General features: G+C 71.1%; 45 protein-coding genes and 2 pseudogenes (2 of these 47 running past the window's edge). 22 read left to right on the top strand and 25 right to left on the bottom strand.

The features are described 5' to 3' along the window. Positions 1 to 858: the 3' portion of an alpha/beta fold hydrolase gene (locus ACQHII_RS46595; RefSeq protein ID WP_427924993.1), read on the top strand. It extends 189 nt beyond the left edge of the window; 858 of the gene's 1,047 nt are visible here — the last part of the coding sequence; its start codon lies off the left edge, out of view; its stop codon occupies positions 856 to 858. Between the two features lie 245 nt (positions 859 to 1,103). On the opposite strand, the gene ACQHII_RS46600 is transcribed toward ACQHII_RS46595, so the two are convergent. Continuing rightward, positions 1,104 to 1,331, bottom strand: a complete 228-nt coding sequence (locus tag ACQHII_RS46600) for a helix-turn-helix domain-containing protein (protein WP_427924994.1) — start codon at positions 1,329 to 1,331, stop codon at positions 1,104 to 1,106. 128 nt (positions 1,332 to 1,459) lie between these two features. After that, complete coding sequence (locus ACQHII_RS46605) at positions 1,460 to 3,043, bottom strand: glycoside hydrolase family 32 protein (protein ID WP_427924995.1); 1,584 nt, start codon at positions 3,041 to 3,043, stop codon at positions 1,460 to 1,462. 149 nt (positions 3,044 to 3,192) lie between these two features. Here ACQHII_RS46605 and ACQHII_RS46610 point away from each other — a divergent pair, with 149 nt between their 5' ends. The 4 genes from ACQHII_RS46610 to ACQHII_RS46625 are packed head-to-tail and all read left to right on the top strand — an operon-like array spanning position 3,193 to position 7,850. Then, positions 3,193 to 4,602 carry an extracellular solute-binding protein gene (locus ACQHII_RS46610; RefSeq protein ID WP_427924996.1) on the top strand — a complete coding sequence of 470 codons (1,410 nt, stop codon included), beginning with the start codon at positions 3,193 to 3,195 and terminating at the stop codon, positions 4,600 to 4,602. An 11-nt stretch (positions 4,603 to 4,613) separates the two neighbouring features. Then, on the top strand, positions 4,614 to 5,564 hold the full coding sequence (locus ACQHII_RS46615) for a carbohydrate ABC transporter permease (RefSeq protein WP_427925556.1): 951 nt from the start codon (positions 4,614 to 4,616) through the stop codon (positions 5,562 to 5,564). A 22-nt stretch (positions 5,565 to 5,586) separates the two neighbouring features. Then, positions 5,587 to 6,459, top strand: a complete 873-nt coding sequence (locus ACQHII_RS46620) for a carbohydrate ABC transporter permease (RefSeq protein ID WP_427924997.1) — start codon at positions 5,587 to 5,589, stop codon at positions 6,457 to 6,459. Continuing rightward, entirely contained in the window at positions 6,456 to 7,850 is a 1,395-nt protein-coding gene (locus tag ACQHII_RS46625; RefSeq protein ID WP_427924998.1) for a glycoside hydrolase family 32 protein, read from the top strand. The genes ACQHII_RS46620 and ACQHII_RS46625 overlap by 4 nt, the downstream gene beginning before the upstream one ends. 112 nt (positions 7,851 to 7,962) lie before the next feature. Here the strand turns inward: ACQHII_RS46625 and ACQHII_RS46630 are convergent, their stop codons facing one another. From ACQHII_RS46630 to ACQHII_RS46640, 3 genes are all read right to left on the bottom strand, one after another. Then, a complete protein-coding gene (locus tag ACQHII_RS46630) occupies positions 7,963 to 9,027 on the bottom strand; it encodes a LacI family DNA-binding transcriptional regulator (RefSeq protein WP_427925557.1) in 1,065 nt (354 codons plus the stop codon). Positions 9,028 to 9,123: 96 nt separating this feature from the next. Continuing rightward, positions 9,124 to 9,363, bottom strand: coding sequence for an RICIN domain-containing protein (locus ACQHII_RS46635; protein ID WP_427925558.1), 240 nt, complete (start codon positions 9,361 to 9,363; stop codon positions 9,124 to 9,126). After that, positions 9,360 to 9,851, bottom strand: coding sequence for a hypothetical protein (locus tag ACQHII_RS46640; protein WP_427924999.1), 492 nt, complete (start codon positions 9,849 to 9,851; stop codon positions 9,360 to 9,362). The genes ACQHII_RS46635 and ACQHII_RS46640 overlap by 4 nt, the downstream gene beginning before the upstream one ends. Positions 9,852 to 10,820: 969 nt before the next feature. On the opposite strand from ACQHII_RS46640, the gene ACQHII_RS46645 reads away from it, so the two are divergent. Beyond that, on the top strand, positions 10,821 to 11,522 hold the full coding sequence (locus tag ACQHII_RS46645) for a hypothetical protein (RefSeq protein WP_427925000.1): 702 nt from the start codon (positions 10,821 to 10,823) through the stop codon (positions 11,520 to 11,522). A gap of 92 nt (positions 11,523 to 11,614) precedes the next feature. Here the strand turns inward: ACQHII_RS46645 and ACQHII_RS46650 are convergent. The 7 genes and pseudogenes from ACQHII_RS46650 to ACQHII_RS46680 form a co-directional block, all read right to left on the bottom strand. Continuing rightward, positions 11,615 to 11,845: pseudogene (locus ACQHII_RS46650) on the bottom strand (hypothetical protein); the annotation flags it as partial. A 327-nt stretch (positions 11,846 to 12,172) separates the two neighbouring features. Continuing rightward, positions 12,173 to 13,171 carry a sugar phosphate isomerase/epimerase family protein gene (locus ACQHII_RS46655; RefSeq protein ID WP_427925001.1) on the bottom strand — a complete coding sequence of 333 codons (999 nt, stop codon included), beginning with the start codon at positions 13,169 to 13,171 and terminating at the stop codon, positions 12,173 to 12,175. Between the two features lie 35 nt (positions 13,172 to 13,206). Next, entirely contained in the window at positions 13,207 to 14,403 is a 1,197-nt protein-coding gene (locus ACQHII_RS46660; RefSeq protein WP_427925002.1) for a Gfo/Idh/MocA family protein, read from the bottom strand. A gap of 191 nt (positions 14,404 to 14,594) precedes the next feature. Then, complete coding sequence (locus ACQHII_RS46665) at positions 14,595 to 15,452, bottom strand: sugar phosphate isomerase/epimerase family protein (RefSeq protein ID WP_427925003.1); 858 nt, start codon at positions 15,450 to 15,452, stop codon at positions 14,595 to 14,597. A gap of 91 nt (positions 15,453 to 15,543) precedes the next feature. Next, positions 15,544 to 16,446 (bottom strand): ATP-binding cassette domain-containing protein, encoded by a 903-nt coding sequence (locus tag ACQHII_RS46670; RefSeq protein WP_427925004.1) that lies wholly within the window; start codon positions 16,444 to 16,446, stop codon positions 15,544 to 15,546. Positions 16,447 to 16,451: 5 nt separating this feature from the next. Then, positions 16,452 to 17,528: an ABC transporter permease gene (locus ACQHII_RS46675; RefSeq protein ID WP_427925005.1), complete on the bottom strand. Its 1,077-nt coding sequence runs from the start codon at positions 17,526 to 17,528 to the stop codon at positions 16,452 to 16,454. Then, positions 17,528 to 18,547, bottom strand: a complete 1,020-nt coding sequence (locus tag ACQHII_RS46680; RefSeq protein WP_427925006.1) for a sugar ABC transporter substrate-binding protein — start codon at positions 18,545 to 18,547, stop codon at positions 17,528 to 17,530. Before ACQHII_RS46680 ends, ACQHII_RS46675 begins: the two co-directional genes overlap by 1 nt. Before the next feature lie 328 nt (positions 18,548 to 18,875). On the opposite strand from ACQHII_RS46680, the gene ACQHII_RS46685 reads away from it, so the two are divergent. Next, positions 18,876 to 19,904, top strand: coding sequence for a LacI family DNA-binding transcriptional regulator (locus ACQHII_RS46685; RefSeq protein WP_427925007.1), 1,029 nt, complete (start codon positions 18,876 to 18,878; stop codon positions 19,902 to 19,904). 214 nt (positions 19,905 to 20,118) lie between these two features. Beyond that, on the top strand, positions 20,119 to 20,286 hold the full coding sequence (locus tag ACQHII_RS46690) for a hypothetical protein (RefSeq protein ID WP_427925008.1): 168 nt from the start codon (positions 20,119 to 20,121) through the stop codon (positions 20,284 to 20,286). 31 nt (positions 20,287 to 20,317) lie between these two features. Here the strand turns inward: ACQHII_RS46690 and ACQHII_RS46695 are convergent, their stop codons facing one another. Both ACQHII_RS46695 and ACQHII_RS46700 read right to left on the bottom strand, forming a co-directional pair. Then, positions 20,318 to 21,043: a response regulator transcription factor gene (locus ACQHII_RS46695; protein ID WP_427925009.1), complete on the bottom strand. Its 726-nt coding sequence runs from the start codon at positions 21,041 to 21,043 to the stop codon at positions 20,318 to 20,320. A 237-nt stretch (positions 21,044 to 21,280) separates the two neighbouring features. Next, positions 21,281 to 22,771, bottom strand: a complete 1,491-nt coding sequence (locus tag ACQHII_RS46700; protein ID WP_427925010.1) for an MFS transporter — start codon at positions 22,769 to 22,771, stop codon at positions 21,281 to 21,283. 163 nt (positions 22,772 to 22,934) lie between these two features. On the opposite strand from ACQHII_RS46700, the gene ACQHII_RS46705 reads away from it, so the two are divergent. Next, entirely contained in the window at positions 22,935 to 23,579 is a 645-nt protein-coding gene (locus tag ACQHII_RS46705; RefSeq protein ID WP_427925559.1) for a TetR/AcrR family transcriptional regulator, read from the top strand. Positions 23,580 to 23,662: 83 nt separating this feature from the next. Here the strand turns inward: ACQHII_RS46705 and ACQHII_RS46710 are convergent, their stop codons facing one another. After that, positions 23,663 to 24,109, bottom strand: a complete 447-nt coding sequence (locus ACQHII_RS46710) for a nuclear transport factor 2 family protein (RefSeq protein ID WP_427925011.1) — start codon at positions 24,107 to 24,109, stop codon at positions 23,663 to 23,665. A 146-nt stretch (positions 24,110 to 24,255) separates the two neighbouring features. Here ACQHII_RS46710 and ACQHII_RS46715 point away from each other — a divergent pair, with 146 nt between their 5' ends. Beyond that, positions 24,256 to 25,824 carry a DHA2 family efflux MFS transporter permease subunit gene (locus ACQHII_RS46715; protein WP_427925012.1) on the top strand — a complete coding sequence of 523 codons (1,569 nt, stop codon included), beginning with the start codon at positions 24,256 to 24,258 and terminating at the stop codon, positions 25,822 to 25,824. Between the two features lie 38 nt (positions 25,825 to 25,862). On the opposite strand, the gene ACQHII_RS46720 is transcribed toward ACQHII_RS46715, so the two are convergent. The 3 genes from ACQHII_RS46720 to ACQHII_RS46730 are packed head-to-tail and all read right to left on the bottom strand — an operon-like array spanning position 25,863 to position 28,881. After that, positions 25,863 to 26,600, bottom strand: coding sequence for an SDR family oxidoreductase (locus tag ACQHII_RS46720; RefSeq protein ID WP_427925013.1), 738 nt, complete (start codon positions 26,598 to 26,600; stop codon positions 25,863 to 25,865). A 27-nt stretch (positions 26,601 to 26,627) separates the two neighbouring features. After that, positions 26,628 to 27,680: a 3-oxoacyl-ACP synthase III family protein gene (locus ACQHII_RS46725; RefSeq protein WP_427925014.1), complete on the bottom strand. Its 1,053-nt coding sequence runs from the start codon at positions 27,678 to 27,680 to the stop codon at positions 26,628 to 26,630. A gap of 37 nt (positions 27,681 to 27,717) precedes the next feature. Continuing rightward, positions 27,718 to 28,881 carry a zinc-binding alcohol dehydrogenase family protein gene (locus tag ACQHII_RS46730; protein WP_427925015.1) on the bottom strand — a complete coding sequence of 388 codons (1,164 nt, stop codon included), beginning with the start codon at positions 28,879 to 28,881 and terminating at the stop codon, positions 27,718 to 27,720. A gap of 154 nt (positions 28,882 to 29,035) precedes the next feature. Between ACQHII_RS46730 and ACQHII_RS46735 the strand changes: the two genes are divergently transcribed. From ACQHII_RS46735 to ACQHII_RS46770, 8 genes and pseudogenes are all read left to right on the top strand, one after another. Beyond that, positions 29,036 to 29,662 carry a class I SAM-dependent methyltransferase gene (locus ACQHII_RS46735; RefSeq protein ID WP_427925016.1) on the top strand — a complete coding sequence of 209 codons (627 nt, stop codon included), beginning with the start codon at positions 29,036 to 29,038 and terminating at the stop codon, positions 29,660 to 29,662. Beyond that, the gene (locus tag ACQHII_RS46740) at positions 29,659 to 30,519 is read left to right on the top strand and encodes a hypothetical protein (protein WP_427925017.1); all 861 of its coding nucleotides are present in this window, start codon (positions 29,659 to 29,661) and stop codon (positions 30,517 to 30,519) included. Before ACQHII_RS46735 ends, ACQHII_RS46740 begins: the two co-directional genes overlap by 4 nt. Continuing rightward, entirely contained in the window at positions 30,516 to 31,028 is a 513-nt protein-coding gene (locus ACQHII_RS46745; RefSeq protein WP_427925018.1) for a hypothetical protein, read from the top strand. Before ACQHII_RS46740 ends, ACQHII_RS46745 begins: the two co-directional genes overlap by 4 nt. Further along, a complete protein-coding gene (locus ACQHII_RS46750) occupies positions 31,013 to 32,773 on the top strand; it encodes a fatty acyl-AMP ligase (RefSeq protein WP_427925019.1) in 1,761 nt (586 codons plus the stop codon). Before ACQHII_RS46745 ends, ACQHII_RS46750 begins: the two co-directional genes overlap by 16 nt. Next, positions 32,770 to 34,362: a type I polyketide synthase gene (locus ACQHII_RS46755; protein ID WP_427925020.1), complete on the top strand. Its 1,593-nt coding sequence runs from the start codon at positions 32,770 to 32,772 to the stop codon at positions 34,360 to 34,362. The genes ACQHII_RS46750 and ACQHII_RS46755 overlap by 4 nt, the downstream gene beginning before the upstream one ends. Further along, the gene (locus ACQHII_RS46760) at positions 34,359 to 35,207 is read left to right on the top strand and encodes an LLM class F420-dependent oxidoreductase (RefSeq protein ID WP_427925021.1); all 849 of its coding nucleotides are present in this window, start codon (positions 34,359 to 34,361) and stop codon (positions 35,205 to 35,207) included. Before ACQHII_RS46755 ends, ACQHII_RS46760 begins: the two co-directional genes overlap by 4 nt. A 41-nt stretch (positions 35,208 to 35,248) precedes the next feature. Then, the gene (locus ACQHII_RS46765; protein WP_427925022.1) at positions 35,249 to 39,187 is read left to right on the top strand and encodes an SDR family NAD(P)-dependent oxidoreductase; all 3,939 of its coding nucleotides are present in this window, start codon (positions 35,249 to 35,251) and stop codon (positions 39,185 to 39,187) included. After that, positions 39,184 to 42,717, top strand: a pseudogene (locus ACQHII_RS46770) (type I polyketide synthase); the annotation flags it as partial. The gene ACQHII_RS46765 and the pseudogene ACQHII_RS46770, both read left to right, overlap by 4 nt. 240 nt (positions 42,718 to 42,957) lie before the next feature. Here the strand turns inward: ACQHII_RS46770 and ACQHII_RS46775 are convergent. The 4 genes from ACQHII_RS46775 to ACQHII_RS46790 all read right to left on the bottom strand — a co-directional run bounded on the left by ACQHII_RS46775 (position 42,958) and on the right by ACQHII_RS46790 (position 50,386). Next, complete coding sequence (locus ACQHII_RS46775) at positions 42,958 to 43,323, bottom strand: BlaI/MecI/CopY family transcriptional regulator (protein ID WP_427925023.1); 366 nt, start codon at positions 43,321 to 43,323, stop codon at positions 42,958 to 42,960. Further along, the gene (gene purF / locus ACQHII_RS46780; RefSeq protein ID WP_427925024.1) at positions 43,323 to 44,744 is read right to left on the bottom strand and encodes an amidophosphoribosyltransferase; all 1,422 of its coding nucleotides are present in this window, start codon (positions 44,742 to 44,744) and stop codon (positions 43,323 to 43,325) included. Before purF ends, ACQHII_RS46775 begins: the two co-directional genes overlap by 1 nt. 117 nt (positions 44,745 to 44,861) lie before the next feature. Then, complete coding sequence (locus ACQHII_RS46785) at positions 44,862 to 45,662, bottom strand: thioesterase II family protein (protein WP_427925026.1); 801 nt, start codon at positions 45,660 to 45,662, stop codon at positions 44,862 to 44,864. Then, positions 45,659 to 50,386 carry an amino acid adenylation domain-containing protein gene (locus tag ACQHII_RS46790; RefSeq protein WP_427925027.1) on the bottom strand — a complete coding sequence of 1,576 codons (4,728 nt, stop codon included), beginning with the start codon at positions 50,384 to 50,386 and terminating at the stop codon, positions 45,659 to 45,661. The genes ACQHII_RS46785 and ACQHII_RS46790 overlap by 4 nt, the downstream gene beginning before the upstream one ends. Positions 50,387 to 50,750: 364 nt before the next feature. Here ACQHII_RS46790 and ACQHII_RS46795 point away from each other — a divergent pair, with 364 nt between their 5' ends. The 4 genes from ACQHII_RS46795 (at position 50,751) to ACQHII_RS46810 (ending at position 55,001) form a co-directional block, all read left to right on the top strand. After that, the gene (locus ACQHII_RS46795; RefSeq protein WP_427925028.1) at positions 50,751 to 52,403 is read left to right on the top strand and encodes a (2,3-dihydroxybenzoyl)adenylate synthase; all 1,653 of its coding nucleotides are present in this window, start codon (positions 50,751 to 50,753) and stop codon (positions 52,401 to 52,403) included. 99 nt (positions 52,404 to 52,502) lie between these two features. Continuing rightward, positions 52,503 to 53,873 carry a salicylate synthase gene (locus ACQHII_RS46800; RefSeq protein ID WP_427925029.1) on the top strand — a complete coding sequence of 457 codons (1,371 nt, stop codon included), beginning with the start codon at positions 52,503 to 52,505 and terminating at the stop codon, positions 53,871 to 53,873. A 53-nt stretch (positions 53,874 to 53,926) separates the two neighbouring features. Continuing rightward, positions 53,927 to 54,556, top strand: a complete 630-nt coding sequence (locus tag ACQHII_RS46805; RefSeq protein ID WP_427925030.1) for a TetR/AcrR family transcriptional regulator — start codon at positions 53,927 to 53,929, stop codon at positions 54,554 to 54,556. A 55-nt stretch (positions 54,557 to 54,611) separates the two neighbouring features. Further along, positions 54,612 to 55,001 carry a BlaI/MecI/CopY family transcriptional regulator gene (locus ACQHII_RS46810; RefSeq protein WP_427925031.1) on the top strand — a complete coding sequence of 130 codons (390 nt, stop codon included), beginning with the start codon at positions 54,612 to 54,614 and terminating at the stop codon, positions 54,999 to 55,001. Positions 55,002 to 55,030: 29 nt separating this feature from the next. On the opposite strand, the gene ACQHII_RS46815 is transcribed toward ACQHII_RS46810, so the two are convergent. The 3 genes from ACQHII_RS46815 to ACQHII_RS46825 form a co-directional block, all read right to left on the bottom strand. Further along, positions 55,031 to 55,948, bottom strand: coding sequence for a M56 family metallopeptidase (locus ACQHII_RS46815; RefSeq protein WP_427925032.1), 918 nt, complete (start codon positions 55,946 to 55,948; stop codon positions 55,031 to 55,033). Positions 55,949 to 56,109: 161 nt separating this feature from the next. Next, a complete protein-coding gene (locus ACQHII_RS46820; protein WP_427925033.1) occupies positions 56,110 to 56,772 on the bottom strand; it encodes a response regulator in 663 nt (220 codons plus the stop codon). Further along, positions 56,769 to 57,671, bottom strand: partial view of a sensor histidine kinase gene (locus ACQHII_RS46825; protein ID WP_427925034.1) — the 3' portion only. 261 nt of this gene lie beyond the right edge of the window; the window shows 903 of its 1,164 coding nt (coding positions 262-1,164); its start codon lies off the right edge, out of view; its stop codon occupies positions 56,769 to 56,771. The genes ACQHII_RS46820 and ACQHII_RS46825 overlap by 4 nt, the downstream gene beginning before the upstream one ends.

Here is a 57,671-nt window from a genome sequence, read left to right on the forward strand (position 1 = left end):
ACCATCGGCTACGCCGAGTCGGGCCCGGCCGACGGACCGGCCGTCATCCTCCTGCACGGGTGGCCGTACGACATCCACAGTTACGTGGATGTCGCACCTCTGCTGGCGGCCCACGGCTACCGGGTCGTCGTTCCCTACCTGCGCGGACACGGCACGACGACCTTCCTCTCGCCGACCACGTTCCGCAACGCGCAGCAGTCGGTGATCGCCCACGACATCATCGCCCTGATGGACGCCCTGAGGATCAAGAGGGCCGTGCTCGGAGGCTTCGACTGGGGCTCGCGGACCGCCGACATCATCGCTGCACTCTGGCCGAAGCGGTGCAAGGCCCTGGTCTCCGTGACCGGTTACCTGATCACCGACAGGGAGAAGAACAAGCAGCCGCTGCCGCCCGCGGCCGAGTGGGCGTGGTGGTACCAGTACTACTTCGCGACCGAACGCGGTGCGCAGGGCTTCGAGAAGTACCGGCACGACTTCGCGAAGCTCATCTGGCGCAACGTCTCCCCGTCGTGGAACTTCGACGACGCGACCTACGACCGTACGGCGGCGGCGTTCGACAACGAGGACTACGTCCCCATCGTGATCCACAACTACCGGTGGCGGCTGGGCCTGGCCCAGGGCGACGCCCGCTACGACGGCATCGAGGCACGTCTCGCGGCAGCGCCCGACATCGCGGTGCCGACCGTCACGCTCGACGGGGAACTCGACCCCTTCACGCCGGCCGGCGACGGTACGGCGTACCGGGCCAAGTTCACCGGCCCCTACGACCACCGGACGCTCAAGGGAATCGGCCACAACGTGCCGCAGGAGGCACCCGAGGCCTTCGCCCGGGCCGTCCTCGACGCCGACCGACTCTGACAGACCGCCCCGGCCGGCACGGTGCCGTGGCTGTTCGCAATCGTGGAGGATGACATGACACCTGGAAAGACAGGCTCCGCGGCTGCCGCCGATTCCGGGCGACGTCCCTGGTTCGGTGAGTTGCCGCGGCGCGTTCCCCCGGAGCAACTGGTGGAGACACGGCCCGCCACCGTGCCGGATCCCGCCAGGGACACCTACAGTTCCGACGAATGGCTCACCCGCACCTGTCTGTAGACGGGAGGGAATCACCGGCCGCGCAGAGCCGATGTGGTCCTGCCGGTGCGTTCGCGCAGCAACACCCGCAGGGTGTTGGGGTGTTCGTAGCCGACCTCCCGGGAGATGACCTCAAGGGACAGGCCGGTGGAGCGCAGCAGGTGCGAGGCGCGTTCGACGCGCAGGTCCTGGACGAACCGGATGGGAGACGTCCCGACGGTGCGGTGTACGGCCCGCACCGTTACGTCATCGTCGTGCACGCCCTCGACACCGAGCGGACCGGCGTACCGGCCGAGGCCGTTCCGGCCTACCTCGGCTTCACCATGACCGGCCACATCCCCGCCCGCGCGTCCTGACCGTCACCGCCGAGATCCCCGCCTGACGGCACTCACACCGAGAACTCCCGTATCACCGTGTCGCGGAACACCGCGCTGCCCCCGATCGTGAACAGCGCGAGCCGCGTGTCCAGCAGGTACGGGAACACCTGACTGGTGTGCACGTAGCGGCCGTCGTCGACGAACATCTCCACCGACGTACGGTCCACCAGGATGCGCAGTTTCACCGTGCCGGCGGACGGGTCGAACGGGGTGTGGCTCTCCTGCCACTTGCCGGACGTGTCCGCGTTCACCGTGCCTCGTCGGTTCAGGAAGGCGTAGTCGGCGTAGATTCCGGCGTCGATGTGCCGGCCGCCGTCGGGTGAGCGCCTCAACTGGAGCCCTGCGCCGGTGAGTTGGGACCAGGTGATCTCGGTGGTCACCTCGTAGGAGATGCCGGTGTAGTCGAGCACCGTCGTGCCGTTCACGGTCACGTCGCCCAGGTTCACCGTGCGGGAGACGTACGAGTCGAGGCCGGAGACGGGCTGGGAGGCGAGGTAGTAGGTGTTGTCGGACGCCTTCTTCAGGGTGATCTCGCGGACGACGGAGTCGGTGCCGTTGAAGCCGTCGCAGTCGATGGTGGGAGTGGTGTTGGCGTAGTCCCAGTTGTTCACCCACCCGATCGCGTACCGGGCGGCCGCGTCCACCGCACCGCTCGCGTCCCGCTTCTCGAAGGTGACGGCGCCGTACCAGTCCCAGCCGTGGTCGAGCCACTGCGGCTCGCTCGCGTCGGCGGTGAACGCGCTGCCGTCGAAGGAACCCGTCCAGTAGGCGTACGTGTTGGGCAGCCCCGAGCCCTTCCCGTTGGCGCTCACGCCGAGCACCCACTTCACGGTGCCGTCGCCCGCGGTGACGCGGAACAGGTCGGGGCACTCCAGGACGCCGATGCCGTCGTGGACGTAACCGCCCACGTACGTCCAGGACTTGAGGTCGTCGGAGTGGTAGAAACCGACCTTGTCGTGCTCGGCGAGGGCCATCACCCAGCGGCCCCGGTCCTCGTCACGGATCACCTTGGGGTCGCGGAAGTCGGCGACGCCGGGGTTGGGCAGGATGGGGTCGGTGCCGTGGTTGGTGAAGGTGAGACCGCCGTCGGTCGAGTAGTACAGGAACTGCTCCTGCTGGTCGGTGCCGCCGCCGGGGGACATGGTGACGATGACGACGACCGCACCCGCGCCGAACCCGGCCGTGTTGCCCGTGTCGACCACCGCCGAACCCGACCAGAGATCGCCGTTGGGCGTGGTGTCCTTGGGGACCGCAACCCCTCGGTCGGTGAAGGAGACCAGGTCCGTGGTGGTGGCCAGGCGCCACGCGGTGCCGGTGACACCGGTGAAGTAGTCGGCGTTGTAGAGGTAGTAGTAGCGGTACTCGCCGTCGATCCAGACGGGCCGCTGCGGGTCGTTCTTCCACTGGTCGGGGACCGTGAAGTGATACGCGGCGCGGTAACTCGCCCCCGTCGCCGCGGACTTGGTCTGCGACTCGGGCTTCGAAGCGGCCGTGGCCGATCCGGTGGGCAGCAGCGCTGCGGCGGTGCCCGCCGCCGATCCCGCGAACAGTGATCTCCTGGAAATCCCCGATGAAGTCCCCGATGGTCCGGGCATGGCACATCGTCCTCTCGTGCGGCTCATGTGAACGAGGACTGTAGACCTAACTCGTTAAAGGTCAAGCGTTCCCGACCCTTGACAGGCCCGCCGCCCGGTTCTCATCATCTGGGTCATCACCCCTGAACTAACACGAGTTAGGCCCGTTGATGACTGACTCGCACATCCCCCGCCGCACGTTGCTGCGGTACGGCGCGTACGGGGCCGGAGCAGCGGCCCTGGCCGGGACCGCCGCCAGCTGGGACCGGCTCACGGGAGCCGACATCCCCGGCCATGACGACGGCTCGCTCGTCGTCGCCACCCTCGGCTCCGCCTTCGACCCGGCCACCGTCGACGCCCTCACCAAGGGCTTCCACCAACTCCACCCCGACATCCCCCTGCGGGTGAACGCGGTGCAGGCCGTCGACTGGTCGGACTTCTTCGCGAAGATCCTCACCCAGATCGCCGCGGGCACCGCCCCCGACCTGGTGTATGTGGCCACCGAGGGAGTGCAGTTGTTCGCTCAGAAGCTCGGCGTACCTCTGGACCGCTGGGTGCGGCGGGACGCGGCGGAGCTGCGCGAGTACTTCGCCGACGTCCACCCCTCGTTGGTCGAGTCGATGATGTACGAGGGGCACCTCTACCAACTGCCCATGGAGTTCAACGCCGCTGACATCTACCTCAACAAACAGGTGTTGAAGCGGGCGGGCGCGGGCTTCCCTGCGGCCGACTGGAGCCGCGACGACTTCACCGCGCTGCTGCGGGAGATGAAGCAGGCAGGCGACGCACACTTCACGCCGTACTTCTGGACCAACCGGCTCTGGGGCGGCGTCGTCCCCTGGCTCTTCGCCAACGGCACGAACCTGCTGAAGGAGTCGAAGGCCCCCGGCGGCTCCTGGCTGTGGGACGCCTTCTACCCGGCCGCCGACCGGAAGGGGCGCGGCGGTGGCTTCCGCTGGACGACACCGCAGGCCACCGCCGACCGGGTCGAGGAGGCGTACGACTATCTCGCCTCCCTCGTCCAGGAGGACCTGTGTACCCGGCCCGAGGGCGGCAACGGCAGCAATCTGGTGGGCGTGTTCTCCACCGGCCGCGTCGGCGTCACACCGGCGGGCGGCTTCTGGGCGGGCGGCCTGCACCTGGCCGGCATGCGGGCCGCCGACTACGACGTGCAGTACTTCCCGCGCTGGCGCACCCAGCGCCACCAGTTCGGCGCGGCGGGCTACGCGCTGCTGCGCACCTCGAAGAAGCAGGAAGCCGCCTGGGAGTTCATCAAGTACGCGGCCCGCAAGGACACCATGACCCGGCTGTTCCAGGGCAACCAGACCACCCCGGCCCGCCGTTCGATGCTGACCGCCGCACGCTACGCCGCGACCGGCCCGGCCCACTGGCAGGTCTTCTACGACACTCTCGACCGGTTCCCCGACACCGGCCCGATCCCCGCGCCACCGCAGGTCGCCGAGGTGACCGACGTCCTGCTCAAGTACACCGGCACCGCGCTGGCCTCGCCGCGAGCGGTCGGTCCGGCGCTGCGCCGGATGCAGGGCGACCTGGAGCAGGCCATGGAGCGTGAGATATGACGAACACTCAGATCCCCAACTCCCAGGTCCCGAGCGTACGTTCGCGGCCCGCCGCGCCACCCGCTGTCGCCCTACGGCCGTCCGTCCGTGACCGCGGCTCCCGGCTGCTGGCCGCGCTGTTCCTGGCGCCCACGGTCGTCGGTATCGTCGTCTTCACGGTCGTACCGATCATCGGGTCGATCGTGCTGAGCCTGTTCCACTGGAACGTGATCGACCCGCCCCGTTTCGCCGGCGGCGCCAACTACCGTACGACCTTCACGGATTCGACCGTGCTGGTCTCCTTCCGCAACACGCTCGTCTTCATGGTCCTCGCGGTCGCGCTGCAACTGCTGATCGCGCTGTCGCTGGCGCTCGCGCTGAACGCGCGGATGCCGGGGTGGCTACGGTCGCTGTTCCGTTCGGCCTTCTTCTTCCCCCTGGTACTGTCCGCCGCGTCCATCTCGGTGGTGATGAAGTACCTGTTCAACCAGGACTTCGGGGTGGTGAACTGGCTGATCGGCCTGGTCGGCGTCGCGCCCGTGCCCTGGCTGACCTCGGAGCGCGCCGCGATGGCCACGGTGATCCTGGTCTACGTCTGGCAGCAGTTCGGCTTCTCCTTCCTGCTGTTCGTCGGCGGACTCAACAACATCCCCAAGGAGATCCACGAGGCCGCCGCCCTCGACGGCGCGACCGGCCTGCGCAAGCACCTCGGCATCACGCTGCCGCTGCTGTCCCCGACGCTGCTCGTCGCGTCGGTGGTCGGCATCATCAGCGCCCTCCAGGTCTTCGAACAGCCCTACGTCCTCACCGACGGCGGACCCGGCGACGCCACCCGCACCGTGGTGATGGTGATCTACGAACGGGCCTTCGAGCAGCTCGACTTCGGCGAGGCGTCCGCGGTGGGTGTGCTGCTCTTCGCGCTGATCATGGCGGTCACCGCCGTCCAGTTCCGGCTCAGCCGGCGTTTCGTCCACTACCAGTGAGCCGGTGAGCCGCATGAGCGCTATGAGCCAAGCAAGCTCGACCCTGAAAGCAACGCCGCCCCTGAGTCGCGTACGTTATTCACTCGCCCCCTGGGCCCGGATCGCCGCGCTCACCGTGTGCGCCCTGCTGACCCTGGGCCCGGTCATCTGGACCGTCTCCACCTCGCTGCGCACTCCGGCCCAGTCCTTCGACCTGCCCCCGCAGATCATCCCGACGCACCCGACGACCGCGGCCTACCGCGGGGTCTTCGATCAGATCGACGTGTGGCTGCTCGCCCTGAATTCCACGCTGGTGACGGCGCTGATCGCCGTGGGCCAGATGATCACGGCGGGCCTGGCCGGATACGCCTTCGCGCGGCTGGAGTTCCGCTTCAAGAAGCCGCTCTTCGGCCTGGTCCTGGCGACCATGATGGTGCCGTTGCAGGTCACCATCGTGCCGGTGTTCCTGGTGCTGAAGTCGATGGGTCTCACCGACACGCTCCTCGGCCTGATCATCCCGGCCTTCCCGACCGCCTTTGGAACGTTCCTGATGCGCCAGTACTTCCTTGGCATGCCCAAGGACCTGGGCGAGGCGGCCATGCTGGACGGCGCTGGGCCCTGGCGGATCTTCCGCTCGGTGTACGCGCCGCTGGCCGCGCCTGGTCTGGCGATCGTCGGAGTACTGGCCTTCAACTACCACTGGAACGAGTTCTTCCGCCCGCTGATCCTGGAGACCTCCGGCCAGAACTACACGCTTCCGCTGGGCCTGGTCTCCCTCCAGGGCAACCTCGGCACCGGGTCGATCTCCGTCGTCCTCGCCGGTGTCGTCCTCTCGATGCTCCCCGCCCTCGCCGTGTTCGTCGTCGGCCAGCGCCCTCTGCGTGAGGGCATCACCTCGGCAGGAGTCAACCGTTGAGCCATGACCCCAACGCACCGCGTTTCAGGGTCCGTCCGCCCGTCGGCTGGATCAACGACCCGAACGGGCCGTTCCGTTGGCGGGACCGCTACCACCTCTTCTACCAGCACAACCCCGACGCACCCGTGCACGCGAACGTCCACTGGGGCCATGCCTCCAGCACCGACCTCGCGCACTGGGAGCACCACCCGATCGCGCTCACGCCGACGCCCGGCGGCCCCGACGAGGCCGGCTGCTGGTCGGGCTGCGTGACCGACGACGCCGGCACACCGACCGCCGTGTACACGGGAGTTGACGGTACCCACACCGGACTCGGCACCATCTGCCTGGCGCGGGCGGCCGACCCGGACGACGAGCTGCTGACCGAGTGGAAGCCGCTGCCGACGCCGGTGGTGGCCGGGCCGCCGCCGGGACTGGACGTGGTGATGTTCCGCGACCCGTTCGTCTTCCACCACGCGGACCGGCGCTGGGCCCTGGTCGGGGCCGGCCACGCCGACGGCACACCGTCCGTCCTCCTCTACGACTGCGACGACCTGACCGACTGGCGGTTCGCCGGTGTGCTGCTGGACGGCAACGACCCGGTGGCGGCCGGGGTGTTCGGCGACAAGTCGGTGGGCTGGGAGTGCCCGCACCTGTACCGGACGGGGGGCGGCGACCACGTGCTCCTGGTGTCCCTGTGGGACGGAGACCCCTGCTCCACGGGATACTTGACGGGCCGTCTGGAGCCTCACGGCGAGGGCGAGTTGCGTTTCGCGCCGCGGGCCGGCGGCCGACTCGACCAGGGCCGGGACTTCTACGCTCCCGCCGTGCTCCAGGAACCGGACCGCGCACTGCTGTGGGGCTGGTCGTGGGAGGCCCGCCCGCAGGAGGAGACGGACCGGGCCGGATGGGCGGGCGTACTCACGGCACCCCGGGTGGTCGACGTCCACCCCGACGGTTCACTACGGGTGCGCCCGGCCCCGGAACTGGACCTACTCCGCCCGGCCGAACCGTTCGTCACCTCGCCGCAGGGCCGGATCCCGCTTCCACAGACGTACGACCTGACGGTCACCGCATGTGAACCGACCACGGTGAGCCTGCTCCGGGACGCGGTGGGCCAGGAGCTGACCGTCCGTGCAAACCCCGCCGCCGGGACCGTCGTCCTCGACCGCACCGCCTGGCCCCGCACCGGCAGGGAAGGCTCCGCCCCGATCACCGTGCACGTGCCGAAGGGACCGGAACTCACGCTCCGTCTGCTCGTCGACGGCTCGCTCCTCGAACTCTTCGTCGGAGACCGGGCCATGGTCACCGAGCGCGTCTACCGGCGCCCCGACGACATTGCCGAGCTGGTCGTCGAGGGGCCGGGGGCCCGGGTCACGGGGTGGGCGCCGGACCGAGGAAGCCGCGGCTGACGAGACCGGCTGGCCAGGCGTCCGGCCGGTCGAGGGCGGGGTCTGGTCGACGCTGATGGCGTCCAGGGGCAGTCGGGCCACCGCCTCGCCGATGACCGGCTGGGTGTTTCGGTCATCGGCTGGGTGCCGGACCCACGGAAGCCCGATTGACCACAGGACACGCCAGTCGTCGGATGGTCGGCGGTGGTGTGTGGCCGGCTTCGATGGTGTTCAGGAGCAGGCGGGCCGCCGCCTCGCCCATTGCCCGGTGTGGCAGTGCGACCGAGGTGAGCGGTGGGGTGAGGAAGGCGGCCATGTGCTCCTGGTCGTCGTAACCGACCACGGACAGCTCGGCGGGTACGTCGATCCGGAGCCGGGTTGCGGCGTGCAGGACGCCCGCTGCGACCCGGTCGTTGTAGCAGAGGACGCCGGTGGGGCGGCGGTCCGGCTCGACCCCGTCGAGGAGGCGTAGTGCTCCCGCGTACCCCGCGGAGATCTCCCCGCCGCCGCGCACGATCCACTCCTTGGGCAGGGTGACGCCCTCGGCGCGCAGCGCGTCGCGGAAGCCGCGGGTACGTTCCGCCGAGGCGATGTCGTCCAGGCCGCCGATCACGGCGAGGCGGCGGTGGCCCGCGCCGAGCAGCAGCCGGGCCGCCGTACGGCCACCGGCGCGCTCCGCGGGGACCACGGCGGGCAGGGAGTCGTCCTCGGGCAGGCAGTTGGCCAGCACGGAATGGGTGCGGTGCAGGCCCTCGGGGACGCGGACCCGGCGCAGGGACATGGCCGCGTAGATGATGCCGTCCACGCGCCGGTCGAGCAGTTCCGCGACGGCCGCGTCCTCCTTGACCGGGTCACCGCCCGAGTCGACGGTGAGGACGAGGTGGTCGCTGTCCCACGCGGTCTCCATGGCACCGCGCAGCAGCCGGCCGGCGAACGGCGAGGACGCGATCTCGTCGGTGACCAGCCCGATCACAGCCGTACGGCGCTGGCGCAGCCCGCGGGCCACCGGGTCGGGCCGGTAGCCCAGCCGGGTCGCGGCCTCCCGGATGCGTTCCTGGGTGGCGGACGAGAGATTGCCCTCGGCCCGGCCGTTGAACACGAAGGACACCGCGGTGTGCGACACACCGGCGAGCCGGGCGACGTCCCGCGACGTCGGTCGCCCGGTACCCGTGCTCCCGCTCTCCTCGGCACCGCCCACGCCGCCCGCCGCCCTCACCCAGCCCGTCACTGTCGATCACCGTCCACCCTATCCGCGGGGAGCGTCGCGGCACACGGCACAACCGGCGCGATCGTCTCAGCGCGCGGTGAGTCTCCACAGGTGGTCGGCGGTGCCGTTGTCCGACCACTGAAAGACCTGGGCGCCGGAGGCCGTGCTCATCTGGTCGACGCCGAGCAGCAGGCCGCTCTTCTGATTGACGATCTTGTAGAGGCCCTGGCCCGCCGCCACGAGGGTCCAGTTCTGGTCGGTGCCGGAGGTGGACGTGGTCTGGACGACCGAAGTGCCTTGCGCGGTGGCCGCGTTGAGAGTGTTCAGGGCGAGGCCGCTGTTCTGTTGGTGATCTGGTAGCGCCCGGCCAGAGAGGTCGAGGTGCCGATCGGGGTGATCGTCACGTGGTAGCTGTCGGCGGCGTTCATGGTGACTGGCACGGTGATCGAGCCGTTCGAGACCGGGTAGTCCGTGTCGGAGATGGCGATCGGACCCGGAAAGGCGGTGGTGCGGCCGGTGTCGGTCAGGGTGTCGCCGAGGGTGCCGTAGTGGTTCCAGAAGGCCGGCTTGGCGTCGTGGACGCCCGCTCGCTCGAACTTGGCGGCATAGCCGATGAGGGCGCCGGAGTCGCCCATCTCGCTGGGCGTGCCGTACTCCTCGATGCCGATCGGCCGCGGGCTGATGCCGAGGCTCGACTCCATGGCCCGGTAGGCGGCCACATGGGCGGGGATGTTCGCGCTGCCTTGCAACTCGTGGCAGGCGATCACATCCGGCACGGTGTTGTTGGCCTTCGCCTGGGTGAGGAACGTGCTCATGTCGCTCTGCTTCCAGCGGGAGTTGCTGGGCCCCTGGATGGGCGTGGTGGTGTCCTTCGAACGGATCTCCTTGTACGTCGTGTTCCAGGCGGAGTTGAACGGGCCGGCGTCGGTGGTGTCTCAGTTGAGGTCCGGCTCGTTCCAGATCACCCAGGCGGCGAAATTGGTCGCACCGGAGGACTGGTCGTCCGTGAATCCACCTGAGCCTCCGCCGAACAACAGCGGGCCACAATCGGGATCAATTGAGCAGTTGCACCAGCTACGCCACAGGCGAGGTGGCCGGTGAGCGCGTCCAACTGCCGGGGCCACGGTCTGATGGCCCCGGCATCGGCCGTGCCGTCGACCGCGGGCGCGATGGTGCCCCGGTCGGGCGGAGGCGAAAGCAGCACGGTGACGGGAGGGAGAGGGGCCGGGGGCGAGTGCGTGCCGGGGTGGTGGCCCAAAGCGGCGAACGGGTCGTAGCCGAGGCCGGTGCCGGTGCCGGCATCAGCAGGTAGAACGGCGCCTGGTCGGCGAGCAGGCGCGCGGTGGGGGCCGGTTGGCCGGCAGCAGTGGCAGGCAGGGTGCGGCGCGAGGCGGTGCAGCACGATCGCGTAGCCGTCGGCGGGGGTCGGTTTCGCGCTGTGTAGCACTCGGCCGACGGTGTGCGGCAGAGTGCACGGACCGGTGACGGGCCCGAAGCGGATCATGTCGTTGGTCCCCCCCCCGTCAGAGCTGAAGAGCGCGGACCGGCCCCGAAGGACCGGTCCGATTCAGTCGGCGACATGGGCGGAAAGGGCCAGTTCACCGCTGAATGTCACCCGACCGGGTGGGATCGGCGGCCTGCTTTCGAGGCCCGTCGCCTGCCCATACGCCCTGGACCTGCCGTAGCGGCCATGAATGGCGTGTTGCGGGCATTGCCGGACACTTCGGCCGGGAGCAGCATGCGCGTACGACGGGACCCGACAGTGGACGAACGGGAGGACCGCTATGGAATCCGACAGGGAAATAGGGCTGCGCCGCTTCGAACTGGACCAGCGCGTCGCGGCTGCCGGGGGCACCAGGCTCCCCGGCGACCTGCACACCGAGTCGCATTTCTCCGCACTGCTCGACGAGTGCACGGCGTTACTCGGCCACATCGACTTCATCGAGACGCACGACGGACTGACGGCCGCCGCCACGGTCGGCAAGAGCTCCAGGGTCACCTACGACCCGGCGTACTCCGCGGTCGCCGCGGGCTACACGTACACGGACGACGGCCCGTGGCGCACCGCCTCGCTCCTGCACGAGATCATGCACGTCAGCACGTACGAACAATATGTGAAGCCCACCGATCCCAAGGTGGTGCGCGACTGGCTCCAGGCCACCTTCGACTACTCGGACAAGGCCGGCTGTCAGCCGAAGGACCAACTGAACGCGGTGGAGGCGAATCTGACGTCGCTCCACAACCTCGCCCTCGCCGACAAGGAACTGGACAAGGATCTGCTCGCGCACGTGACCTGGCGCTACCAGTACGCCATGGCATCGTCCCTGGTGCACTACGACACGGTCCTGCTCGACCTGCTCGTCTATCTGCGGCTGAAGGGGTACACCCTCAAGAACCAGTTCTACGCGTATGTGACGAAACTGTCGGAGGAAGCGCGTGAGCGCCGGATCTCCCCGGGCGACAACGCCGTCATGATCGTTTCCTGAGCCCCGGCGCCGTACGCGTGCGGCCGGGTCCCCTTCCGGAAGGGAGCGGGGATCCGGCCGTTCCCAGGTCCGGTACGCGGCGGTCAACCCCGAAGCACCGCTTCCGTGGCGCGAATGCTCAGCGCGTAGGCCGGCGACCCGCGCCCCTCACCGGGCTGCTCGGCGCCGTCGTACACGTCGAACAGGCGGATGGACAGCAGTTCACCTGCGCCCTCGCGCAGCGTGGCCCCGACGTCGGAGGCCGGGAGGTACGCATCGACGGCCAGCGCGACGTCCTGTGTGGCGACTGGGAAGGTGGAGATGCCCGGCGCCTGCCGGGTGTCGAGGTCCATGGACCTGGTTGGGTTCCTGCCCGGGCGGACCGGCCGGCCGTGGCGGCGACTTCTTCGAGTGCGGCGTGGACTGCCTCGGCGTCGCACCACAACCCGTCCAGCAGGTCACGCACCCATGTCGCGGTCGTGCCACCCGGGTTGCTCGCCCGTGCGACCCGCGCGGTCAGAGCCGGGACTTGCTCACCGGAACGGGGGCGAAGAGACAAGAGACGCCTCGCCGACCGCTTCGGTCCGCGGAACGACCCAAGCATGTCGGCCTGAACTCGACGACCACGGCGGTGCGTTCAGGAACGCACCGCCGTGAGTGGGGAGTTGGGCCTACACGGCCGCCGCTGCGGCGTGCAGGTTCTTCGCGGCGAGGGCGAGTCCCTCGGTCTGGGAGTAGGCGGCGTCCTCGTGTTCGATGTTGACGGCCATGTCGGGGTCGATCTCGGCGAGGGCGCGCAGGAACTCGGTCCAGAAGGGCACGTCGTTGCCGATGCCGACGGCGACGAACTTCCAGGCGGGGTTCTGGGGCCAGGAGTTGCACCAGAAGCCGTAGCCGGTGGGCACCTTGTCGGGTGCGTCGGCCGGCACGCGGGTGAACGACGTGTCGAGCACGCCGCGGATGTCGGCGCCCGGGCAGAGCGTCGCGTCCTTCGCGGCGGCGTGGAACACCAGCGGGCCGAGCCACTTGATGGAGGCGACGATGTCCATGCCCTGCCACATGAGGTGTGAAGGGTCCATCTCCGCGCCGACGTTGGTGAGAGAGCCCTCGTCGACGAGGCGCTTGAGGGTGACGGGGGAGAAGACGAGGTTGTGGGGGTGCATCTCGATGGCGACCCGGACGTTGTTCTCCCGGGCGAGCGCGTCGATCTCCTTCCAGAACTCGACCGCCACGCCCCACTGGTAGTCCAGGACGTCCATGTAGACGCCGTCCCACGGATTCACCACCCAGGACGGGTACTTGGCGTCGGGGTCGGAGCCGGGGGTGCCGGACATGGTGACCACGTGCCGTACACCGAGCAGGCCCGCGAGGCGGATCGTACGGCGCAGGTCGTCGGCGTGCTTCGGGCCGACCCCGGGCAGCGGGTTGAGCGGATTGCCGTTGCAGTTGAGGCCGGTCAGCTCCATCCCGCGGTCCGCGAAGGTCGCGAGGTACTCCTCGCGCGCGGTCGCGGAGGACAGCAGCAGGTCGACCGGGCAGTGCGGGGAGGGGATGAAGCCGCCGGTGTTGACCTCGACGGAGGTCAGGCCGTTTTCCTTGAGGATGTCGAGGGCTTCGGTGAGCGGGCGGTCGTGCAGGCAGGCGGTGTAGGCGCCGAGCTTGAGGGACATGCGGGTGCTCCTCGGTATGGGTGGGGTGCGGGTGGTCAGGCGGCGGGCGGGACTGCGACGGCGACGCCGCCGGCCTGCGAGGACTCGACGATCGCGCGGATGATCTCCATGGTCCGCAGTCCCTCGGCGAACGTGGCGCAGGCCGGGAGCGGTTCGGCGACGCCCGCGACCTGGTCGAGGAACGCACGGGCCTGGTAGATGAAGTTGTCGGCGTTGCTCGCGCCCACACCCGGTGCCTCCATGGGCACCCCGCCCGCGAAGTACGGCAATTGGGGTCCGGCGATGATCTGCCGGGCGCCTCGGGTACGGGCGTCGGGCTGGGCGTCGTCGAAGAGGTACTCGGCCGGCCGGTGCTGGTCGAACGCGGCCCGCCCGCCGACCCCGAGGACGTCGAACGCGAGCCCGTTGGGCAGGCCGAAGCCGGTGCGGGTGACGGAGAAGGTGCCGACGAGCCCGGATTCGAAGCGGGCGGTGAAGGACGCGGTGTCCTCGTTCTCCACCTCGCCGAACTCGTCCGAGACGGGGGCCGCGTTGTGCCCGACGACCGCGCCCAGCGGCAGCGGACGCTTGGCGATCTGGGTGGACAGGGTGGCGCCGGAGACGGAGGTGATGGGCCCGGCGACGTACTCGGCGGCGTCGATGACATGCGAGCCGACATCACCGAGTGCGCCGGAACCGGCACCCCCCTTGAAACGCCAACTCAGCGGCCCCTTGGGGTCGGTGGCGTAGTCGCACCAGTAGCGCCCGCTGAAGAGCGTGAGGTCACCCAGCTCGCCGCGCCGCACATGGTCGCGGATCGCGGCGATACCGGGGGAGCGGCGGAAGGTGTAGCCGACGGCGGTGACGACATCGGCGGAGCGCTCCAACTCGGCCATCGCACGGGCGTCTTCGAGCGAGCCGGCCAGCGGCTTCTCGCACAGCACGTGCTTCCCGGCGGCGACCAGCGCTTCGGCGATCGGCCGGTGCAGCGCGTTCCCTACGACGATGCTGACGGCGTCGATCGTGGGGTCCTCGGCGACGGCCTCCCAGCTCGGCAGCGCCTTCTCGAAGCCGTAGCGGCGGGCGGCGTCCTCGGCGAGCGCGGTGTTGGCGTCGGCTATCGCGGCCAGCCGGACCGGGGGCAGCCCCGCCCCGAACACGGTGCTGGCGTTGCGGTATCCGGCGGCGTGACTGCGGCCGGCCATACCGGCGCCGATCACCGCGACGGACAAGGGCTTGGCGGAGGAGGTCATGAGGTGTCCCTTGAGAAGAGAGGTCAGGTGGGGGCGGGCGAGGCTGGGATGGCCGGGCGGGCGGCGGTGCGTGTCCTTGGGCCCGTGCCGAGCGGAGAGTGAGCTCCGCTCGGCACGGGTGACTTGAAGCGCTTTAGGAGCGCATGTGGCGGAGCGTTGTTTCCGAGCGGAATGGCCATGCCATCGGTTTGCTACGACGATGCGGCGAGGTATTCGTCGATCTTCGCGCGCATGAACAGCGAGGATTCCTTGGCCCGTTCCTCCCAGGCGAAGACGCACGCCGTGAGGGTGCCGTCGAAGTCGTTGTCCCGCAGAGCCCGGAACAGCTCGTCGAAGTCGACCTCGCCCTGGCCCATGTCGAGATGTTGGTGGATCCGGGCGGTGGTGCCGGGCGGGTTGAGGATGTAGCGGTTGCCGGAGGACGCGTTGTGGTCGAACGCGTCGGCCAGGTGGACATGGGTGAGCAGATCGCCCGCGTGCCGGACGATGCCGGGGGCGTCGTCACCGATGTGGAAGGTGTGCGGGGCGCAGTAGAGGAAGCTGACGCTCGGGTGGTTGATGCCCCGGATGAAGTCGACCGCCTGGTGGCCGTCCTCGATGAAGTCGTCCGGGTGCGGTTCCAGGGTCAGCCGGATGCCCTCCTGTTCGAAGAGCGGGAGGAGTTCGTCCATCGACTTCCAGAACTGGGCCTCGCTGCGGTCCGCTTCCTCGGGCCGGCCGTTGAACTCGGAGATCATGCTGTCCACGCCCAGCTCGGAGGCGATCTGGATGGACCGTTTCCAGTAGCGCACGGCGGCCTGTCGGGCGTCCTCGTCGGGGCCGGACCAGCGGAACAGCGGGAGCAGGGAGGAGATTCCGACGCCGGCTGCGTCGAGCGCCTTGCGGAATTTGCGTACGGTGGCGTCGTCCACGCGGGGGTGGCGGAAGAACGGGATGAAGTCCTCGCGGGGGGAGAGCTCGATCCACTCGTAGCCCAACTCGGCGACCACGCCGGGTAGTTCGAGCAGCGGGACGTGCCGGATCATGTACGGGTCGAGGGCGATCTTCATGAGGGAATGCCTTCGGGTGTAGGGGAGCGGGGGCGCGTCGGGCAAAGCCGTCCGCTTGTGCGGGCGTACGGCCGAGGTCCTGATGTCGTCGTCAGCCGACGCTTTCGACCGTGGCCTTGAGGTCCTTCTCCTCGGGGAGTTCTTCGACGTCGACGCCGCGGACCTGGGACAACTCGTGCTTGAGTGCGGCGAGTTCGGTGCCGCCGGCCATGTGGTTGGTGAGTTCTTCGAGGGTGATGGCGCTGCGTTCGGCGGAGAGTTCCATGGTGCCCGGGCGCAGGACGCTGAAGTGGTCGCCGACCATGTAGGCGTGGTGGGGGTTGTGGGTGATGAAGATGACGCCGAGGCCGCGTTCGCGGGCTGCGGCCACGTACTTGAGGACCACGCCGGACTGCTTGACGCCGAGGGCGGCGGTGGGTTCGTCGAGGATGAGGACGCGGGCGCCGAAGTAGACGGCGCGGGCGATGGCGACGCACTGGCGCTGGCCGCCGGAGAGGGTGCCGATGGGCTGGTCGAGGTTGTCCAGGACGATGCCCATGTTGCGCAGTTCCTCGTCGGCGGTCTGCTTCATCTTCTCGATGTCGAGGCGGCGGATCGGCCAGGGGCCCTTGGTCATCTCGGAGCCGAGGAAGAAGTTGCGCCACACCGGCATCAGCGGGACGACGGCCAGGTCCTGGTAGACGGTGGCGATACCGCGGTCGAGTGCCTGGCGGGGGGTGGTGAAGTGCACCGGCCGGCCGTCGACGAGGAACTCGCCCTCGGTGTGCTGGTGCAGGCCGGAGATGATTTTGATCAGGGTGGACTTGCCGGCGCCGTTGTCGCCCAGGACGCAGGTGACCTGGCCGGGGCGGACTTCGAGGTCGACGCCGTGCAGGGCACGGACGTTGCCGTAGGACTTGCCGGCGTTGCGGAGCCGGACGAGGGGATGGTCCCCGCCGGTGGCCGGCGTGTCGGTCAGGATCGCGCCGTGGGTGCCGGTCGTGTTGTCGGTCATCGAGGTCACCTCCGGGTCGCGGTGCGCTGCACCCACAGATTGATCATGACGGCGCCCAGCAGCATCACGCCCAGGAACGCCTTGAACCAGTCGGGGTTCCAGCCGGCGTAGACGATGCCCTGCTGGACCATGCCGAACATGAACGCCCCGAACACCGGGCCGATCGCCGAGCCGGCGCCGCCGGTCAGCAGGCAGCCGCCGATCACGGCCGCGGAGATGTAGATCAGCTCCTGGCCGACGCCCTCGCCGGACTGCACGGTGTTGAAGGAGAACAGCTGGTGCATGCCGATGAACCAGGCACCGAAGCCGACCAGCATGAACAGCGAGATCTTCGTGAACGCCACCGGGACACCGACGGCGCGGGCGGAGTCCTTGTTGCCGCCGACCGCGAAGATCCAGTTGCCGTACTTCGTGCGCAGCAGCACCCAGGTGGCGATCGCCGCGAACACCAGCCAGTACACGATGGTGATCTTCACGTTGACGCCGCCGACCTCGAACGAGGACGCGAAGACCTTCTTGGCCTGGCCGAAGCCGTCCATGTTGCTGATGTCGTCGGTCGCCACGTTGCCGGTGACCAGCTTGGTGACGGCGAGGTTGACGCCCTGGAGGATCAGGAAGCTGCCCAGGGTGACCAGGAAGCTCGGCAGGCCGGTCTTGACGACCATCCACCCGTTGAGGAACCCGATCCCCAGCGACACCAGGAGAGCGACGATCACACCGACCCACACGTTCATGGTGAGCTGGTAGCTGAGCATGCTCGCGGTCAGCGCCGAGGTGATCACCGCGACACCGGCGGAGAGGTCGAACTCCCCGCCGATCATCAGCAGCGCCACCGGCAGGGCCATGATCCCGATCGTCGACGAACTGTAGAGAATGTTCGCCATCGACGCGCCGTCCCGCACCGGCGGAGCGGCGATCAGGAAGAAGACATAGACGGCGAGGGCACCGAGGAAGACACCGACCTCCGGACGAGCCAACAGCCTTATCGGCAAGGGCCGTTCAGAGGTCCGGCCATGCGTCTCCGGCGGGCCGGGGGCCGGCGGTGTGGTCACCGCCGGCTCGGTCTGGTGGGTCGTACTCATCAGCGGGTGCCCTTTGCGGCGAACTTCGCCACCGTGTCGACATTCGTCTTGTCGACGAAGGCCGGGCCGGTCAGTACGGGCTGCTCACCACCACCGCTGTAATTGCCGTTCGTCTTGTAGAGCCACAGCGAGTCGACCGCCAAGTAGCCCTGGAGATAGGGCTGTTGGTCGACGGCGAACTGAATGCTGCCCTTCTCGATCGCGGAGATGAGGTCCTTGTTGAGGTCGAAGGTGGCGACCTTCGCCTTGCTGCCGGCGTCAGACAGCGACTGCACCGCCGTCAGCGCGAACGGCGCGCCGAGGGTGACCACCTCGTCGACGGTCTTGTCCTGCGTGAGCTTGGCGGTGATCGTCGACTTCACCGACGGCATGTCCGTGCCGTTGACGTAGAGGATGTCGGTCTTGCCGGTGAAGGTCTTCTTCACGCCGGCGCAGCGCTGTTCGAGGTTGACGTCGCCCTGGGCCTGGATGACGCACAACGCGTGCTTGGCGCCTGTGGAGTTGAGCTTGGTGCCGAGTGCCTGCCCGGAGACGGACTCGTCCTGGCCGAAGAAGGACAGCAGGCCCTGCTTCTTCCAGTCGCTGAGCCCGGCGTTGAAGCCCACGACGGGGATGCCGGCCTGCTCGGCCTTGGCGACGACGTCCTTCATGGCGTCGGGCTTGGCCAGGGTGACGGCGATGCCGTCGACCTTCTGGTCGATCGCGTTCTGCACCAGGTTGGCCTGGTCGGCTGCGGTCTCGTCGTTCGAGTAGATCAGCTTGATGTTGTCCTTGGCGGCGGCGGCCTCGGCGCCCTTGCGGATGGTGTCCCAGAAGGTGTCGCCGGAGGGCGCGTGGGTGACCATCGCGATGGTCATGCGGGGTGTGGTCGCCTTGCCCGCGGAGACGTTCCCCGCCGACTCGTCGGACTTCTTGCCGCCCGAGCTGCTGGAGCAGCCCGCGAGGGTGAGGGCGGCCGCGGCGGCGACGGCCACGACGGGGGCGATTCTGCGATGGCGGGGAAGGGCTGTACGGCTCATGGTTCGTGCACCTCGCTGTGCGGCTGGAAGAGGTCGAAGAGGTAGCAGGACGGAGGGTCCGCCACTGCTTGATGGGCCGGGCTCGGAAGGGAGGACCGGAGCGGGCTCACCTGGAGCGGTGGCGGCCGGATGCACCGTCCGCGACCGCCTGTCCGCCTTGTGGGCGATGTCGACGGTGAGCGCGTGTCCCCGCCGGTCGCGGCGACGAGCCAACGGCCTTCGTTGGAACGTCAGGACAATTTAAAGCGCTTTAATTCCTGGTACTATCGACTCGTTTCGAGAGCGTGTCAAGGGCGTTGCGCGAGAAGAATGCGGCCGGGAGGCACAAGTGGAGGACGCTGGGGCGGAACGCCGCCGGGCCGAGAAGAAGCGCCCACGGCTGGAGGACGTGGCGGCACGCGTAGGCGTTTCCACCGCGTCCGTCTCCCTGGTGCTGCGGGGTGTGGCGGGCCCCAGCGAACGCACACGGCAGCGTGTCCTGAAAGCCGCCGCCGACCTCGGTTACCAGGTGGACCGCACCGCCAGCCTGCTGGCCAGCAGGCGCACCCGGATGCTCGGCGTGATGGTCGACGTCCACAGCCCCTTCCACGCGGACCTGGTCGAGCACCTCCACTCGGCCGCCGAGGAGGTCGGCTACGACCTCGTCCTGAGCACCCAGACCCGCACCCGCGACGAGCGCACCGCCATCGAGACGCTGCTGGCCTTCCGTAGCGAGGCGCTGATCCTGCTGGGCCCGACCGCTCCCGTCGACACGCTCGCCGCACTCGACGGCAAGGCCCCCGTCATCGTCGTGGGCCGGCGCATCGAGGAAGGGGAACTGGACGTGGTCCGCACCGCGGACGACGACGGCGTGGGCCAGATAGTCGACCGCCTCGTGGCGCTCGGGCACCGCGAGATCACCTACGTCGACGGCGGCAGGGGCGTGATCGCCACCGACCGCCGTCGCGGCTACCGGACCGCCATGCGGCGGCACGGTCTGGACGCGCACATCAGGGTGCTGCGCGGCGACCACACCGAGGCGGCCGGCGAGCGCGCCGCCCGCCACCTCCTGGAGGCGGGCGAACTCCCCACCGCCGTGGTCGCGTTCAACGACCAGAGCGCGATCGGCGTCCTGGCCGCTCTCGCCCGCGCCGGTGTCTCCGTACCCGGCGAGGTGTCCGTCGCGGGATACGACGACGACAGGCTCTCCCGCCTGAGCTGCTTCGACCTGACCACGGTCAGCCAGGGGGCGGAGGAACAGGCCCGCTACGCGGTGGCCGCGGCGGTGGAACGCCTCGACCAGGGCCGTACCGAACCCCGCGAGGTCGTTCTCGCCCCGCACCTCGTCGTACGCCGGACCACAGCCGAGCCGCGCTGACGTTGTCCGTGGCGGTCGCCCGTGCGCACGGCCGACTCAGGTGTGAGCGGGCGTGCCCCGAGCCTTCGGTAGATCACCTCTCACATGACCGCATGGATCACTTGCGCAGCCAGGCCTTCAGTTGCTCACGGGTCCGGTGCCGGCCGGGGCGATGCCCGAGTGGACCGCGAACCGGCCCAACGCCGTCCCAGAAGCCAATGAGCCTTCGGGTGTCGTGGAAGACGGACCTGTGGTGCTGACCGCGATCACCGCGGCCGGGCCGGCCATCGTCGGCCGGGGCCGCCGACTGCGCGGTCGGCGCAGGCCTGCGACCGGGGAATCGGCGGCCACGGCCACGGTCACAGCCTCGTCCGAGGCCGCCGCAGACAACGGTCCGGGTTGATCCGCCGAGTGTGGCGCCCCTGTTCCCCGCGCTACGAGGCCCCCTGCTCGGGCGGCTGATGGGGCACCAGGCCCGAGCGCAGGGCCACGGCCACGGCGGTCGTGCGGTTGCGGCAGTTCAACTTGGCGAAGATGTGGGCGACATGGCGTTTGACACCGTGCTCGGTGATGCCCATGTCGCGGGCGATCTGACGGTTGCTCAGGCCCGCCGCCATGAAGCCGAGGGTCTCCGCCTCCCGCTCGGTGAGGGAGGGGGCGGTGGAGGCCGACGCGGCCGAGTTGCCCGCCAGATGCAGGAGTTGGCGTACGGCCTGTCGGGAGACGACGACCGTGTCGTGGGCCCGGTGGGCCAGGGCCTCGGCCATCGCGGGACCCCGCAGGTCCTCGGAATGGACCACGGCGTCCACGGGAAAGCCCGTCAGATCCTCGAAGCGCTCGTGTGCCTGTATGCGCAGGACCATGACGATGTGCGTGTCCGACCTGGTCATGAGACCCACCAGGGGCGCCATGTCGTGGTGGTCGACCTCGGAGGAGAGGACCAGGGTCAGCGGGGCGCCCAGTCCCTCGACGGGGACGCTCGCCGAGGTGGCGACCGAGGTCACGGATGCGCGGGGACGGGAGTCCTCCAGCGCCCGCCGGATCAGGGTCCGGGAACCGGGGTCTGGGTCGATCAGCAGGATGTGGCCGTCCGGACACTCCTTCGGGTGTGGACCGTAGCGCTCGGACGTGGTGTTGCGGCCCCCCGTGGCCGACGTCATGAATACGGAGCCCGATGACAACAGGAACGGTCTTCCCCCATGACGATGTCCCTCCCGCTAGACAGCGCACGATGCCTGCTCCCGGAAAGTACTATCGATCGCCGTAGTTGTGGAGTCAAGCGGTTGTCGCTGCCCCGCCACCCGGACACGACGGGGGATTTGTGGTCCGGGTGGCGGGAGTCGGTGTGCGCCGGACGGCGCTGCGCGAACCGGAGTTCGGCGGTCCGCGGCGGCCGGTCAGTGCGCGAAGACCGGTCCCTGCGAGGGGTCGGGGCGACCGCGCGGCAGCAGGATGCCGCCGAGCACCGCGGCGCTCAGGGCGATCACCGCACAGGCCGTGAACGCGCTGTCGAAACCGTTCACCGGCGGTGCCGCGGAGCCGCCGTCGAGGCTCGTCCCGGCGACCGTGGCCACGACCGCCACACCGAGGGAGGCACCCAGTTCGTGACAGGTGTTCACCAGGCCCGAGGTGAGCCCCATGTCCTCGTGCGGCACCCCGCTCATCGCGCTGGTGGTGGCGCAGACGAACCCCGCGCCCAGGCCGACCGCGCCGACCAGGAATCCCGGCAGCACCTGCGTCCACGCGCTCCCGCCTGCCTCGACCCGGGACAGCAGCAGGCTGCCGGCCGCGCCGAGCGCGAAGCCGCCGACCGCCACGGGCCGCCAGCCGAACAGGGCGATCAGGTGTGAACTGAAATGCGCGCCCAGGGTGATGGCGACCGCCACCGGGAGGAAGACCAGCCCCGTCTTCAGGGCGCTCAGCCCCAGGACGTGCTGCAGATAGAGCGAGCAGAGGAAGAACGTGGAGATCAGCACGCCGGAGGCGGCGAGCATGACGAGGCCGCCGCCGACCAGATTGCGCCGCGTCAGGACGGACAGCCGGACCAGCGGCACCCGCACCGACCGCTCCACGGCCACGAACACGCCCGCGCAGAGGACCGCGCCCAGCAGGGGCAGCACCACCGAGGCGGAACCGAAGCCGTGGTCGCGGGCCTGGACGAGACCGTAGATCAGCAGACCGGGGGCGGCCGTCATGGTGAGTGCCCCGGCCGGGTCGATGCCCTTGCGGGACTCTGCGGAGTGTCCGTGGGGGTGCCCGGCCGGCTCCTTGAGCAGGAACGCCACGCAGCCGAACACCACTGCCCCGATCGGGACGTTGACGAAGAAGATCCACCTCCAGCCGAGACTGGTGGTGAGCACACCGCCGAGCAGCACGCCGAACGCCGCACCGCTGCCGCCGATCGCCGCCCAGACCCCCAGCGCCCGATTGCGCTCGGGGCCGTCGAACATCGACGTGATGATCGCCATGGCGGCGGGGGAGAGCAGGGCCGCGCCCACCCCCTGGGCGGCGCGCGCGGCGATCAGAGTGCCGCCGCCCTCGGCCAGACCGGACATCAGTGACGCCGAGGTGAAGACGACAAGCCCGGTGAGGAACATCCGCTTGCGGCCGAACGCGTCGCCGGCGCGCCCGCCGAGAAGCAGCAGGCTGCCGAAGCACAGCGTGTACGCCGTCACCGCCCAGGTGAGCTGGCCCGGGCCGAGGCCGAGCGAGTCGCCGACCGTGGGCAGCGCGACGTTGATGACCGTGACGTCGACGATCAGGAGGAACTGGGCCATGCACAGCAGGGCCAGTGTCGCCCAACGGCGGGGCGCGGGCGGGCCGTTCCCCTCTCCATGGTGCTGGACGGGGTGGTGGGCGGGGCCGTGAGGAGGGCTCTCCTGAGTCACCGGCACTCCTGATCTCTAACAGTGCTGTAAGGGCTCTATTGTCGGGACCCTAGCCGAAAGTGAACGCGACTGTAAGGGTTTATCGGCGATCGTGGTCCGGCGGGCGCTCCTCGGCCGGGTCGGCCTTGCCCGTTTCAAGCGGTCGTTTTAGATTGGGTCCGTGATGGACAAGGGCGGGTCCGCGTCGGCCGACACCAAGGGGCGGATCCTCGATGTCGCCGAGCGGCTGTTCGGGGAGCGCGGCTACGCGGGGACCTCGCTGCGCGCCGTGACGGTGGCCGCCGCTGCCAACGTGGCCGCGGTCAACTACCACTTCGGATCGAAGGAGGGGCTGCTGCGGGCGGTCGTCGACCGGGCCATGGCTCCGGTCAACGGAGCACGGCAGCGCCTGCTGGACGGGTTGCTGGCCGACGGCGGCAAGCCTGAAGTGGCCGACCTCGTCGAGGGGTTCGTGCGCACCGGGGCGAGCCTGGCGCGCTCGCGGGAGGGTGACGCGCCGGCCCTCGCCCGCTTCCTGGGCCGGGTGGTGTGCGAACCGGATCCGGAGATCCGCCGACTGTTCGCCGACGAGGTCGGGGCGGTCGAGGGCCGGTATCTGGAGGAGCTCGCCCGTGCGCTGCCCACCCTCTCCGCCGACGAGGTCGGCTTCCGCTACCGGGTCATGATCGGCCTGCTCGCCCTGCATCAGGCGGGCACTCTCGCCGACCTGGCCCCCCGGGGCGCGCGCGACGGAGCGCCGCCCGAGGGTCCGGACGAGGAGACCGAGCGGCTCGTGGCGGCCGTACTGGCCGTCTTCCGGGCCCCCTGAGGCAGGGTGAACGGGCGGAAGCTGTAACGGAGTTACCGCCCCCGCAGGTCCAACTCGCCTGCCCGGGGCGGCCGGTGACGCGATCAGCCGAGGTCGAGCGTGTGGCCGGCCTCGACCGCTCCCGCCATGATCTTCGCCGCGTAGTCGGTGTCCGTGTACTCCCTGATGGCCGCGATGCGGTCGCCGCGGATCTCGTAGACATGTGAGTACCGGTTCTCGTAGACCGCGCCGTGGAGCAGCCGGCCGTGGCTGACCGCCTCGGCCGAGACCACGTCGCCCTCCGCGATCAGCCGGGTGATCTCCGTCCGGGGCTCACCCGGCTCGAAGATCGCCAGCATGGTCGGGAGGATGCGGCCGAGGACCACCTTCTTCTCGTGCGTGCCGGCGGCCGGTATCTCGCGTGCGCAGACCGTCCAGGTGGCGTCGTCCGCGAGGAGCGCGTCCAGACCGGCGAGGTCCTGCCGGTTGAGCGCGTCGATGAAGGCGCGCACCGTCTCCTTGTTCTTCTCCGTGATCGCCTGCGAACTCATGCCTGCCTCCGGTGACTTGGGATCCGACGTGCCCTGTTGCGGGCCTCGGCGCGGCTGTCGTACGGTGGTTTAAAACACTCGCTTGAAACGAGTGCTTGTATCGATGGGGTCTGCCTCGCACGGCAGGGCCGCGCAAGGAGCGGAACATGGAGCAAACGCAGGGGACGGCCGCCCCTCCGCAGGCGGACGCGCCGTTCGGACTCGTACGACGCCGGGTCGTCCTGGCGGTCATGTGCGTCGCCCTGATGATGATCGTCAGCATGGTGGTCGGCCTGACCGTGGCGCTGCCGGGCATCGCCCGGGACACCGGGGCCGGTCAGGCGGAACTGCTGTGGATCATGAACGCCTACGGCCTCGTCTTCGCCGGGTTCCTGCTGCCGGCCGGAGCGCTCGGCGACCGGTACGGACGCAAGGGCATGCTGCTGGTCGGCGTGCTGGTCTTCGGGGCGGCGTCGGCGGCGGCGCTGTGGGTGGACAGTCCGAGCGTGCTGATCCTGCTGCGGGTGGCGGCCGGTCTGGGCTCGGCCATGATCATGCCGATGACGCTCTCGATCGTGACCACCGTCTTCCCGTCCGAGGAGCGGGCGGGGGCGGTGGCCGTCTGGTCGGCGGTCGCCGCAGGCGGTGCGCTGCTGGGACTCCTGATCTCCGGCGCCCTGCTGGAGTCCTTCTCCTGGCGGTCCGTGTTCGGGCTGAGCACCGGACTCGCGGTCCTGTCGGCCGTACTGGTCGCCCTCCTCGTGCCGACCTCGAAGGACCCCGAGGGACTGCCCGTCGACGTCCTGGGGGCGCTGCTGTCGGTCGTCGGACTCTGCGCGGTGGTGTACGCGATCATCGAGGGACCCGAGCGCGGGACGACCGACCCGGTCGTCCTGCTGGCCGCGATCGGCGGTGGCGCGGCCCTGGTGGGCTTCGTGCTGTGGGAGCTGCGGGTCGAGCATCCGCTGCTCGATCCCCGGTTCTTCCGGATCGGCGCCTTCGCGGCCGGCTCGATCGTGATCGTCATGGCCAGCGTGGCGACCTTCGGGCTCTTCTTCGTGATGCTCCAGTACCTCCAGTGGCTGAAGGGCTATTCGCCGCTGGTCGCGGGCCTGTCCTTGATGCCCATGACCGTCGCCGTCGGGGCGGTGTCGCCGCTCGCACCTGTCCTGGTGCGGCGCGCGGGACTGCGGGTCGTGCTCACCGCGGCCATGGTCGTGATGGCCGTGGGCATGGGCGTGCTCACCACCCTGGACAAGAACTCCTCCTACGTTCCGGTGCTGTTGGGCACCACGGTGGTCGGCGCGGGCATCGCGCTGTGCCTGGCGCCTGCCACCGACTCGATCGTCGCCTCTCTGCCGGCGGCCAAGCAGGGTGTCGCGTCCGCCGTCAACGACGTCACCCGTGAGGTCGGGGGAGCGCTGGGGGTGGCGATCCTGGGCAGCGCGTTCAACAGCGGCTACCGCTCCGGCATCGGCGACCGCAGCGACACGATCCCCGCCGACTCGCTGGGCGCGGCACGCGACTCCATCGACGCCGCGCTGACGCTCGCGGAGCGGATCGGCGGCGCGACCGGCGCGCGGGTGGCCGATGCGGCACGCCTCGCCTTCGCCGACGGTCTGGACCGGGCGATGCTGGTCGCCGCGCTCTTCGTGGTGGTCGGCGCCGGTGCCGTACTGGTGCTGGCCCCGGGACGGTCCGAGAGCGTACGCCTTCAGGAGAAGCAGCCGGGCTGACGCGGCGCCGGGTTCCCTTCGGCGCGCGGGAGTCGCCATCAGATCGACATCCCGCCGTCGACGGGGAGCACGGTACCGGTGACGTAACCGGCCTGATCGGACGCCAGATAGGCCAGCGCCCAGGAGATCTCGCCGGCCGGGGCGAAGTACCCGGCGGGGATGATGCTCTTGAGGCTTTCGCGCCGCTCGTCGGGGAGGGAGCTGATCATGCGGGTCTCGGCCACCGGGGAGATCGCGTTGACCGTGACCCCGAACCGGACCAGTTCCTTGGCGGCGGTTTTGGTGAAGCCGATGATCCCCGACTTCGCCGCGGAGTACGCCGTCTGGCCCGCGTTGCCGTGGATCCCGGCGTACGACGTCACATTGATCACCCGCCCCCGGCCCTGTCGGCGGAAGTGCGGTGTGCAGGCCCGGACGAAACGGAACGGCCCGCCGAGGTGCACGGCGAGGACCGAGTCCCAGTCCTCGTCGCTGAGGTTCCACAGCATGCGGTCCCGGAGGATTCCCGCGTTGTTGATCAGGACGTCGATCCGGCCCGTGTCCGCGACGACGTCCGCCACGACGCTCTCGACCTCGGCGGTACGCGTCACGTCCACCTCGGCGAAACGAGCCCCCTCCAGATCGTCCGCGGCCTCCTTGAGACGGGCGCCGTCCCGGCCCACCAGCCATACGACGGCTCCGGCGCCGTGGAAGAACCGGGCGGCGGCCAGTCCGATGCCCCGGCCGGCGCCGGTGACGACGACCGTGCTTCCGGTGAAGTCATAGGTGACATGCACGAGTTGGGTCCCCCTCCTGGGCGTGGTTCACGCCCGGTGTGTCACGAAGTCCTCGGCGCCGCACCAGCGGACGAGAGCCGCTCCGTAGTTGAGTCCGCCGCCGAAGGCGGTGAGAAGCGCGAGCTGACCGGCGCGCAGCCGGCCCTGTTCGACGGCCTCGCGCAGCACCAGGGGCACCGACGCCCCGGAGGTGTTGCCGACACGTTCGATGTTCGTCAGCGTCTTGTGGCGGGGCTGGCCGAGCGCGTCCAGGATTCCGTGCACCAGATTGCGGTTGGCCTGGTGCAGAGCGAAGAAGTCGATGTCGTCCAGGTCCAGTCCGGCCTTCTGGACGAACTCGCGCATGAACTCGGGGACGACACCGAGCACGAACTCCTTGATGTCGCTGCCCCGCATGGTGATGAAGTTGTCCCCGAACGCGGACTTCTTCGGGCGGCCCTCCCGGTCCGTGCGTGCTTCCCGGGCCGCGTACACCGAGGTGTAGTGGGCCGGATCGCTGCGCAGCAGGACCTCGCCCACCCCCGTGCCGGGGCGGGTCGGCTCCAGGATGTAGCAGGCCGCCGCGTCGCCGAAGATGACGCCGACCGTGCGGTCCTCCGGGTCGAAGAGTTTCGTACCGACGTCGGTGAGCACCACCGCGACCCGCGGATAGCGGCCGGAGGCCACGTACTTCACGCCGACGTCCAGCGCGAACACGGCTCCCGGGCACCCTCCGCTGTTCACGTCGAAGCCCGGCGTGGCCGACATCCCCACCTTGCGCATGATGGCGGACGCCGTGTTGGGCAGCATGTGGTCGGGTGTGTACGTGCTGCAGACGACGAGGTCGATCTCGCCCACGGACAGGCCCAGTTGCCGGCAGGCGTCGGTCAGGGCCTTCGCCCCGAGGTCGGACGACCACTCGTCCGGCGCGGAGAAGCGGCGCTTCTCGATCCCTATGCGCTCACGGATCCACCGGTCGGTCGTCGGGAGCCGCTGTGCCAGTTCCGCGTTGGTGACGACACGTTCGGGAAGATGACGCCCGATCGCTCTGATCCCCACACCGGGCCGGTTCTCCACGCTGTTCGGGGCATGACTCGCCATTCGGTGATCTCCTTTCCCGGATTCTTGTGCGGGATTCTCAGGTCGGGTTCACGCGGTACAGCGGGAAATAGGAGTCGATCTTTCCGGCCGAGTAGTCCGCCGCGAGCTGCCCGACCTCGTCGAACTCGTATATTCCGGCCGGATCGACCGAGGGAATCCAGCCGGTGTCCTCCTGGAAGTCGCGTATGGTCGCACAGTCCGCGTAGCGCCAGACATGCGTGTTCACATGGAGATGCCGGTTGATGCATTCGCTGGCCCGCAGATGAAAGGTGCGCATTCCCTCCTTCCAGCCGACGGTGGTCACCACTCCCTGGCGCGCCAGGGCTTTTATCGTGGCCTTGTACAGCGGGGCACCTATGTTGTCGACGAATATGGCAGCGCCGGCTCCGTCGCTGAGGGCGTCGACCGTTTTGAGGAACTCCTTCTCGGAGGTGCGGTAGCGGGCCACCTCGGCCGGATCGGTCGGCGGGTGCTCGGGGTCGTGGGCCAGATGCGGAAAGAGCCGGCGATCCACCGCGGTGATGCCGAGACCGGTGAGTTCGGCGAGCCGGCCGTCGGATCCGGCCGTCATCGCGACCCGGAATCCGGCGCGCTTCGCCAGCAGCAGCTCGGCCAGCACCACACCGCCGCCCCACCCGAAGACCAGATGCCCGCCGGGATCCTCGTCCCGCATCTGGGCCGACCAACACCGGTGCGCCACCTGCCAGTTGTCCCAGGCGGTGAAGTAGCGGGCGTAGGCGGCCCATTGGGGGAGCGAGAACCTGCTGTCGTCGGGCAGGGGCAGCAGCAGGTCCGCCGCCATCTTCGTGCGGCGCGCCAACAGCCCCACCGTGCGCGGGGCGTCGTAGGCGTAGATGAGTTCGGCGTAGCCGTAGGGGTCGCGTTTCGCGAAGGGCATCACCATGCAGATCTGCCCCTCCCCGAGCGACGAGGACGGGCCCGCGCCGAGAACGCGCACGATGCCGAGATTTCCCAGAACGACCGTTTCCTCGTCCCGTAAATGGCAGACATCGATCGGCCGGCGGGACAGCGCGTGCTCTATGTTCGCCTCCCAGGAGCCGTACAGTGGCTCGACCAACGCCTCCCGCTCGCCGGGGGCGGTGAAGGAATGGGACGCGCGGTGCAGAATCCCGGGCGGCCGGTCCTGCGTGCCGACGTCCTTCGGCCCTGCGTGCAGGACCCAAGCATCAGTGTGGATCACATTCGCCTCCCTCGGCCACGGGAAATACCGTAGCGACGAAAACGCGTCAGAAGCAACAGTCCAACTCTTTTCTACGAAAGCGTAGTTCTACGTTTTCGTAGAAATTCAATGGCCTATTGCGACGGTTCGGTCCCGGGGTCTAGAGTCGCCCGACATGGGAAACGGCCGCGTATCACACGTGCTCGCCCGACAGTACGACCGCCTCTCCGAGAGACTCGAAAGAGGAATAGGCGGACCCCAGTTGCGCACCACTCTGGTCGGCGATCTGACCGGCCGGGTGGTGGAGATCGGGGCGGGCACCGGACGTAATCTTCCGTACTACACAAAGGCAGACCACGTAGTGGCTGTCGAACCCTCCGCGGGAATGCGCGCACAGGTGGCCGGGAAACTGCACAGCACGGTTCCGACGGTCGAACTGGTCGATGCGACCGGTGAGCATCTCCCTTTTGCCGACGGGGAGTTCGACGCCGCCGTCGCGTTCCTTCTCCTGTGCGTCGTCGACGACCTGGACGCCGTACTGACGGAGATCCGCCGGGTCCTGAAACCCGGCGGACGACTGTCCTTCTTCGAGCACGTCCGTGACGACGGCAGGCGCGGCCGGGCCCAGGACCTGGCCGCCCCGCTACTGCGCCGCGTGCAGTTCGGCTGCCGGCCCAACCGGCCCTCCGTCGCACGCATGGAGGCCCTGGGCTTCGACGTCCGGCTCTCCGACCCGGTGCGCCTGAGCCCCAAACCGCCGCTGAGCGGGCCCTACTACAGCGGAACGGCGATCCGGCTGTGACCGCCCCGACCGTCTTCGCCGACGCCCTCGAAGAGGTGCAGTTCCGGGTCCCCTACAGCAGCGCCGCCTCCTACCACGAGTACTACGGGACGGGAGCGCCGCCCTGGCGGCTGGGCCGTGGCTGCGGCTGGCAGACCTTCGAGGTCGCCCGGCTCGTCGAGGAACGCTGCGGGGCCCGGCCGACCCATCTGTACGCCGGCGGCCACTCGCCCGCGACGTACCTCACCCAGGACGGCATCACCGTACTCGACCCCTATCTGCCGCACGTCGAGCCGCTGCGGCTGGCCCGCGCGGACGCCGTGTCCGGAGCGGTGCGCGCGGGCATCGACGCCTACCCGATCCGCAGCCGCCCCGACGGCACCCCCGCGCCCTCCCGGCTCGGCGGGACCTGGTGGGTGGCCGACGGAGTCCTGCTGCTGGAGTACGCGCGCTTCAGCCCGCGCCGGTCGGCCATGGTGACCCATCGCGCGTTCACCTTCCACCTGGCCACCGAACTGCCCGCCTTCCCGGTGCCCGACGGATTCGCCCGCCGGCTGCTCCTCGAACCGATGCAGAACAACCTGTCCATCCGGGCCCTGCACCGCGGCGAACGCACGATCGGCGAACTCGTCCTGCCCTTCACCGGGCGCCCCCGCGAGCAGCTCGTGGACCCCGCCTTCCTGATCGCCAAGGACAACCAGGGCGCCGTCAGCCGGGCCGGAACCCCCGGCTTCCACCGCGTCCTGGACCTGATCGCCGACGCCGTGGACGGCACCCCCGAGGAAGTCACCGCGTACGTCATGGACGCGGCGGCGATCTACCACCGGGTCGTACCGCCCGACCAGAAATGGCCCGACTACTCGGCGGAGGACGAGTGACCACCAGCTTCTTCCTGGCCGGCGTCATGCAGGGCGGCCGGCGCGCCGTCGACGCGGCCGACCAGTCCTACCGCACCGCGCTGCGCGCGACGATCGAGAAGACCTGCCCCGACCCGGTCGTGCACGACCCCCACGAACTGGTCCTGGAGCGGTACGGCGACCGGGTGCCCGAACTCCGGCAGGCACTCGCCGCCGTCGCCGACACCCCCGTCGTGGTCCGCGGGCTGCTCGACCCCCGGGTGCTCGAACTCCTCGACGTGTTCCACGAGATGACCTGGCTCGCGGCGGCCAGCGACATCTGTGTCGCCTGGCTGCCCGGACACGAACCGAGCATGGGCACCGCCGCCGAGATGTACGCCGCCTACACCGCCGGACGGACCGTCGTCACGATCACCGACATGCGCTACAACGTGGCGGTCCTGTCGTGCTCGACCGTGATCCTGCCCGGTCTGGCGGCCTTCTCCGACTGGCTCGCCGAGAAAGGTGATCCGCTGTGCACGACATCGTGACGCCGGCCCTGCGGGACGAGATCGCGTCGCTCGACCACGGCTTCGCCGCAGCGGTCCGCGAACGGGCCCGGGAGCGTCCCGACGCGACGGCCATGACCTTCCTCGACTACGACACCGACTGGACCGGCCGGAGCATCCGGCTGACCCGCGGCGAACTCGACGCCCGGGCCACCGCCATGGCCCGACGACTACGCAAGTCGGCGCGCCCGGGCGACCGGGTGGCCATCCTCTGCCCCAACGGCCCCGAATACGTGGCCACTTTCCTCGGCTGCCTCTACGCCGGACTGCTGCCCGTGCCGCTGCTGCCCCCCGAACTCCAGCGCCGAGCCGAGCGGTTGGCGCCCACCCTCGCCGACTGCACCCCCTCGGTGGTGGTCACCCTCGCCCGGCACCGGAAGTCGGTCGACGAGGCGCTGGCCGCGGGCGCCTCCGCCGCGCACGTCGTCCTCGCCGACCAACTGGCAGGCGGACAAGGTGACGTGTGGATCCCCGTCGAGCCGGACCCCTCCGCCACGGCGTACCTCCAGTACACCTCCGGCTCGACCCGCAGGCCGGGCGGCGTCGAGGTCACCCACCGCAACATCGCGGTGTCGGTCGCCCAGCACGTCGACCGCCAACAGGTAGACGAGCACGCCACGATCGTCAGCTGGCTCCCCTTCTTCCACGACATGGGGCTCGTGTTCGCGCTCATCATGCCGCTGGCCGTGGGCATCCCCGCCGTGCAGCTGACCCCGTACGCCTTCATCCAGCAACCGCTGCGCTGGCTACGGCAGTTCGGGGAGCACCGCGGCACCCACACCATGATCCCCAACTTCGGCCTCGACGTATGCGTGGACGCCGTCCCGGAGGCGGACCGGGCCGGTCTCGACCTGTCCTCCGTGCGGTACTTCGGCAACGCCTCCGAACCCGTCCGGGCCCAGTCCCTGGAACGGTTCACCGAGGCCTACGCCCCGTACGGCTTCCGGCACACGGCCCACTCGCCGTGCTGGGGGCTCGCCGAGGCGACCCTGATCGTGACGGGCATCGGCGCGGACGCCGAGCCCGTGGTCGGCGCCTTCGACCGCGAGGCGCTCACCGCCGGACGCGTCGAACCGTGCGCCGACACGGACCCGGCCGCCCGCCGACTCGTGGGCTGCGGACCGGAGTTCCAGGGCCAGGACGTCCGCGTCGTCGACCCCGGCACCGGCCGCGAGGCAGTCCCGGGCGTGGTGGGCGAACTGCTCGTCCGGGGCGCCAACGTGTGCCGCGGCTACTGGCGGCGCGAGGACAGCGCCGACACCTTCGGGCGGCAACTCGACGGCACCGCCGACTGGATGAGCACCGGCGACCTGGGCTTCTTCCACGACGGGGAACTCTTCATCGCCGGCCGCGCCAAGGACGTCCTCATCGTCGACGGCCGCAACCACCACGCCATCGACATCGAGGTCACCGTCGAACAGGTCTCTCCCGCCGTGCGACGCGGCCACGTCGCCGCCTTCCCGATCGAGACCGGCGAGAGCGAACTCGCCGTCGTGGTAGTCGAGTTGCGCCCGGAGGCGACCGTCGACCCCGAGGAACTGCGCACCGCGATCCGCGCCGCCGTGGCCGACGCCCACGACATCGACCTGCACGACGTCGCGCTCGTCACCCGCGGCACGATCCCCAAGACGTCCAGCGGCAAGCTGCGCCGCCGCATCTGCCGGGACCTGTACCGCGACGGGGAACTCGCCGCACAGATCGTGGCCGCCGATCGGACGGCATCGTGACCGAGCTGCGCCCCTGGCTCGTGGCACGGCTGGCCCTCCTGTGCTCGGTCGCGCCCGACAGCGTCGACCTCGACCGGCCGTTTCGCGAGTACGGGCTCAGCTCGCGCAACGCGGTAGCGCTGTCGGGGCAGTTGGCCCAGTTCCTCGGCCGCCCGGTCGCCCCGACCGTCGTCTGGGAACATCCCACGGTGCGTCGGCTGACCGACCACCTGACGGACGCCCCGCCCCCCGAACCGGCCCGCGCCCCGGAGCCGGTCCCCGGCCGGAGCGACGACACCGCGCTCGCCGTCGTCGGCATCGGCTGCCGGCTACCGGGCGGGATCTCCTCACCCGGTGCGCTCTGGGAGTTCCTGTGCTCCGGCGGCGACGCGATCCGCGAGGTGCCCCAGGGCCGCTGGGAGGCGTACCGCCGTACCTCGCCCGCCCATGCCGCGGTCCTCGACCGCACCACCCGGCTGGGCGGCTACCTCGACGACATCGAGGGCTTCGACGCCGGGTTCTTCGGCATCCCGCCCGCCGAGGCGGCCGAACTCGACCCGCAGCAGCGGCTGTTCCTCGAAGTCGCCTGGGAGTCCCTCGAACACGCCGGGATCCCCGCCGACTCCCTCGCCGGCAGCCGCACCGGAGTGTTCGTCGGCGCGAGCGGCGACGACTTCGCCCGTCTGCGGATGGAGGACCTGCCCGGCATCACCGGCTGGTCCCTGCCCGGCACCACGCTCAGCGTGATCGCCAACCGGCTGTCCTACCTCCTCGACCTGCGCGGCCCGAGCCTCACCGTCGACACCGCCTGCTCCTCCTCGCTCGTCGCCCTGCACCTGGCCGCGCAGAGCCTGCTCACCGGAGAGAGCGAACTCGCCGTCGTCGCAGGCGTCAACGTCCTCCTCTCGCCCGCCGGCACCGTTTACGCCGACCGGGCCGAGGCCTCCTCACCGACCGGCCGGTGCCGGCCCTTCGACGCCGAGGCCGACGGCATCGTGCGCGGCGAGGGCTGCGTGAGTGTCGTACTCAAGCGCTACGGCGACGCGGTCCGCGCCGGCGACCGGGTGCTGGCCCTGGTGCGCGCCACCGCCACCAACCAGGACGGCCGGTCGAACGGGCTGACGGCGCCCAACCCGGCCGCCCAGCAGGACCTGCTCGGCCGGGCCTGCGCACGAGCCCGGATCGCGCCCGCCGCCGTGGGATACGTGGAGGCCCACGGAACCGGGACCCGCCTCGGCGACCCCATCGAGGCGGGCGCCCTGGGCCGGGCACTGGGCGGTCCGGACCGGGCGGGGAGCGGCCCGCTGCTCATCGGCTCGGTCAAGTCCAACCTCGGCCATCTGGAGGCGGCGGCAGGACTGGTGGGCCTGGTGAAGAACGTCCTCGCGCTGCACCACGGACGGATTCCCCCCACCCTCCACCACACCCGGCCCAACCCCGCCGTCCCGCTGTCCGACCTCGGGCTGGCAGTCGTCACGCGACTCACCGACTGGCCCGCGCCCGCGGGCGAACGCGTGGCCGGCGTCAGCTCCTTCGGCATCGGCGGGACCAACGCGCACGCCGTCCTCTGCGACCCACCCCGTACGCCCGCGACCGTGAGGACCCCATGAAGTTCGGACTGCTGTCCGTCGTCACCGACTTCTCCATCGACCCCGCCGAGCTGGGACGCCAGGCCGAGGAACGCGGCTTCGACTCCCTGTTCGTGCCGGAGCACACCCACATGCCCGTGCACATCGAGAGCGAACGGCCGGACGGCGGAGCGGTCGTCCCCGAGGCACTCCAGGGACTCGACCCGTTCGTCGCCCTGTCCGCCGTCGCCGCCTCGACCTCCACGCTGCTGCTGGGCACGGGCATCTGCGAGGTGCCGACCCGCGACCCGATCGTCCTGGCGAAACAGGTGGCCAGCCTCGACGTGATCTCCCGGGGCAGGTTCCTCTTCGGCGTGGGCACCGGATGGGTCCGCGAGGAACTGCTCAACCACGGCGTCGACCCGGCCACCCGCACCGCGCGCCTCATGGAGTACCTGGAGGTCATGCGGACCATCTGGACCGAGCACGAGGCCTCGTACGCCGGGGAGTTCGTCAAGTTCGACCCCATCGTCTCGCTGCCCAAACCCGTGCGCCGGCCGCACCCGCCGATCCTGATGGGCCTGACCGGCGCCAGGGCCCTGGACCGGGTGACGCAGGCGCGCGCCGAGTGGATGCCGATGTACGGCCTGGAGGGCGTCGGCCTCGCCGACCGGATCGCCCGGCTCAACGAACAGGCCGCCGACCTGGGCCTGGGACCCGTGCCGGTCACCGTGGTGGAGGTGCCGCCGGAGGAGGAGGCGGTCGCCCACTGCATCGAGGCGGGCGTCACCCGCTGCGTGTTCACCCTGCCCCCGGGCGAACGCGAGGACGTACTGCCGCTCCTGGACTGGTACACGGAACTGAGCGAACAGGCGGCATACCTGTGACGGCCCAACCGAGGGCGCGGACACGCCCGTTGCTCTTCCCCGTGTCGTGCCGGTCCCCGAAGGGGGTACGGGCGCGGGCCTCGGCGCTGGCCGCCTGGCTCGCCGGACCCGGCACCGGGGCGGACCTCGCCGATGTCGCCCACACCCTCGCCCGCCGCCGCCCCCGACTCCCCGTGCGCGCCGTCGTACTCGCCCACGACCACGACGAGTTGGCGCACCGGCTGCGCACCCTCGCGGCCGGAGAGAGCGGGGAAGGGGTCGTCGTGGCCGACGAACCCCGACAGGTGCCCTCGGACGTGGTCTTCGTCTTCTCCGGCTACGGCTCCCAATGGGACGGCATGGGCGGTGGACTGCTCCACGAGCCGGCCTTCCGCGCCGTACTGGACGAACTGGAACCCGTCTTCCGCGCCGAAGGACGCGACGCGCCGTACGAGTTGCTGACACGGACGGAGGTGTCCCGGGCCGACGCCGCGTCCGTGCAGCCCGCGCTCTTCGCCATGCAGGTGGGACTCGCCGAGGTGTGGCGGCACTACGGCATCCGGCCGGCCGCGGTGCTGGGCCAGTCGATGGGGGAACTCGCCGCCGCCGTGGTGAGCGGCGCACTGCCCCTCACCGACGCCGCCCGCGTCATCCTCCGGCGCTCGGAGGTCATGCGGCGCCGGATGTTCGGACTCGGCACCACCGCCGTCGTGGAACTGCCCGGGCCCGAGGTGGCACGGCGACTGCGCGGCGGCTTCGACGTGGAGATCGCCGTGCACAGCTCGACGCGGGCCACCGTGGTGGCGGGCGGCGTGGACGCCGTGGAGGCGTTCCTGTCCTCCTGCGAGGCCGACGGCGTCGCCACCTATCCGGTCCGCGGCGGTGACGCCGCGGGACACAGCAGGTTCGCCGACCGCGTGGTACCCGAACTGACCGCCCTGCTCCCGGACATCGGGGGCAGGACACCCACGGTCCGCTTCTACTCCACCACCCTTCCGGACGCCCGTGACACACCCGCCTTCGACGGCGCGTACTGGGCCGCCAACGTGCGGCGTCCGGTGCGGTTCCTCGACGCGGTACGGGCCGCCACCGAGGACGGGCTGCGCACCTTCGTCGAGGTGTCGCCGCATCCCGTCGCCGTACGCTCGCTGGCGGACATCCTGACCGACAGCGGGGTCGGTGACGCCGTGGCCTGGGAGACGCTGCGCCGGGGAGAGGCGGCCGAGGACGCCGTACTCGCCGGGCTGGCCCGGGCACACTGCCGGGGGCTCGACGTCGACTGGGCGCGGCTGTATCCCTCGGGCCGGCTCGTGGACCTGCCGACGACCGTCTGGGACCACGGGCAGCGCCTGCCGGTGACCGGCAGGGTCGCCGTCGCGGCCGAGGACACCCACCCCCTGCTCGGCGTCCACGTCCGGCTGCCCGGCACCCCGGCCCGGTACGTCTGGCAGACCACCCTCGACACCTCACGCCTCACCTGGCTCGACGACCACCGGCTCGGCGAACTGCCGCTGCTGCCCGGCACCGGATACTGCGAGATGGCCCTGTCGGCGGCCTGTACCGCGTTCGAGGCGAAGCCCGAGGACATCGTCCTGTCCGACATCGACTTCCGCCGACTGCTGCCCCTGGCCGCCCCCACCACCGTGACCACTTCCCTGACCGTCACCGCAACGGGCGTGGCCGAGCTGGAGATCGGCAGCCGGCAGGGCGACACGGACGTCGTCCACGCGACGGCGAAGGCCGCGGTCCGCACGCGGGAACCAGCGGTCACCGACACCCTGGACACGGCTGATCCGTCCGGGCCGTCGCTGGGTCCCGACGAGATCTATCCCCGGCTGCGCGACGCCGGCCTCGACCACGGCCCGGCGTTCGCCGGACTCACCGGTCTCTCCCTCACCGACCGACTGGCGACCGGCCGTGTGACCCGGCCGGCCTCCGTGCGGCCCGACCCCCGGATGGCATTCCATCCGGCCCTGCTCGACGCCTGTCTGCACGGCATCGCCATGACCCAGGTGCGGGACACCGGCCGGCTCTGCCTCCCCGCAGGTGTCGCCGGGCTGCGGGTGATCGGCGAACCGAGCGACAACCTGGTGTGCCGAGCCCTCGTCCAGCCCCAACTCCACGGTTGTACCGCGGACTTGGAGATCTACGACGAGAGCGGACCGCTCGTCGCGGAACTGCGGGGCGTGCTGTTCCGGCACCTCGACGAGGACACCCTGCCCGTCTCCACGGACGGACTGCTCCACACCCTGGAGTACGAACCGGCACCCCTGCCCAGCGAGGAGGTGCCGACCCTTGCGGGCGACTGGCTGGTGTACGGCGGTGGCAGCGACGACGCCTTCCGGACCGGGCTGCTCGGCCACATGGAGCGGGCCGGCCTCCGGCCGACCGTCCTCGCCGACACCGAGGCCGTCCTGCCCGCCGACGTACAAGGAGTCCTGTTCCTCGGATGGGACACCGACCGGGCCGACACCGACACACCCACCGGAAGCGAACAGCGCCTGGTCTCCTGGTTCCGGCTCGCCGCCCGGCTCGCCGACGGGTGCGCGACCGCCGTACCGCCACGGCTCTACGCCGTCACCCGGGGCGGGTGTCCACCCGACGACACCGCCGCCTTCGACCCGGCGCAGGCCGGACTGCCCGGACTGATGCGGTCGTTGCGTGCCGAACGGCCCGAACTGCGGCCCACCCTGGTCGACCTGGACCCCGCACCCGACCCCGCCGACCTGTTGCGCGAGCTGTGCTCCGGCTCGTCCGACGACGAGGTCGTCTGGCGGGCCGGCATACGTCGGCTGGCCCGCCTGACCCCGGTGCCCGCCGACCGTCCGGCCGTACCCGCGCGTCCTCTGGTCCGCGCCGACGGCGGCTACGTGGTGACGGGCGGCACCGGGGGACTCGGCCTGGCCACCGCCCGGCTCCTGGCGGAACGCGGGGCCGGTTGCGTCGTCCTCAACGGACGCTCGTTGCCCGGCCCCGACACCGCCCGCGCCATCGACGAGATCCGCGCCACCGGCACCCGCGTCGCGGTCGTCCTCGGCGACATCGCGACCCCCGACGTCGCGGACCGCCTCATGGACGCGGTGACGGCCATGGGCGCCGCCGTCCGTGGCGTCGTCCACGCGGCGGGCGTCCTGGACGACGCCCTGCTGATCGACCTCGACGCGGAACGGATCGGCCGGGCCTGGTCGGCCAAGGCCGTCGGTGCCTGGCGACTGCACCTCGCGACACCGCGCGACGGCGTGGACTGGTGGATCGGCTACTCCTCCTCCGCCGCGCTGCTGGGCGCGCCGGGCCAGGCCAACTACGCCGCGGCCAACGCGTGTCTGGACGCCCTCGCCCAGTGGCGGCGCGCCCGCGGGCTTCCCGGACTCTCCGTCAACTGGGGACCCTGGGCGGAGATCGGCGGAGCGCGGGACGCACAGGTCACCGGGCTCGGGAAGATACGCCCACGCGAGGCGTTCGCCGCGCTGGAGGAACTGCTCGCCCGCGAGAGCACCCAGGCAGGCGTGGTCCGCCTCGGACCGGACTACCCGGCGGTGTTTCCCGAGACCCGCCACTCCTCCTACTTCGCGCGGGTCGTCGCCGGCCTGACCCGGGACCGGGCGGACACGGCCCGCTTCGAACGCCACCGGCTGCGAGGGATGAGCCACGAGGCGGTGCACCGTGCGGTGACCGGACGGCTCACCGAGCGGATCCGCCCGCTGCTGCGCCACCAGGGCACCCGGTTCCCGCTCACCACACCCCTGGTCCACCTCGGGCTGGACTCCCTGGCCGCCCAGCGGATCAAGAACGCCGTCCGGGACGACTTCCGGATCGACGTCCCGGTTTCCCGCCTCCTCCAGGGGGTGAGCGTGACCGGACTCGCCGACGAGATCACCGCCGGACTCACCGACACACAGGGCGCGTCGGCTGAGCCCGCCGACGAGGGGGCCGAAGTGCGGTCCCGGGCCCGTCGTACCCGCATGGCACAGCAGCAGGCGCGCAGGAGGAGGCCGCGATGAACACGGCAAGGACGGACGACCCGGCGGAGGAACAGCCCGAGGGCATCGCCGTCGTCGGCATGGCGGGACGGTTCCCGATGGCACGCACGGTCACCGAGTTCTGGCGCAACCTCCAGGAGGGCAGGGAGTGCCTGGAGACGCTCGACGACACCGAACTGCGCCGCCACGGCGTCCCCGACTCCGTGCTGCGCGACCCCGGCTACATGCCCCGAGCCGGAACACTCGAGGGCATCGAGGAGTTCGACGCGGAGTTCTTCGGGTTCGCACCCCGCCTCGCCGCCACCATGGACCCGCAGCTGAAGCTGCTGCTCGAATGCTCCTGGCACGCCCTGGAGGACGCCGGCTGCGACCCGGCACGTCGGAGCGGCGCGATCGGCGTGTTCGTCTCCGGGTCCGCGTGCGGCTACTACCCGTACCACGTGCTGTCCCGGCACAACCTGCGCGAACTGCTCGGCGCCGGCTCGTCTTCCGCGCAGATGTCCCTGTGGTCGGCGAACGACGTCAACTTCTACGCCACCCGCATCGCCCACGCCTTCGATCTGCACGGCCCGGCACTCAGCGTCCAGACCGCGTGCTCCAGCGCGCTCACCGCCGTCCATCTCGCCTGCCAGAGCCTGCTGTGCGGAGAGTCCGACATGGCGCTGGCCGGCGGCATGTCGGTCAAGGTGCCGCACCGGGTCGGCTATCTGCGCGACCTCGACTCGGTGATGTCACCGGACGGCCACTGCCGGCCCTTCGACGCGAAGTCCGGCGGCACGGTCTTCACCAGCGGCGGGGGAGTGGTCGCACTCAAGCGGCTCGGTGACGCGCTCGCCGACGGCGACGACATCAGGGCCGTGATCCGCGGCTCGGCCGTCAACAACGACGGCGCCCTGAAGATGGGTTACACCGCCCCCAGCGTCGAGATGCAGGCGGCCGTGGTCCGCGAAGCCCTCGCGGTGGCCGGCGTGGAGCCGCGCGAGGTGGGCTACGTCGAGGCGCACGGCACCGGCACCGCGCTCGGCGACCCCGTCGAAGTGGCCGCGCTGCGCCGGGCGTTCGGCGACGGGCCGGACGGGCCCTGGTGCGCGCTCGGCTCGGTGAAGGGCAATGTGGGGCACTGCGAGACGGCGGCCGGAGTCGTCGGGCTCATCAAGGCGGTCCTGTGCCTGGAGCACCGCATGCTCGTGCCGACCCTCCACTTCACCGAGGCCAACCCCGAACTCGAACTGGACGGCGGGCCGTTCCGCATCCAGGACACACTGACCGGCTGGACCGGCGACCGGCCCAGGTTCGCCGGGGTGACCTCGCTCGGCGCGGGCGGCACCAATGTGCACGTCGTGCTGGAGGAAGCACCGGAACGCACCGCGACTCCCACTCGCTCCGACCCCCGGGTGCTGGTGCTGAGCGCCCGCACCGAGCGTGCCCTGGCCGAGGCGGGCGGGCGGCTCGCCGAGCACCTGCGGGAGCGGCCCGGCACCGACCTGTCCGACACCGCGCTCACCCTCGCGGAGGGCCGCCGTCCGTTCCGCTTCCGCCGAGCCGTGGTGGCCCGGGACGCCGAACAGGCCGTGACGGCCCTGGAGCGGTCCGGCAACCCTGCCGTCGACAGTGCGGCGCACGGCGAACTCCCCGCCGTACTGGTGCAGTTCCCGGCGTCGGCGGCACGGGCCAGGTCGGGACTCCATGGAACGGATCCGCTGTTCACCGAGGCCTTCGACGCCTGTGCCGCACTTTTCGAGAAGGAGCTCGGCGCCGAACTCGGGGAGCTCGACCCGGAGTCGGCGCGGACGTTCTGCGCGCAGTACGCGTTCGCCCGCGCTCTGGAGGGGTGGGGCGTACGACCGGCCGCCGTGGCCGGTGACGGCGTCGGCGAGTTCGTGGCCGCCCAACTCGCCGGTGCCATGGGCCTGGAGGACGCCGTGCGGGCGGTGGCCCGACGTGAACCGGCGAACCCGGTACCCGGCACGCCGACGCTGCCCGTCCTCACCGGCCGGGCCGGCGGACGACTGACCCCGGCCGAGGCGAGCGACGCGGGATACCTCCTCGTCGACGTCGACACCGAAGACCCCGGGGCCTTTCAGGAGGTCCTCGGTCGGCTGTGGGCGCACGGAGTCCCCGTGGACTGGGAACCGCTCCGGAGCGGACACCAGCGGACCTCGCTGCCGGGATACCCCTTCCAGCGGTCGAGGCACTGGATCGACTCGGCGTACGCGGAGGCGAACGAGCCGGAGGAGGCGACGCAGGCGCCCGCGACCGGCGGGACGGGCACGACCGAGCAGGTCCTCTCCGGCCTCTGGTCCGATGTCCTCGGCATCGACACCATCGGGCCCGACGACGACTTCTTCGTACTCGGCGGCGACTCCGTGATGGCGGCCCAGGTCTCCGGCCGCGCCCGCTCGGCGGGACTGCGGTTCAGCCCCCGCGCCCTGTTCCAGAACCCCACCCTCCGCGCGTTGACCGAGGCGGTGGGACCCGGCGAGGTGAGCAGTACGGCGGCTCCTGCGGTGGAGCCGACTCGCAGTGAACTGCCGCTGGTACCAGCCCAGTTGGAGCTGATGGCCGACTCCGTCGTACTGCCGGACCTCGATGTTCCGCTGCTCGTCCGGGTCGGCGACGGCGTCGACGCCGAACTGCTCGACAAGGCACTCGCGCAGACGGTGCGTCAGCACACCGCGCTACAGGTCGAGTTGGCCGAACGGTCGGGAATGTGGGAACAGCGCCCGGCGCCCTCGGCCGCGTCCCCGCCGGCCGTCGTGCCGTGGCAGTGTGACGGAACGGCGGAGCCCGCCGCGATCGTCGAGGCCGCGACGGCCGAACTGCGCCGCCGTCGCGCCCCGGGCAGGCGTGCCGTGTTGGAAGCGGTGCTTCTCGACGGCGGGCCGGACGGCGGCCGTCACCTCGTGCTGCTGGTCCATGCCACGGCGGTCGACCTCACCGCCCAGCGCCTGATCGCCGAGGACGTGACCACCGCCTGCCGCCAGCTCCTGAGCGGACGGGAGGTCAACCTCCCTGCGTTCGGCACCAGTTGGCAGACCTGGTCCGACTGCCTGACGACCTGGGCCCTCGACGACGCCGTGCTCCTCGAACGGCCCTACTGGCTGGACCTCGTGCGCCGCGCCGGCACCAGGCCCGCGTTCCCGGCGCCGCCGTCGACCGGCCCGGCACGGCTGCTGCGAGGCGTCGTCGACTCCACCCTGACGCGCTCGCTCCGCGCGGTCCAGCGCCAACAGCGCATGAACTCCGGCGCGTTGGTGCTCGCCGCGGTCTCCGGTGCGCTCGCCCGGCGTACGGACGGCGAGGGCATACTGATCGACATCGCGGGCAGCGCGCGCGACGGCGACTTCCCCGGCATCGACCTCGGCCGGACCGTGGGACGCTGCACCTCGACGTACCCGCTCCTCGCGGGCACCCACCACGCCGACCCGGCGCGCCTGCTGAGCGACACCCGCGAGGCGCTGGACGGCATCCCGCACCACGGAGTGCACTACGGCGTCCTGCGCCACCTCCACCCGCAGACCGCCGAGGCGCTGCGGCGGCTGCCCGCGGCGGAGGTGACCTTCACCGACGCCGGGACACGCGGCACCCGACCGGCCGACGGCCGCGGTGCGCCGCTCCAGGCCGTACCGCTGAACGACGTCCCGCAGGGTGAACCCGCCCTGGCCCGCGGTCACGCGCTCGACGTGCGCACCTACCGGCAGGGCGGCCGGATCCACCTCGACTGGTGGTACGACGAGACCCGCTGCGGACAGAGCGAGGTGCGGGAGCTGAACGCCCGGGCGCTCGCGCTGCTAGGAGGATTCACGCAGTAGCGCCGAGCCGTCGACGGCCAGCCGCAGCCGGGCCCGCAGCGCGGGATCCGCGTACGCCTGGTCGACGAAGTGAGCCACCGCGTCGGGTCCGAAGCTGGTGAACACCTTGCGTACGGCGAGGCCCACTTCGTCCCGGCAGGTGGCGTGGTAGACGTACTGCCGCCCGTTGCGCTGACGGGCGGCGGCACCGTTGTTCACGAGCCTGGTCAGCACCGTCAGGACGGTCGTGTACGCGAGGCGGTCCTCGCGTTCCGTGTTGAGCCGCTCCTGCACCTCGCGTCCGTGCAGCGGGCGCCCGGCCGCCGAGAGGAGGTTGAGAACCCGGATCTGCAGTGAACTACCCATCATTTCCCTCCGGTTGGCTGCTGCGGCGATGCCGGGTCCGGGAGGTCCACCTCGGTGGGGAACCGGCCGTCCAGACACGCGGTGCAGTACGTGTCCGGGGCGCCGTCGACCGCGACGAGCAGGGCGTCCAGCGGCAGGAACTCCGCGCTGTCGCAGCCGAGTCGCCCGGCCAGCGCCTCTGGTGGGACCCGGGCGCCGAGCAGCGTGTCCCCGCGTCCGGTGTCGATGCCGTAGAAGCACGGCCAGCGGTGCGGCGGGGACGCGATCCTCAGGTGGACGGCGGCGGCTCCGGCCGTGCGGAGCATGGCGACGACCGCGTTCATGGTGGTGCCCCGGACGAGCGAGTCGTCCACGAGGACGACCTCGCGACCCGCGACGGCGGCGGGGACGGCGGAGAGTTTCTGCCGGACGGCCGCCTCCCGGCCCGCCCGGTCGCCCTCGATGAAGGAGCGGCCCACGCCCTCGTGTCGCAACAAGCCCTGCACGACGGGCAGTCCGGTCTGCCGGGCGTAGCCGTCGGCGGCCACCCGGGCCGTGTCGGGCACGGCCACCACCACGTCGGAACCCGGCGGTGGGGGTGCGCACCGGGCGAGTGCCCGACCGGCCGCGTACCGGGCCTCGTAAACGCTGCGTCCGTCGATCCTGGAGTCGGCGCGGGCGAAGTACACATGCTCGAACACGCACGAGGCCCGCCGGACGTCCGGCACGTCCAGCCGGCTGCTCTGGATGCCCTCGGCATCGGCTTCCAGCACCTCGCCGGGCTCCACTTCACGGACGAACGTCCCGCCCACCGCGGCGATCGCGGCGGACTCCGAGGCCAGCAGCCAGGTGTCGTCGAGCCGGCCCAGACAGAGCGGCCGGAACCCTTGAGGATCGCGCACCCCGTACAGCCGGCGGCCGTCGGTGAGCACCAGGGAGTACGCGCCGGTGATCGTCGGTAGCACCAGGTGGAGGGCCTTGAACAGGCTGACGCCGTGGTTCTCCATGGTGTCGGCGAGGACATGGCCGAGGACGGCGGTGTCCGGGGCGCCGGCCGGGACGCCCGACTCGGCGCGGGCCGCGGCGGTGTTGACGAGGGTGCCGTTGTGGGCGAGCGCGAGCGGGCCGCCGGGACCGTCCAGGACGACGGGCTGTGCGAGTTCGCCGTCCGGGCCCGGGCCGCCGGACGTCGCGTAGCGCACATGCCCAATGGCGCCCAACGTACCCCGGGGCAGGAGTAGTTGGGGTTCCGGGAAGACGTCCGTCACCCGTCCGGGACCGGTCCGGCACACGATGCCGTCCGCACCGCACACGGCGATCCCGGCGCTCTGCTGTCCCCGGTGCTGGAGGGCGATCAGCAGACCGCGCACGGACGGCGCGGCCGGGCCCCAGGCGCCGGCCACACCGCAGGACTCGCGGGGCCGGGCGAGCGGGTCGTTCACCGGGTACCGCCGTCGTGTTCCCGTTCGTCCTCGTGACCGCCGTTGTCTGGCCCGCTCACGCTTCCTCCATGAAGTAGTCCGTTCCGTCGACCTGGGCCGTACGCGGCAGCGGTGCCGTCAGGGCGTCGAGGCGGCGTCGCCCCGGTGACCGGTCCGCATGCCGAGCGCGGTGAGCAGATAGGCCACCAACTCGGCGCGCCGCTCGGTGAGATAGAAGTGACCGCCCTGCATGACGCGCAGCGCGAAGGTGCCGGTGGTGGCCGCCTGCCAGCCCTCCGCGAGCCGACGGGGCACCTCCGGGTCCTGGCTGCCGACGACGGCCGTCGTGGCACAGGACAGCGGCGGGCCCGCCCGGTAGCGGTAGGCCTCGATCAGCCGGTAGTCGCCGCGGATCGCGGGCAGGAGGGCGGCACGGATCTCGGGATCGTCGAACAGCGCCGAGTCCGTGCCGCCGAGCCGGGCCAGTTCCCTGACCAGCGTGTCGTCGTCCCGTGGGGGAGCGGGCGCCTGTGCGGCCGAGAAGGGGGCCGGTCGCGCCGAGACGAACAGATGCCGTACGGGACCGGGCGACCGGTCGGCCAGGCGGCGCGCGACCTCGAAGGCCACGGAGGCTCCCATGCTGTGCCCGAACAGGACAAGCGGTACGTCGGCGACCTCGCTGACCGCCTCTGCCAGTGGGTCGGCGAGCTGGTCCATGCGGTCCGGGAGGGGCTCGTCGAGACGGTCGTCGCGGCCCGGGTACTGGACGGCCAACAGCTCGATTCCGGTGGGGAGTTCGCGTAGCCAGGGGTAGAAGAAGCGGGCCGAGCCGCCGGCGTGCGGGAAGCAGACGAGGCGCAGCCGGGGGCGGCGCCTGGGCCGCGGGCCGCGCAGCCACTCCCCGGCGAGTCCGGTGGCCCCGGACGCGGTGCCGGTCATCGGGCCGCGCCTTCCCTGGCTGGGCTTTCCGTGTCCGCGCTGTCCGCTTCGCCGTCCTCTTCCGCCTGCCGCAGCCGCTCGGCGACGGCGGCGAGGACCGGTCGGCGCACCATGGTCCGCAGCAGTTCGTCGAAGGAGAGCGCGCCGGCCTCCGGGAGCTCCCGGCGCAGCCGGCCGATGAACTGGGCGACGAGCAGGGAGTCTCCGCCCAGTTCGTAGAAGTCGTCGTCGCGGGCGACCGCGTGCACAGAGAGCAGCTCCTCCCACATGGCGGCCAGCCGCCTCTCCAGCTCGTCCAGGGGCGGCGCGGCCCGTAGAGCGTCCTCCGGGCGGCCGTCCGCGACCCAGGACAGGACGGTCTTGCGGTCGACCTTGCCGTTCGCGCTCAGCGGGAGCTCCTCGACCGTCTCGATGTGGGCCGGGATCATGTACGCGGGGAGCTGCTCGGCGAGGTGGTCGCGCAGGTCCTCCAGGTCGACGTCGGCCCGGTCGCGTTTGAAAGTGGCTGCGATCAAGTGCTGCCCGAACGAAGCGAGTTCGCCGTCCCCCTCCGGGAGGACCACGACGGCCTGCGCTCCCGCCCCGGTGAGCAGGGCACGCCACTCGTCCACGGCGAAGAAGGTCCGGTCGCGACCCCGCCGCCGGTCCGCGAAGTCGCCCTCGGCGTCGGGCGCGGCACTGTCGAGCTGGATGAGGAACTCCATCCAGGTCATCAAGTCGGGCCGGTCGACGGTGAGTTCCGTGATGACCAGCCAGCCGCCCGGTGCGAGCAGCTCGCGCAGGCCGCCGAGCGCGGTGTCGATGTCGTGGGCGTTGTGGAGCGCGTTGGCGATCACGATCAGGTCGAAACTCTGCGGTCGCAGCCCCTGGGCGCGGTAGTCGCTGTTGAAGTCGAACAGGCCGTACCGCAGCCAGGGTTGGGCGGCGAAGCGGGTGCGTGCCTCGTTGAGGAAGAAGTGCGACACGTCGGTGAAGAGGTAGTCGGGTTCCATCCCCGGCGCCCCCGCGGCGGCGGGCAGCACCGCGACCATCTGGTCCGTCGTCGCGCCGACCCCGGCCCCGACCTCCAGGACGCGCAGCGGGCGGCCGGGCGCGGTGCCCGCGGCGAGCGCGCCGGCGAGGGCCGCCGTGGCTCGGTTGAGGTATCGCATGATCGCGTTGTCGGCGTACAGGGCTCGCGCGGCGCGGGCGTCGCCGTCCGGGAACAGCAGCCGTACCTGGTCCAGTTCACCGCGCAGCAGTTCCGGCAGCCGTCGCATGCTCGTCGTGAGCAACGTCAGTACGGGCGCGGTCCACAGCGGCTCGCAGCCCTCGCTCTCCAGTCGGCGCAGTTCCGCTTCGAGGACGCGGGCGTCGGCCGGCGTCAGGTCCAGCCAGCGGCCGGAGCCGGGATCGCGACGCACCAGGCCCTCCTTCTCCAGCGCTCCGAGCCAGCGGCGTACGACCCGGTGGAACCGCGGTGGTACGCCCGCGCGGCGCAGCACCTGCGCCGTCGTCGGTGCCTCGGCGTCCGGCGGGAAGGCGCCCAGGGTGCGCAGGGCCGATGCCATGGCGGTGAACGCGATCTGGTTCAGCCGCTGTTGCCCGGCCCGGACATTGGAGAGGTCGGCCCGGGCGGCGGCCCGCGCGCCCGCGCAGTGCGCGGCCTCGGCCAGTTCCCGGGCCGTGTCGGCCGCGGTCCGGGGTTCCGTCGTACGGCTGCCGGTCACGACGGCGGCGATGCGCCGGTTCGTGGTGGTCGAACCGTCGACGACGACCGCGGTGGTACCGACCTCCGGGTGGGAGAGCAACGCGGCCTCGATCTCGGCCAGTTCGATCCGGTGGCCGCGCACCTTGACCTGGGAGTCCTCACGGCCCAGGAACTCGATGCTGCCGTCCGGGAGCCAGCGGCCCAAGTCACCTGTGCGGTAGAGGCGTTCGCCCGTGCCCGGGTGGGTGACGAACCGTTCGGCCGTGCGAGGCTCGTCGCCCAGGTAGCCGAGGGCGACGCCGACACCGCCGATCCACAGTTCGCCGGGGACCAGTTCGGGGCGCGGGCGCAGCGCGTCGTCCAGGACGTGGAAGGTCTGGTTGGCGAGCGGCGTGCCGTAGGGGATGCTGCGCCAGTCGGCGGGGACCTCGCCGATGGGATGGAAGATCGACCAGATCGCCGCCTCGGTGGCACCGCCGAGACTGATCAGTTCGAGGCCGGGACAGCGGCGGCGTACCGCGTCGGGCAGGGTCACGGGGATCCAGTCGCCCGAGAGCAGGGCGAGCCGGAGCGTGCTCAGATCGAGGGCGGACTCGCTCTCGGCGAAGTGCTGGAGCATCTGGAGCTGGGCCGGCACGGAGTTCCACAGCGTGACCCGGTGCCGGACGATCAGCTCGGCCCAGTGCGAGGGGTCGCCGCGGCGCTCCGGGTCCGGCAGGACGAGGCAGCCGCCGACGCCCAGCACCCCGAAGACGTCGTACACGGAGAGGTCGAAGCCCAGTGCGGCGAGGGCGAGTCCGCGGTCCTCGGAGGTGACCTTGAACCTGTGGTTGATGTCCGTGACGGTGTTGACCGCGCTGCGATGACTGATCATCACCCCCTTCGGGCGGCCGGTCGAGCCCGAGGTGTAGATGACGTACGCCAGGTCCTCGCCGCGCGCGGTCGCCTCGGGCAGCGGTGTCCCGGGAGCGGCCGGTGCCAGGGTATCTACCTCGACGGTGTGCAGCGTGGGCGGAAAGCGGTCGAACGCGGCCGGCCCGGAGTGGGTGAGGAGCTCGCGCACCCCGGCGTCCGTGAGCATGACGTCCCGGCGGGCCGGCGGCTGGTTGGTGTCCACGGGCAGATACGCGCCGCCCGCGAGCAGGATGCCGAGGACGGCGACGACCTGCTCCCAGCCCTTGTCCAGGACCACCGCCACCGGCTCGCCGGTACGGATGCCCCGGGCGCGCAGCACGCCGGCCACCGCGAGGGCGCGGCGCAGCAGTTCGTCGTAGCTCATCCGCCCGTCGGTGCCCCAGCGCAGGGCGGTGTCCTGTCCCCGGTTCACCGCCGCCTGGACCACGGCGTCGTGCAGCAGCTGCCCGGTCTCGGGGGCCGCGGTGTCGTTGACCCGGTCGCGCAGGGCGCGCTGCCACTCGGGCAGGAGTGCGGGAACGGGGTCGGACCAGGCGTCGTCCGTGGTGGCGAGGGCGCGTACGAGCCGTCCGTACGCGTCGAACATGGCGTCGAGCACGCCGTCCGGGAACAGCTCGTCCACCGCGTCCCAGGCGAGCAGCAGTCCTTCGGCGTCCTCGTACACCTGGTGGTCGAGCCACACCTGCGGGGTCTGCGAGATCATCCAGCCGAACTCGCCGAGGCCGTCGCGGAATTGGTCGTCGACGAACTCGGAACCGAGGTTGCTGGCGAACACCACCGGGGCGGACACCCGGTCCCCGGGCCGGGCGCGCGCCAGGTCGCGCAGGACCTCGACCGCTGAGTACTCGGCGTGCGCGGCGTCGCTCTGGAACTGCGCCTGCAACCGCAGCGCGTGCTCCCTGAACGGCAGACCGTCCGAGGTGTCGGCGGTCACCAGGACGAGATTGGTGAAGTCGGCGACCAGGTCGCCGACTTCGGGGTGCAGCGGCTGCCGGTCGAAGAGCGGCAGATTGAGCACGAAGCGCCGCTGCGCGCTCCAGGCACCGAGCACCTCGGCGTAGGCGGCCGCCAGTGCCATGGCGGGGGTCACCCCGTGCGCGCGGGCCCGCCCGGCGAAACCCCGCCAGACGTCGGGCGCCAGCCGGGTGAGCCGGCGGGTGAAGCGGGGCCGCTCCACCTGCCCGGGGTCCACGGCCAGTGGCAGCGCCGGCCCGCCCGGCAGCTCGGGGAGCCGGTCCCGCCAGTAGGCGCGGGCCCGTTCGCGGGACGAACTCCGCTGTGCGGAAAGGTCGTTGAGATAGCGGGGGAAGGAGTAGGCGGGGGCGGGCGCCGCGGTTCCCTCGGTGTAGTGCCGGGCCAGCCCGGCCAGCAGGTGCTGGATGCTGAGAACGTCGGCGACGAGCAGGTCGATCCCGAAGTGGATGCGCGTCAGGCCGCCGGGGCGCAGGGACAGCTGTACGTCGAGGACGTGGCCGGCGGCGACGTCGAACCGCCGGTGCGAGAGCCGCTCCCTGACCTGGCGCAGCGCCTTGTCCGCCGCGCCCGGCGACAGTTGCCGGAAGTCGTGCACGGTCAGCCCCGGCCAGGGCGAGGTGGCCGCGATCCGTTGCGTACCGTCCTCCAGGAAGCGCGCCCTGAGCATCCCGTGGCGCGCGATGAGGGCGCGCACGGCCGACTCGAGGCGGGTGGGGCGCACGTCGCGGCCGTCGAACTCGATATAGGCGTGGCAGCCGTTGCCGCCCAGCGACTGGCCGTCCGCGCGGCCGATCCAGTACGCCTGCTGTACCGGGGTCAGCGGAAAGGCGGCGTCCGCCGGCGGGGCGGCGGCGGCCTCGTCCGGGCCGCCGGTACATCGGCCGGCCTCCGGCGCGCGAGTGTCGCAGAGGCGCCGTTCCAGGAGCCGGGTCCAGGCGGCGAGGGTCGGTTCCTTGGCCAGTTCCGCGTAGTCGACCAGGGCCCCGGCGGAGCGCCACCGCCCCACGAGAGCCATGGTGCGGATCGAGTCGAGCCCGTGCGAGATCAGGTTGTCCGTGTCCGCCACCGCCTGCGGCGGGATACCGAGCACTTCGGACACGGCTTCGCGGATCTGGCGCGCTACGGCGGGTGCGGGGTGCGTCATCGCTGTCCTCTCTCGGGGCCTCACCGACTGATTTACCGGCGATTCTTGAAGGGCGATTGCGGGAAATTATTGGGAATCGGAAAGCTCGTTTTTCCTCTCGCTCAGGCGGAGTCAACGTAAAACATCATGTGCGTGCACCGAAAGGGGAGTGGTCGAAGTGGTAGTACCCGGTAGGGGTATGTCGGACGTGTCCGTAATGACTACTCAAAACGGATCAAAAGGCTCATCAATTTGGAATGCACTTTACTCAAGCGTTACTATTGAGTTATTGACTCTGCGTGTTCCTGCGGATCAGATTCTTTACGTCTGAGTAAGGGTTTGAAGTCCCTGAGAATCTCGATTTGAGGGTGTGAATCCTGTGGACGTGGTTCCCTGGCCGGAGGAATTTGCGGAGCGGTATCGGCGGGCCGGTCACTGGCAGGGACGGCCGCTCGGAGAACTGCTGCGCGAACGGGCACGCGAGCACCCGGACGCCCCCGCCCTGTTCTCCGACGGCCCGCCGTGGAGCCGTGCCGAACTCGACGAACGCGCCGACCGGCTCGCCGCCGGCCTCGTCGGACTGGGGGTGCGCCCCGGGGACCGGGTGGTCGTCCAGCTCCCGAACATCCCCGAGATCCTCTCGCTGCTCCTTGCCCTGTTCCGCCTGGGTGCCCTGCCCGTGCTCGGGCTGCCCGCCTACCGCGCGGCCGAAGCCGTCCACCTCTGCCGCAGCACCGACGCCGTCGCCTACGTCGTGCCCGACACGGACCCGGACACCGGCTTCGACTACCGCCGACTCGCCACCGAGGTAAGGGCGCAGGCCCCCTCGCTGCGCCATGTCCTGGTCGCCGGTGAGCCCGGGCCGTACACCCCCTTGAGCGAGGTCGACGCCGCTCCCCGGCCACTGCCCGCGCCGCTGTCGGGCGATCCGGCGGTGCTGCTGGTGTCCGGCGGTACGACCGGGCTGCCCAAGCTGATCCCGCGCACCCACGACGACTACTTCTACAACCTCCGCGCCAGCGCCGAGGTCTGCGGGCTGCACGAACGCAGCGTCTACCTCGCCGTCCTGCCCATCGGCCACAACTTCCCCCTGGCCTGTCCCGGTGTCCTCGGGGCGCTGCACGCCGGCGGCGCGGTCGCCCTGTGCCCGTCACCGAGCCCGGAGACCGCGTTCGCCGCGATCGAACGGTTCCGGGCGACCGTCACGGCCGTGGTGCCCCCACTTGCCGCGCTCTGGTCCCAGGCCGTCCGCTGGAGCACCGCCGACATCAGCAGCCTCGAACTCCTCCAGGTGGGCGGCGCCCGCCTCTCCCCGGACGCGGCCCGGATCGTCGGCCCCGCCCTCGGCTGCGAACTCCAACAGGTCTTCGGCATGGCGGAGGGCCTGCTCAGCTACACCCGCCGCGGCGACGACCCGGAGACCGTCGCCACCACCCAGGGCTTCCCGCTCAGCCCCGACGACGAGCTGCGCGTCGTCGACGCGACCGACGAGGACGTACCACCGGGCACGGTCGGCAGCCTGCTCACCCGGGGCCCCTACACGCTGCGCGGCTACTACCGCGCCCCCGAGTACAACCTCCGGGCGTTCACCGCGGACGGCTACTACCGCACCGGTGACCTGGTCAGACTCACCGCCGAGGGCCGACTCGTCGTCGAAGGCCGGGAGAAGGACCTGGTGAACCGCGGCGGCGACAAGGTCTCCGCCGACGAACTTCAGAACCATCTGCGCGCCCACCCCGCCGTCCTGGACGCCGCCGTCGTTCCCGTCCCCGACCCCTATCTGGGCGAGCGGACCTGCGCGTGCCTGCTCCTGCGCGACGGCCACGACGAGGCCCCCGACCTGACCGCCTTCCTCCACGGGCGAGGCCTCGCCGCCTACAAGATCCCCGACGTGGTGAGGGTCCTCGACTCCTTCCCGCTGACCAGCGTCGGCAAGGTCGACAAACGCGAACTCGCCCGTGCCGTCGCCCCGAATCCGGACGTGACGGCCCCGGAGCCCCGCCCCGGCGATCCCGGCGCGGGCACCCGCTCCCGGTGATCCCCCGGCGGGTCACCGGCCCCGGCGATCCCGGGGCCGACCCGCCGGGCGATCGCACCGGGCCGACCGATCCGATCACCCTCAACCCCAAGGACGGCCATGACCGAACGGCAGCGCCACCTCGACTTCACCGTGCCGGTTCCGGGCGACCCGATGCTCCTCGCCGCGCGCCTCGCCCGCCACGGACCGTACGAGCGGTACGTCGTCCACGAGCGTGCCGGCGAGTGGTGCTACGCGGCGGGCGCCGAGGCCGAACTCACCCTCCTCCCCGACCGCGTCGAGCTCCGCACGGGCACGGAACACCGCTCGATCCCGTGCGGCGACGAACCACTGCGCCAGGTCCACCGGGCGCTCGCCGGCCTGCCGTTGGACGACTGGCGCGCCTACGGCTGGGCGTCCTTCGAGCTGTCGTACACACTCGCCGGGCAGTTGGAGCAACAGCCCGCCGGGCCGGCCGGGGACGTGCTGATGCATCTCGTCGTGCCCGCGGTGGAGGTACGGGTCAGGTCAGGCCAGGCGCTGATCCGCTGTACCGACCCGGCCATGGTGGACAAGATCCGCCGCCTGTTGGCCGACCCCGACCCGGGTGGCGAACCGGCGCCCGCCCTGCGCGTCGACATCGTCGGCGCCGGCCGGGAGCCGTACCAGGCCGCCGTCTCCGCCGCGGTCTCCGCCATCCGGGGCGGCGAACTGCACAAAGTGGTCCTCTCCCGGACCGTCGACGTCGAGCAGGAGATCGACCTCATCGACACCTATGTCACCGGACGCCGGGCCAACAACCCGGCCCGTTCCTTCCTGATGCGCCTCGGCGGCATCGAGGCCGCCGGGTTCAGCCCGGAGACCGTGGTCGAGGTCGGCGCGGACGGCTCGGTCTCCACCCAGCCGCTGGCCGGCACCCGGGCGCTGAGCGGAGACGTCACCCAGGACGAACGGCTGCGCCTCGAACTGCTCGCGGACGCCAAAGAGGTGTACGAGCACGCGATATCCGTGCAGGTGGCCTGGAACGAGATGACGGCGGTGTGCGCGCCGGACTCCGTCAGGGTCGAGGAACTGATGCAGGTGAAACAGCGCGGCAGCGTCCAGCACCTGGCCTCCCGTGTCACCGGCCGGCTCGCCGACCTGACCGAAGGGCCCTGGCCCGCCCTGGCCGCCGTCTTCCCGGCCGTCACCGCGTCCGGCGTGCCCAAGACGGCCGCCTACGACCTGATCCGCCGTCACGAGTCCGAGCCCCGGGGCCTGTACAGCGGTGCGGTCCTGATGGTCGGCAGCGCGGGAGACCTGGACGCGGCCCTGGTCCTGCGCACCGTCTACCGCAGCGGCGGCCGCACCTGGCTGCGCGCCGGGGCGGGCATCGTCGGGGAGTCGCGCCCGGAGCGCGAGTTCGAGGAGACCTGCGAGAAACTGCGCAGCGTGTCACGCCATCTCGTACCGGCCGACGGCACGCGCGACACTCCTGCCGCGACCACCTGACGCGGGGGAGTCGCCCAAGGCCGGGCGGCGGAGCGTTGTCGTACACTCCCCGCATGCCTACGACCCCCAGCCGCCCCGCGCAGGCCAGTGCGGCGCGGACGGCGGGCGGCGCGCCGGGAGCCCCGCGCAGGCGTGCCGACGCGGAGCGGAGCATCGTCTCGATCGTCGCCGCCGGTCTTGAGTGCTTCCGCGAGGATCCCCAGGCGAGCATGACCGCCGTCGCGCGCGCCGCGGGAGTCAGCCGGGTGACGCTCTACTCGCACTTCCCCTCGCGCGAGGCGCTGTTCGAAGCGGTGCTCGCCTACTCGGTCAACGAGGCGGACAAGGCCCTGGAGGCCCAGGAGTTGGACGATGGCCCCGCCGACGAGGCGATGGCCCGCATGGTGCAGTCCTGCTGGCGGATCCTCGACCAGCACTCCTTCCTGGTGACCGCCTCCGAGGGCCTCGTCGGCGAGCCGCGCCGGCGCCGGCAGCACCGGGCGGTGCTGGACCGCGTCGACCGCCTGATCGCCCGCGGACAGGAGGAGGGCGTCTTCCGCACCGACCTGCCCCGGACCTGGCTGGTCACCGTCTTCTACAGCCTGCTGCACACCGCGAGCGGGGAGACCGGGGCCCGGCGGCTGCGGGCCGGAGAAGCGGCGTCCGTGCTGGAGCGCACCCTGCTCGCCGCGCTGCGCAGGTGAACCCGCGCCGCGACCCGTCGCTATCATCGCTTGGCACGGTTCGGGAGGTCGGGCGATGTGGAATCTGGGCAGTCTGGAGGCCGAGGTGATGGACCTGGTCTGGTCCGCCACCGAACCGGTGTCCGTCCGTGAGGTGACCGGACGGATCAACGCCTCCCGGGCTCAACCCCTCGCGTACACCACGGTGATGACGACGATGTTCAAGCTCTTCCGCAAGGGCTGGCTGGAGCGCGACAAACGCGGCAAGCAGTTCGTCTACACCCCGGTCGAGGCGCGGGACGCCTGTGTCGCCCGGCTCATGACACAGGTCCTGGGGAGCAGCACCGACCCCGAGGTGGCGTTGCTGCACTTCGTCGAAGGGCTCGGCACGGAGCGGTCCACGGCACTGCGGTCCGCGCTGCACCGGCTGCCGGAGGCGGACGAGCCCGAGGCCGGTCGTCCGTAACCTCCACGGCTGTCACCGCGAAGCCCCGGTCAACACCCGCCTGTCCACGCCCAGACGGTGATCAGGGGGAGCGGACCGATGGCCGCGAGGAAGCCGGCCGTGGCCGTCATCGCCTGCCAGGACCTGGGCGTGGGGATGCGGACCAGCCGGTGGATGCGTTCGTGGATCCGGCCGTCGTCCGGCCACTGCGCGGTCGGCGCGCTCGTCGTCGCGGCCAGGACGCGCAGGGCTCCGACCACGACATCGGAACGGCAGTGCCGTGACGCGCGGTCGTCCGCGGCCAGTTCGACGAGCCGGGCGACGGCGGGGCGGGCCAGCCCGAACAGTGGCACGTGCGGGAACGCGCGGGCGAGAGACGTGGTCACGGCCGTCAACAGGTGGTGGCGGCCCAGCAGATGGGCCCGTTCGTGCTCGACGACGGCGGCCCCCTCGCTCGGCGTGAGCCGGCTGAGCGCGCCGGAGGTGATCACCACCCGGCCGCCCCCGGTGGGCACGCAGTACGCGGCCGGAGCAGCGTGCTCCAGGACCAGGGCCGCCAGCCCCGGAATCGGCCGGGCCAGCACGTCGAGCGCAGCGACATGCCCGCGCCAGCCCCTGCGCAGCCGCCGTAGCGCGGACCCGGCGACGGCGGTTGCGTGCAGCACGGCGGCGGCTCCCCACACCGTCGCCGCCAGGCAGACGATCGCGACGAGCCGGCTCAGGGCGGGGGAGGAGAGCGGCTCCACACAGCACCGCAGCACGGCGCCGCCCGCCGAATGCCGCAGCACATGACGTGCCGTCATCAGTACGGCGGCGACCGCGGCGGCCGACACCGTCGCCACCAGCACCATCCACACCGCCAACGCCGAACGGGGAAAGCGCGACGGCCACGCCGCCCGGGACAGCGGCCGCGGCACCCCGGCGGCACACACGACGAGACAGCCGATCAGCAGCGCGAAGCGGGTCATTGCTCGGTACCTTCGATAGGGGCGGTGCTCGTTCAGCGGCTACGGCGGTCACCGGTGTCCGTGGGCCAGCGTATCGGCCGGAATGCGCGAACTCCCTTCCTGCGAAGCCCTGTTGGGGCGCATGCGTCCGCTTCCGCGAGCCCGACCCTGCTCCGCGTCGCCTATCCGCCCTGTGTGCGCAGCTGATGCTCGTAGGCGAAGATCACGACCTGCACCCGGTCGCGGAGCTGCAGTTTGGTGAGGATGCGGGTGATGTGGGTCTTGACGGTGGCCTCGGTGAGGAAGAGGCGTTCCGCGATCTCGGCGTTCGAGAGGCCGGCGGCGATGAGGTGGAACACCTCACGTTCGCGGGCCGTCAGGTGGGCGAAGCGCGCGCCCGCGTCGTCGGCGCGGGGCCAGGGCGCGATCTGGGCGAAGCGGTCGACGAGACCGCGGGTGATGCGCGGGGTGAGGACGGCGTCGCCGGAGGCCACGGCCCGGATCGCCGCTTGCAGTACGGCCGGGACGACGTCCTTGAGGAGGAATCCGCAGGCTCCGGCGCGGAGGCCCTCGAAGGCGTACTCGTCGAGGTCGAAGGTGGTGAGGATGAGCACGCGCGAGGCCGTGCCGGAGGTGATGCGGCGGGTCGCCTCGATGCCGTCCATGACCGGCATCCGTACGTCCATGAGCACCACGTCCGGCAGGGTGCGCCGCGCGAGCTCGACCGCCTCCGCGCCGTCGGCGCTCTCGCCGACGACGGTGATGCCCGGCATCGTGTCGAGGAGACTGCGGAAGGCCATCCGGACGAGCGCCTGGTCGTCGGCGAGCAGGACCGAGATCGTCATCGCGGTTCCCCCAGTTTCAGTTCACCGGAGACGGTCCAGCCGGAGCCGGTCGGCCCCGCCCGGAGATCACCGTCGAACATCGCGACCCGTTCCCGCATCCCGGTCAGCCCGTTGCCGGTGCGTGCCCCGGCTCCGCTTCCGGGGGTCGGTCTGCCGTCGTCGGTGACGCTGAAGCCGACCACGTCACCGCCGCAGTGCAGGACGACGTCCACCGTCGACGCGTTCCGGGCGTGCTTGACGACGTTCGTGAGCGACTCCTGGAGGATCCGGTAGACCGTCGTCTGCGCCTCCGCGCTCAGGGTCTCCGGGCTGCCGGTCTCGGTCAGCCGGACGTCCAGGCCGGTGCCGCGGGTCTCGTCCATCAGGGCCTTGAGCGAGCCGAGGTCCGGCTGCGGCGCCCGTTCGCCGCCGTCGTCGGCCCGCAGGACGCCGAGGAGCCGGCGCATTCCGGCGAGCGACTGCCGGCCGGTCGACGCCGCCTGGAGCATCTTCCCGCGGGCGCCCTCCGGATCGGTCGCCGTGGTCGCGGCGGCTGCTTCGGAGAGGGCTACGACGACGACCAGGCCGTGGGCGACGATGTCGTGCATCTCCCGCGCGATCCGGGTGCGTTCGGCCGCCGCGGCGAGCTGCGCCTGCTGGGCGCGCTCCTGTTCCAGGCGCTCGGCACGGTCCTCGATGGAGGCGAGGTAGCGGCGCTGCGCCCGCACGGTCGTACCGAGGAAGAACGCCGCGGCGCCCAGCCCGCTGAGGATGACGAAGGCGTCGTTGACGCTCGCGGCCGGGGCGAAGCGCACCGAGACCAGGACGACGCCGAGCTCGACGGCCGCGGCGGCGCCGAGCGAGTGCCGCAGACCGCGGCGGGCGGCGACCGTGTACAGCGCGACCAACACCGCGAACTC

This window comes from Streptomyces sp. cg40 (assembly GCF_050320165.1).
Lineage (GTDB): Bacteria > Actinomycetota > Actinomycetes > Streptomycetales > Streptomycetaceae > Streptomyces > Streptomyces hokutonensis.

Bases quoted from the DNA above. Each gene is read 5' to 3' on its own strand.
- ACQHII_RS46655 (WP_427925001.1), bottom strand. From the start codon at position 13,171: ATGTCCCTCAAGCTCGGCGCCTACACCGCCTGCCTGCACGACCGCCCG.
- ACQHII_RS46605 (WP_427924995.1), bottom strand. From the start codon at position 3,043: ATGCCCGGACCATCGGGGACTTCATCGGGGATTTCCAGGAGATCACTG.
- ACQHII_RS46725 (WP_427925014.1), bottom strand. From the start codon at position 27,680: ATGGCGAGTCATGCCCCGAACAGCGTGGAGAACCGGCCCGGTGTGGGG.
- ACQHII_RS46805 (WP_427925030.1), top strand. From the start codon at position 53,927: ATGCCTACGACCCCCAGCCGCCCCGCGCAGGCCAGTGCGGCGCGGACG.
- ACQHII_RS46820 (WP_427925033.1), bottom strand. From the start codon at position 56,772: ATGACGATCTCGGTCCTGCTCGCCGACGACCAGGCGCTCGTCCGGATG.
- ACQHII_RS46675 (WP_427925005.1), bottom strand. From the start codon at position 17,528: ATGAGTACGACCCACCAGACCGAGCCGGCGGTGACCACACCGCCGGCC.
- ACQHII_RS46680 (WP_427925006.1), bottom strand. From the start codon at position 18,547: ATGAGCCGTACAGCCCTTCCCCGCCATCGCAGAATCGCCCCCGTCGTG.
- ACQHII_RS46775 (WP_427925023.1), bottom strand. From the start codon at position 43,323: ATGGGTAGTTCACTGCAGATCCGGGTTCTCAACCTCCTCTCGGCGGCC.
- ACQHII_RS46815 (WP_427925032.1), bottom strand. From the start codon at position 55,948: ATGACCCGCTTCGCGCTGCTGATCGGCTGTCTCGTCGTGTGTGCCGCC.
- ACQHII_RS46810 (WP_427925031.1), top strand. From the start codon at position 54,612: ATGTGGAATCTGGGCAGTCTGGAGGCCGAGGTGATGGACCTGGTCTGG.
- ACQHII_RS46660 (WP_427925002.1), bottom strand. From the start codon at position 14,403: ATGACCTCCTCCGCCAAGCCCTTGTCCGTCGCGGTGATCGGCGCCGGT.
- ACQHII_RS46800 (WP_427925029.1), top strand. From the start codon at position 52,503: ATGACCGAACGGCAGCGCCACCTCGACTTCACCGTGCCGGTTCCGGGC.
- ACQHII_RS46620 (WP_427924997.1), top strand. From the start codon at position 5,587: ATGAGCCAAGCAAGCTCGACCCTGAAAGCAACGCCGCCCCTGAGTCGC.
- ACQHII_RS46760 (WP_427925021.1), top strand. From the start codon at position 34,359: ATGAAGTTCGGACTGCTGTCCGTCGTCACCGACTTCTCCATCGACCCC.
- ACQHII_RS46710 (WP_427925011.1), bottom strand. From the start codon at position 24,109: ATGAGTTCGCAGGCGATCACGGAGAAGAACAAGGAGACGGTGCGCGCC.
- ACQHII_RS46640 (WP_427924999.1), bottom strand. From the start codon at position 9,851: ATGAGCACGTTCCTCACCCAGGCGAAGGCCAACAACACCGTGCCGGAT.
- ACQHII_RS46715 (WP_427925012.1), top strand. From the start codon at position 24,256: ATGGAGCAAACGCAGGGGACGGCCGCCCCTCCGCAGGCGGACGCGCCG.
- ACQHII_RS46785 (WP_427925026.1), bottom strand. From the start codon at position 45,662: ATGACCGGCACCGCGTCCGGGGCCACCGGACTCGCCGGGGAGTGGCTG.
- ACQHII_RS46665 (WP_427925003.1), bottom strand. From the start codon at position 15,452: ATGAAGATCGCCCTCGACCCGTACATGATCCGGCACGTCCCGCTGCTC.
- ACQHII_RS46735 (WP_427925016.1), top strand. From the start codon at position 29,036: ATGGGAAACGGCCGCGTATCACACGTGCTCGCCCGACAGTACGACCGC.
- ACQHII_RS46645 (WP_427925000.1), top strand. From the start codon at position 10,821: ATGGAATCCGACAGGGAAATAGGGCTGCGCCGCTTCGAACTGGACCAG.
- ACQHII_RS46670 (WP_427925004.1), bottom strand. From the start codon at position 16,446: ATGACCGACAACACGACCGGCACCCACGGCGCGATCCTGACCGACACG.
- ACQHII_RS46610 (WP_427924996.1), top strand. From the start codon at position 3,193: ATGACTGACTCGCACATCCCCCGCCGCACGTTGCTGCGGTACGGCGCG.
- ACQHII_RS46790 (WP_427925027.1), bottom strand. From the start codon at position 50,386: ATGACGCACCCCGCACCCGCCGTAGCGCGCCAGATCCGCGAAGCCGTG.
- ACQHII_RS46695 (WP_427925009.1), bottom strand. From the start codon at position 21,043: ATGACGTCGGCCACGGGGGGCCGCAACACCACGTCCGAGCGCTACGGT.
- ACQHII_RS46705 (WP_427925559.1), top strand. From the start codon at position 22,935: ATGGACAAGGGCGGGTCCGCGTCGGCCGACACCAAGGGGCGGATCCTC.